The following is a 56,876-nucleotide window of genomic DNA, read 5'->3' on the forward strand; positions in this document are numbered from 1 at the left end:
CGTCGTAGCGGAGCTACCCGGGCTTTTGGCCGGTGCGGCGAGAGTGCGTGCCGGGCGGCGTGACGGGGCAAACCTTGCCGGGCACGGCACTAGCGTCTCCCGGAAGACCACGCCACCAGGGGGACACCATGACCGTGACCGAGCAGGAACTGACGACCCCTTGGGAGGCGCTGCTGGCCGGCCCGGCCGCCGGCGCCACCACCGGTGTGCTGGTGCTCGGCGGCTCCAGCGGCCGGGTGGAGCGCGACCGGGCCCGGCTGCTGGCGGAGCAGGGGGTGCTGGCGCTGGCCGTCCGCTGGTTCGGCGGGCCGGGGCAGACGCCGGGGGTGTGCGAGGTGCCGCTGGAGACCTTCGTCGCCGCGCTCGACCTGCTGGAGTCGCGCGGGGTGGAGCGGATCGTCGTGCTCGGCACCTCCAAGGGTGCGGAGGCGGCGCTGCTGACTGCCGTTCACGACCCGCGCGTGGACGCGGTGGTGGCGTTCTCCCCCACCTCCCACGTCTGGTGCAACGTCGGCCCGGGCCTGGACGGCCACGACCGCCCGTTCCGCTCCTCCTGGACCTGGCGCGGCGCTCCGCTGCCCTTCGTCCCGGTGGACGAGTCCTGGCGTCCCACCGAACCCGAAGGCACCCCGGTCGCCGTCCTCGGCTGGTACGAGCTCAGTGAGCGCACCTTCGCCGACCGCCTGCCCGCCGCCGCCATCCCGGTGGAACGGACCCGCGCCGACCTCCTGCTGATCGCCGGAGCGGACGACGCCATGTGGCCCTCGCTCCGCTACGCCGAGCAGCTCGCCGACCGCCGCCGCGCGGCCGGCCTCCCGGCCACCGTGGTCGCCCACCCGCGGGCCGGCCACCGGGCCCGCCTCCCCGGCGAGCCCGCGGTGGCCCCCTCCACCGTCTACGACCACGGCGGCACCCCCACCACCGAGGCCGAACTCGGGCTGGCCGCCTGGCCGGAGATCCTGAAGCTGCTCGGCCCTACGTGCTGAATCAGGCGGGCTTGCGCCAGACCGAGACGTGCTTGGCCGAGTCCTGGGTGAAGGGCGAGCCGTCCCAGTCGGCGAGCCGGCGCTCCAGCTCCAGCCCGGCGATCCGGGCCATCAGGTCGAGCTCGGCCGGCCAGGCGTACCGGTGCCGGGAGGCCTCGCGGCGGTAGCGGCCGTCCTCGCCGTCCAGGGTGAAGTGGTGCGAGACCAGGATCTGCCCGACCAGGTCGAAGGTGTCGAAGCCGAGGTGCTGCTCGGAGACGTCGAACGGCACCGCGACCTGGGTGGGCGGCAGCAGCCGCAGCGGCGGCACCCCCAGCTCGATCACGAACCGGCCGCCCGGCGCCAGGTGGCGCGCGGCGTTGCGGAAGCACTCGACCTGCTCGTCCTGGGTGAGCAGGTTGGTGATGGTGTTGTAGACCAGGTAGACCAGGGTGAACTCACCCGGCACCACCGTGGTGGCCATGTCGCCGACGGTCACCGGGAGGGTGCTCTCGTCGGCCTTGCGCCGCAGCACCGCCGCCATGTGCTCGGAGTACTCGATGCCGGCCACCGGCACGCCCCGCTCCCGGAGCGGGACACCCACCCGTCCGGTCCCGATGGCGAACTCCAACGCCCTTCCGTCTCCGGCGAGTTCGGCCAGGAGGTCGAGGGTCGGCGCGAGGGCGGCGGGCGAGGAGTGCTCGGCCTCCTCGGCGTCGTAGCGTTCGGCGGTCTCACGGTCCCACAGCTCACTCGTCGTCACGAGCGGCCACTCTGCCCCGCACCGGGCGGCGCTGTCGAACGGATTAGGCCGCGTCGGCACCGGCCAGTCCGGCGGCACGTACGGGGTCACCGCCGGCCCGGCGCAGCAGCGCCTCGACGTCCCACTCGAATTCACCGGCGCCGAGCCGGAGGTCGGTGCCGAACCGCTCCCGGTACACCCCGGCCGCCAACTCCGGCTTCATCCGGTCGAGTTCGCAGAGCAGCGCCCAGGCGAGGGCGTCCACCTCGGCCCGCTGCTCCGGATCGCAGGCCCGGACCGCCTCGCTGACACCGGGATCGTCCAGGTCGTACTCCCGCAGGTGCGGCAGCAGTTCGGGGACCCCGAGGATCTCCGCCGCCGTGAAGGTGTGGAGGTGCGCGCCCTCGGGATCGTCCAGCAGCTCGGCCACCAGCGCGACGGCGCGCGGGTCGTGGCGCCGGGCCAGGCCCCGGATGCCCTCCTCCCGGGCGTCGGGGTGGTCGTCGGTGGTCCGCTCCCACAGCGCCGCCCGGATCTCGGCGGTGTCGGCCTCGCACAGGAAGCCCAGGGTGAAGGTGGCCCAGTTCCGGACCTCCGGATCCGGGTCGCGGGTCAGCGCGACCAGCGCCCGGATGTCCGGCCCGTCCGGCCGTCCGGTGGCCGGCCTGGAGAGGGCCTCCGCCACTCGGCGCCGGATCTCGGCGTCGGCGTGCCCCGCGAGGGCGACCAGCACCGGCAGGACGCGCGGGTCCTCGGTCTGCCCCAGCGCCCGGGGCAGCACCGCCAGCACCGCGTCCACCGTCTCCCGCTCGGCGAACGCGAGCAGCGCGGTGGCGGCCTCCGCCCCGAGCTCCTTCTCGTGGTCGGCCGCGTCCCCCAGCAGGGCGGTGCCGACCTCGCGTTCGACCGGATCCGCCGAGCCGGTCAGCTCGCGGCCGAGGGCCAGGGCCGACGCCGCGTCAGCGGCGGCCCGCCACAGGGGTTCCCGGTACTCCTCCCCTGCCCGCGCCGCCGCCAGTGCCCGCCCGACCACCACCTCGACCGTCTCCATCCGGGCAGTCTTCCTGAGCACCGACGCCGCGCGCGAGTGGGTTTTCGCCGGTCAGATCACGTCCGCGAGGAACTGCCGCAGGCGCGGGCTCTCCGGGGCGCCGAAGACGGCCTCGGGCGGGCCGGACTCGACCACCACGCCGCCGTCCATGAAGGCGACGCCGTCGGAGACCGAGCGGGCGAAGCCCATCTCGTGGGTGACCACGACCATCGTCATGCCCTCCTTGCCGAGGTCGGCCATCAACGACAGGACGCCCTTGACCAGTTCGGGGTCGAGCGCGGAGGTGGCCTCGTCGAAGAGCATCACCCGGGGCCGCATGGCCAGGGCCCGGGCGATGGCCACCCGCTGCTGCTGGCCGCCGGAGAGCTGCCCCGGCCGGACGTCCGCCTTGTGGCGCAGCCCGACCAGGTCGAGCTGGTGGCGGGCGGCCTCGGCCGCCTCGTCCCGGGAGAGCCCGCGCAGCTTGCGCAGCGGGAGGGTGAGGTTGCGCTCCACGCTGAGGTGCGGGAAGAGGTTGAACTGCTGGAAGACCATGCCGATCTGATGGCGCAGCAGGTCGGGGTCGCGCCGCAGCACGCTCTCGCCGTCCAGCAGGACGTCGCCCCGGTCGGGCTCGACCAGGCGGTTGAGGGTCCGCAGCAGGGTGGACTTGCCGGAGCCGGAGGGGCCGATGACGGAGACGGTGTGGCCCCGGGGGACGTCGAGGTCCACGCCGCGCAGGATCCGGTTGCCGCCCAGCGAGAGGTGCAGGTCGCGGGCGCTCAGGCTGACGGGTGAGAAGGCCGTGTCAGGCACGTGCCGCTCCTTCGGGGACGGGCGCCGCCTCGGTGGCGGCCTCGGGTTCGACGGTCTTGCGCCCGTTGCGGAGCCGGCGGTCGATGACGTTGACCAGGTGCGTCAGCGGCACGGTGAGCAGGAGGTAGAACAGCCCGGCCAGGACCAGGGCGGACTCGTTGCCGGTGTTGGCGGCGGCGTCCTGGCCGATCCGGAACAGGTCCCGCTGGTCGGCCATCAGCCCGAGGAAGTAGATCAGGCTGGAGTCCTTGATAAGCGCGATCAGCTGGTTGACCCAGGCCGGCAGGATCCGCCGCACGCCCAGCGGGATGACGACCAGTCGCATCGCGGCGGCGTACGAGAACCCGAGGGCCCGCGCCGCCTCCAGCTGGCCGGGCTCCACGCTCTGGATGCCGGAGCGGAAGATCTCGCCGAAGTACGCGGCGGCGATCAGCGAGAGGGCCAGGATCCCGAGCGGGTACGGGTCGGGCCCCCAGACCAGCATGCCCTGCGGGGCCAGCCCGACTCCGATCAGCAGGATGGTGACCGCGGCGGGCAGGCCGCGGAACACGTCCGTGTAGAGCCGGGCCGGCCACCGCAGCCAGCGGGTCCCGGAGATCCCGGCGACCGCCAGGAGCAGGCCGAGCACCGTCCCGATGACGGCCGAGGTCACGGCGAGGAGCAGCGTGTTGGGCACGCCGGTGGTGAGCAGGTCGGGGATCGCGGAGCGCATCGACTCCCAGTTGAAGAAGGTCTCCGCCAGCGTGCCCAGCTGGTCCACGTCGGTCTCCTGTCCTAGCGGTAGCGGTGACGGGTGCTCAGGACGCCGTGAGCGGCGGGAAGGCGACCGAACCGCTGCCCGGCTTGAAGCCCTCCGGGACCGGGCGGCCCGGGTAGTACTGCTGCTGGAGCTTGGTCCAGGTGCCGTCGGCGATGACCTCGTCGAGCGCCTTGTTCAGCGCGGCCAGCAGCTCCGGGCGGTCCAGCGCCACGGCGAAGGCGGTCGGGGCGGAGCTGAGCTGCTTCTGCGCGAGCACCACCTTGCCGCCGCTGTCGTTGGCGCTCTTCTCGCCGATCTCGGCCGGGGATATCCAGGCCTCGGCGGTGCCGGTCTTCAGCTGGTTGAGGGCGCTGTTGTAGTCCGGCACCCGCACCGGGTCGAGCTTGTTCTTGGTGGCGTAGTCGTCCTGGACGGTGCCCTGCACGACCACCACGCGCTTGCCCGTGAGCTGGTCGAAGCTCTTGATCGGCGAGCCGGCGGGCACGTCGAGCCCGAAGTACCCGAAGTCGTAGCCGTTGGTGAAGGCCACCGTCTTCTTCCGGGCCTCGGTGACGGTGATGGACGAACTGCCCACGTCGAACTTGCGGTTGGCGACCTGGGAGAGCAGCGCGGAGAAGTCCGTGGAGGCGAACTGGACCTTGAGGCCGGCCTTGGCGGCGACGGCGGTGAACAGGTCGTTGTCGAAGCCGGTGAACTTGCCGTCCTTGAGGAAGACGTTCGGCGGCGCGTCGGAGAGCGTGCCGACGTGGGCCGTGCCGGGCTCGTTCAGCTTGAGCGGGTTGTCGGCGGACTTCGAGGAGGCCGAGCTGCCGCACGCGGCGAGCGGGGCGAGGGCGAGGACGGCGGCGAGGGTGGCGACGACGGCGCGGCGCGGCTGCATGGGAGCTCCAGGGATGACGGAAGGCAGGAAGAAGGTGCGCGCCGACGGCCCCGTTCCGGCAGTGGTGGCCGGGACGGGACGGAGGGCAACGGGGAACCACCGGAACCCGGATACGGGCATGCCGGTGCGGATGGAACGAGAGGGAGAACGCGGCGTGCGGTCGGCGTCAGAGCCGGAAGTGAGCGCGCGTCAGCAGCTGGGGCGACAGCTCATCGCCGTCACACGGCGCAGGTCGATGTGCCTGCGCGAAACGAGGTATCCAGCCATGCGGGCATACTGCGTGGTGATCGTCCACGGAGTCAAATCACATGATCGAAGGCGCCCGGCTCCGTGACCTTGCGTTCCGTTCCCGAGGGCCCCGCCGGCCGTGTGCCAGGATGCGGGAATGATCAACGAGAACATCGCGGGCCGTGACGCCGCGTCAGGGCCGCCCGTGCTCCGGTTGGCCGGTGGGCTGGAGCTGCGGCCCTGGGCGGCCGGGGATGCCGGGGCGCTGGTGGCGGCCGGGCAGGAGCCGGCGATTCGGCGGTGGAATCTGTTCACCGTTGCCTCGGAGGAGGAGGCGCGGGGGCGGATCGGGCGGATGCGGGAGCGTTGGGAGGCCGGGACGGGGGCGGTCTGGGCGGTCGCGGAGGGGGCCGAGGTGCTCGGGCTGATCGGGTGCAACGACCTCGATCTCGCCAACCGCAGTGCGGAGTTGGTCTACTGGCTGCTGCCCGCCGCGCGCGGCCGGGGCCTCGCGGTGGCGGCCGTGCGGCGGGTGACCCGGTGGGCGGTGGAGGAGTACGGGCTGCACCGGCTGCGACTCTGTCACTCGACGGCGAACCCCGCCTCCTGCCGGGTGGCGGAGAAGGCGGGGTACTCCTTCGAGGGGACCATGCGCGGCGCGCTGCTGCACGGGGACGGCTGGCACGACCAGCACCTGCACGCCTTCCTCCGCGGCGACCCGCTCCCGGCCGCCTGAGCGCCGTGGCACTCGACGCCCAACTCCGTCTGACGGCAGCGGTGTTCGCGGTGATACCGCCGGCGGATCCCTCATGCCACCTTGATGACGACCTTGCCGGAGGCGTGGCCGTTCTCGACGGTGGCGAGGGCCGCCGGGGCCTCGGAGAGCGGGTGGACCGCGGTGACGACGGGTGCGAGGACTCCGTCCAGGGCCAGCCGGGCGGACCGCTCCAGGTTCTCGCGGTCGATGCGACGCTCGACGAAACGCCCGCCGAGCTCGGACACGGACGCGTCACCCACGGCGATGACGCCGCGCGGATCCCGGGCCAGCCGGGCGACCGTCCGCAGTGAGATGCCTCCGACCAGGTCGACGATCCCGTCGAAGCCGCCCGGAGCCAGCCGGCGTGCCGCGGCGGTGACGTCCTCGGCGGCGTAGTCGACGAACCTCACCCCGAGGGCCTCGGCGTGCTCGCGTTTGGCGGCGCTCCCGGTGCCGACCACCCGCAGCTCGCGCCCGGCGGCCAGCCGGGCGACGGCGAGGCCGACCCCGCCCCCGACCCCGTTCACCAGGACCGTGGCACCGGCCGGCAGGCCGAGTTGACCGAGCACGTCCACCGCGGTCGTCCCGGCCACCGGCAGCGTCGCCGCCACGGTCGCGGACAGACCCGCCGGGACACGGGCGGTGTGGGGTGCGGACAGCACCGTCGTCTCGGCATAGGTACCGCCACCGGTGAGCGCGAAGCCGAAGACGAGGTCGCCCACGTCGAGCCCGTCGACGTCCTCACCCCGGGCCAGGACGGTTCCGGCCGCCTCCATGCCCAGCACCCGGGGAAACGGACGCCCGCCGTCGAGCCCCTCGACCACGCCCGAACGCAGCAGGTGGTCAAGGGGGTTCACGCCGGCGACCTCGACCCGGATCAGCACCTCACCGCGCCCGGGGACGGGATCGGGACGGTCGAAGTACTCCTGCACCTCGGGCCCGCCGTACCTGCCGAAGCCCCATGCCTGCGCCATCTTCTGCCGCCCCTCGTACGACCCGCCCGGTGGCTCCGGGCGCTGTCGCCATCCTCATCTCTGACACCGGTGTCAGGGGCAAGCGACCGAGACGCAGGTCACAGCATCAGGGGCCCGTGGACAGCTCCGCCCGGTGCCGGCTGTTGGCCGCGATCAGAGCGTCGAGTGCGTCCCGGGTCTCGATCAGCTGCGCGATGCCGGCGTCGATCCGCTCGCGCTCGCGCAGCATCGCCGCGAAGGTCTCCTCGGCGATGCCCAGGTCACCCGGGACGTCCACGCACGGGAGCAGGGTCGCGATCACCCGGCTGGACATCCCCGCGTCGAACATCTGCCGGATGAGCGACACGCGCACGACCGCGGTGTCGGCGTAGTGGCGCTGGCCCGCGCCGGAGCGTGAACTGGCCAGCAGGCCCTGCTCCTCGTAGTACCGCAGTGAGCGTGGACTCACGCCCGTGTGCTTGGACAGCTCGCCGATCCGCATCCGGCAGAGCCTACGCCCGCCTCGGGCTCAGACCTGGGCGGGCCGCTCGTCCGCCGGGGTGGAGCGGAGGCCGATGGCCTGGCGGAGGAGGGCGTCGGCCTCGCCGTTGGCGTTCTGGTCGAGGCCGTCGAAGGCGTCGTAGAGGGCGTCGACGTCCTCGTCCTTGGTCTCGTTCAGCTTCTTGGCCTGGGTGACGACGCGGTCCAACTCGCTCTGGAGCTCCGCGAGTTCCGGCCGGTTCGGCCGGCTCCAGGCGACCTGCGCCAGCTTGGACTTGGCGGTGGCCGCGGCGCTCGCGACCTGGCGGCCCCACTCCTGGTAGTCGTCCGTCGCATCCTCGACCTCGGCGACGGGGGCGCCGGCCAGGGCCACGTCGAGCTCCCGGGTGGCCTCCAGGTAGCCGGACTGTTCGGCGCTCCAGCGGGCCGGGTCCTGGCGGAGGGTGCCGGTGCGCAGCTGGTCGGAGTCGAAGAGGCAGATCGCCCGCTTGGTGGTGGGCCAGACCTCACGGTCGGGGTAGATGCTGGTGGGCTCCACGGTGCGCGGGATGCTCCAGTGGTCCGGGGTGTAGGCGTACTGGGGGCCGACGCACTGGAGCGAGACGGTCCGCTCCAGCTGGGTGGTGCCGGGGTAGTCGGCGCCGGGGAGGTGGGCGACGCCGAACACCTCGCCGTGGTGCGGTTCGGTGCAGGGCACCACGGTGAAGCGGGCGCGGACCTCCCGCTCGCCGGTGGTCTCCTTCATGCAGTCCCCCGTCTTGAGGTTGAAGACCGCGACCCGGCTGCCCGACTGGGCCAGCCCCTCCCTGATCCCCTGCGCGAAGAACGGGACCACGGCCAGCGTCACCAAGGCCCAGACGCTGGAGAGCACGATGCCGGCCACCGCCATGCCCTTGCCGCGCTGGGGGTACCGCTTGATCCGGCGCAGCGCGGCGATGCCGAGCCCGAGGCCGAGCGTCCAGGCGAAACAGAACAGGCCGAAGACGCCGAGGACCAGGGAGGCGACGGCCATCCCGTTGGTGCCGGGGGCCGGGGGCGGCGGTCCCTGCCAGTACGGGGCACCGGGGTACGGCGGGGCGGGGTAGGGGGCGGCGTACGGACCGTACGGGTCGGCGGCGGAGGCCTGCGGCGGCACGTAGGCATAAGGGTCGGCGGGCGGGGACCAGTCGGGTGCGGCCGGGGTGGCGCTCGGCTGGCTGGACTGGTCGGGCTCGGACGACAAGGGACTCCCCCGGAGGACACGGTGCCGTCGGCGCGACGGTTGCGCGAATATAGCCGATCGTCCGATGGTCTTCCCAGTGGGTTCCCAGGTCATCCGGCCTGCGGCCCCACGATCTGTCGGTGGCAGGCCGTACGCTCACGTCCCGTGGACGGGAACGAGAGCGGGAACCGGACGGAGCCGACGGAGCGGGGCTGGACGGCGACGGGGCTGCGGTGGCGCGAGGGCGTCCCCGTGCTCACGGCCGCCCGCGGCGTGGAGGAGCACCGCCGCGAGGTCGGCGTGGGCACCCGGATCGGCTGGGAGGTGGCCGGCCCGCGCCGCTGCACCGGGATCCGGACGACGCACCGTCACCACCCCTGCCCCACCGCCGCCCCGCTCGACCCGGCCGGGAAGTCCGGCCAGTGCACGGCCTGCCAGGACGCGGACCAGGGGCTGGCACTGGCCCGCGACCGGGTGGTGGACGACGGGCGGACGTACCGGCTCTACCTGGCCTGGTTCGGCCCCGGCCTGGCCAAGGTCGGCCTGACGGCGGAGCAGCGCGGCAGCGCCCGGCTGCTGGAGCAGGCGGCCCCGGCCTGGACCTTCCTGGCGCGCGGGCCGCTGCCGGGGGTGCGGCGGGCGGAGCTGACGGTGGCTCAGGCCGGGCTGGCCCGGGAGCGGTTCACCACCAAGACCAAGAACCGGGGGTGGTGGCACCTGCCCGGGCCGCAGGAGCGGGCGGAGGCCGTCCGGGCGCTGCGGGCCGAGGTGCTGCCGGTGCTGGCCGGGCACGCGGTGGAGCTGTTCCCGGACGGCCCGGTGGTCGACCAGGTGGAGCTGTTCGGCCTGGCCGGGGGGCCGCCGCCGGTGTACCGGGAGGTGACGGCGCTCTCCGACGGGGCCCGGTTGAGCGGGGTGCTGCGCGCTCCGGTCGGCCAGCAGCTCTTCCTGACGCCCGATCAGGCCCCGGGTGCCGACGGGGAAGCCGCGGCGGCCGTCCCCCTGCTGCTGGACACCCGCCTGCTCACCGGCTGGACGCTCCGCCCCTGCGCCCCGGCTCCCTGCACCGGCCTGACCGAGCAGCTCCGCTCCCGTCCGGTCGAGCAGACCGCGCTCTTCTGACGCCCCTCCGGCCCCCCACCACCGCCCCTGGCGGTAGCCGGGGTGACGGACGTTCAGCCGAGCGGCTGCCCTGCCAGGTAGTCGGTCGTGGCGCGGTAGCCGGTGGCGATCCGGCGGCGGATCATGTCGAGCTCCTCCCGGCGGGACTTCCACAGGCCGTAGTCCGGCGGCTCCATGTCCTCCTCCCCGCTGGGCAGCACGTGCACCGTCACCCCGGGCCTGGGGCGGGCGAGTTCGGCGGCCGCCTGGTTGCGGCGGCTCAGCTCGAAGGTGGCCTGGGCCAGCTCCCAGGGCAGCCGGGGCACCCGCAACTGCGGCTCGTACTGGCGTAGCCGCATCGCGTAGACGGTGGTCGCGCCGAGGGCGGCGGCGCGGCCGACCGGGATGCTGTCCACCAGGCCGCCGTCCAGGTAGTGCTCCCCGTCGATCTCCACCGGCGGCCACAGACCGGGGACGGCGCTGGAGGCCCGCAGTGCGGGGATCAGCGGTCCCTGGCCGAAGTAGCGCACGGTGGCCCGCTCCAGCACCGCCCCGGTGCACTCGAAGGGGATCTTGAGGTCCTCGAACTGGGCCTGCTCGCCGAAGTAGTCGGCCAACAGCCGCCGCAGGCCCTGGTCAGTGTTCAGCCCGGCCCGCAGGTGGCGGGCGTTGGACAGCACGCTCATCGGTGACGGCCGCATCACCTGGCGCTTGACGAACTCGACCCAGAAGTCCATCAGGTCGACGCAGCAGGCCAGGGTGGGGTCCTTGGCGACGAAGGCGCCCTGCACGCTCCCGATCGAGGTGCCGACCACCAGGTCCGGGGTGATGCCCGCCTCGAACAGGGCTCGCAGCATCCCGGCCTGGTAGCCGCCGAGGACGCCTCCGCCGCCGAGCACGAAGGCCGTCCGGGGGATCGAGCTCCGGCCCTGGCCGTTGCTCTCCTGGCTCTCCTGCACTGGGTTCTCCGTTCCGTGCGGGGGTGGTGGCTGGTTCACCCGGCCGCCGCCGTTGCGAGGTCGGCGGCGTCCGCCGCGGGTGCGCCGTCGGTTCCGGCCCTGGTGGCGCGGACCCAGGTGTCGAGTTCGGCCCAGCGGTCCTCCAGCCAGCCCGCGAACCCCGGCTTGTCCTGCGGGAGTCGGCCCGCCTCGTAGACCCAGCAGGCGGTGGCCACCCGGCTCCGGCCCTCGGGGGCCGGGTAGCGGCGGCCGAGCCGCCAGGGCAGCAGGTCCTCCAGCCCGGTGTGGCCGAGCAGCACCACCTGGGTGTCGGCGGGGGCGGCCCGCAGCACCGCCCAGGCGCCGCCGGGCACCGGCGGGAGCACGCAGCGCCCCGCCCCCGCCCGGCGGTGGTAGTTGGTGCCCTCCGGGAAGAGCACCAGGGCGCCCCGGTGGTCCAGCTCCCGGGCCATGGTCATCAGCCGCCGCACCGCGACCATCCGGCCCTCGTCGTTCCACCGGATCGGGTGCACCGGGATGCGGGCCAGCGCCCCGGCCAGGCCCGGATCGGCGGTGACCGCCAGCTTGCAGATCGCGTACGGGCTGCGGCCCATCCCGCTCTGGATGCAGTGCACGGCCAGCTGGGTGTTCATCAGACCGGCGTGCCGCATCAGCAGCAGCACCGGCCGTCCCGGGTCGAGCGCGGGCATCGCCAGCTCCAGCGGGAGCCCCGCCGCGCGCAGCCCCGGCCCGAAGAACCGCTCCCCGCAGCGCCGCAGGAACGTCTCGTGCTCCGCGCGGCGCTGCTCCGCCGTCCGCCCCCGGCGGCAGGCGGCCCTCAACGTGCCCCACAGAGCCGGGAGTTCGTAGCTCACCAGGTAGGCGGCGTAGACCGGAGCCAGCCGGGCCGCACCCCGCAGGGCCCCGGGCCGGACCCAGCCGCCCACACTCCCGCTCCGGGCCGCCTCTCCGCCCGCTCTGCTCTCGGTCACGGACCAAGCCCACCCTGGTTCGGCCGCGCCCTCACCCCGGGCGGTCCGCCCGGGTGACCGGTACCGCCCGGGCGGGTGAGCCGGTCACCCGGTCGAGCAAGAGCTGCGCACACGAAGGACCATGGCGCTCCGTCAGCCGCTCGTGGACCTCAGGTAGGCGGCGAGGCGGGTGATGGCGGCCGGGTTGCGGGGGCTCTCGACCAGGTCGACGTAGGAGAGGACGAAGATGCGGTCGTTCCGGACGGCGGAGACCTGGGCGAGCGGCGGGTAGGACCTCAGGAACTGCCGCTTGGCCTCGGCGGTGGTGTCGCCGTAGTCGTTGATGACGATCACCTCCGGGTCGCGGGCGACCACGGCCTCCCAGCCGACGGTGGTCCAGGAGTCGTCCAGGTCGCCGAAGACGTTCCTGCCGCCGGCCTTGGTGATGATCTGCTCGGGCGCGGCGAACCGGCCGGAGGTGAACGGCTTGTCCTGGCCGCTGTCGTAGAGGAAGACGCTCGGGTGCCGCGCGGGGGCGGCGGCCTCGGCCTTCGCCACCTCGGCCTTAGAGTCGGTGATCAGCTGCTGTGCCTTCGCCTCGACCTCGAAGATCCGACCGAGGTTGGCGAGGTCCGCGTAGAGCGCGTCCAGCGGCGGCATCACGCCCCGGGCCTTCTCCTTGCCGTTGCGGCAGGACTCGGTGAGCGTGTAGGAGCCGACGCCCAGCTTGCCCAGGCCCTCGGGGGTGAGGCCGGTGGTCTCGTTCCACCCGTAGTTCCACCCGGCGAAGACCAGGTCGGCCCTGGCGTCGAGCACCAGCTCCTTGGTGATCTCCTTCTTGGAGAGCCACCGGGTGCGCTCGTACTCCTTCCCCCAGGCGACGGCGGACAGGTCGCCCTTCTCGTCCGGCATCACGTACCCGGCCATCCGGTCGGCCAGGCCGAGGGCGAGCATCAGCTCGGTGATGCCGATGTCGTTGGTGACCACCCGGGCGGGCTTCTGCTGGTACGTCACCTGGCGGCCGCAGTTGTCCAGGGTGACGGGGTAGTGCGCGGATCCGGCGGTCTCCGCCGGCGGGGTGACCTCGGCGCCGCAGCCGGCCAGGCCCAGCGAGAGGGCGAGGGCCAGCGCGGCGGTGGCGGCCAGGGGCCGGCGGGGGGTGGTGGTGGGCAGCACGTGACGGATCCTCAGGATTCGGGGGCGAGACGGTCGAAGAGCAGTTGGACGGCCCCGGTGACGGGGTGTCGGACGGGGTGCGCGCGCACCCCGAAGACCTCGGCCAGCAGGGCGGCGGAGAGCACCTCGCCGGGCGGGCCCGAGGTGACGATCCGGCCGCCCGCGATGACGTACAGCAGGTCGCAGTGGGCGGCGGCCAGGTTGAGGTCGTGCAGGGCGGTGAGGACGGTCAGCCCGCTGTCGCGGACCAGCGCCAGCACCTCCAACTGGTGCGCGATGTCCAGGTGGTTGGTCGGCTCGTCCAGCACCAGCACGTGCGGGCGCTGCACCAGCGCGCGGGCGATCAGCACCCGCTGCTTCTCGCCGCCGGAGAGCTGGAGGAACCCCCGGCCGGCCAGGTGGGCGGCACCGACCTGCGCCAGTGCCTCGCCGGTGCCGACGGCGTCCTCCGGGGACGGGCCCCCGAAGCCGCGCCGGTGCGGCAGGCGGCCCATGCCCACCACCTCGGCCACCGTGAAGTCGAACTCGGCCACCGTCTCCTGCGGCAGCGCGCCGACCCGGCGGGCACCCTCACGCGGCGTCAGCCCGTAGAGGTCCTCGCCGTCCAGCAGTACGCCGCCGCTGCTCGGGCGCAGCGCCCGGTAGACGGTGCGCAGCAGGGTGGACTTGCCGCTGCCGTTCGGCCCGACCAGCCCGATCACCTGCCCGCTCGCGGCCCTCAGACTGGCCTCGTGCACCAGCCGCGCCCCGGCGATCTCCACCGAGACCGCGTCGATCTCGACCTTCACCGGACGTCTCCCGGCACTCCGTCAGCGGCCTGCGACCGGCTCCGGCTCCACCCCTGAGTCACCATCAGCGGCCGCCGAAGCTGTACGCGCGCCGCCGCATCAGCAGCAGGAAGCACGGCACGCCGAGCACCGCCGTGATCACCCCGACCGGCAGCTCCGCCGGGGCGAGCAGCAGCCGGGAGACGATGTCGACCCAGACCAGCAGCACCGCGCCGAGCAGCGGAGCCACCGTCAGCACCCGCCGGTGTCCGGCCCCGACCAGCATCCGGGCCAGGTGCGGCACCATCAGCCCGACGAAGCCGATCGCCCCGCTGACCGCGACCACCGTCCCGGTCACGGCGGCGGTCACCAGGAACAGCGCCCGCCGCAGCCGGGCCGCGTCGACGCCCAGCGCGGCGGCGGTCTCGTCCCCCATGGCCAGCGCGTCCAGGCTCCCGGCGGCGGCCAGCAGGTAGACCAGCCCGGCCAGCACGGTGGCCGCCGCGATCGGGACGGAGGCCCAGGTGGCGCCGCCGAGACTGCCGAGCAGCCACATCATCGCGGTGCGGGCGGCCTCGCCGCGCTCCGCCGAGAAGACCATCAGCGAGGTGACGGCCGAGAAGCCGTAGGCGAGGGCGGTGCCGGTGAGGACCAGCCGCAGCGGGGTGAGGCCGTGGGCGGTGCGGGCCGCCGCGTAGACCAGGACCATGGCGGCCAGCGCCGAGCTGAAGGCCGAGAGCGAGAGCGCCCAGACCCCCAGCGAGGCGAAGGCTCCGAGCAGCAGCACGGCGTTGGCGCCGACCGCCGCGCCGGAGGAGATGCCGAGCACGAAGGGGTCGGCCAGGGCGTTGCGCACCATGGCCTGGACGGCGACGCCGACGGCGGAGAGCCCGGCGCCGACCACGGCGGCGAGCACCGCCCGGGGCAGCCGGATCTCCCAGACGATGGTGTAGCCGGCCACCTGGTCGGCGCCGATCCGCCCGCCGGTGAGCCCGGCCTCCAGGAAGCGGGTGACCTGACCGAGGCTCAGCCCCGAGGAGCCGAGGGCGACTCCGCAGACCAGCGAGGCCAGCAGCGCCGCGCCGAGGCCGAGCGCGAGCGGCCCGGTGCGCAGCGGCGGCCGGGCGGGTGCAGGACCGGGCGGGCCGGGCGGTCCGGACAGGTCGGTGGCGCTGCCGGGAGGTCCGGTGTCGGTGGTCGCGCTGCTCAACGGCTGGGCCTTCGGTCGGGCCCCGGGCGTACGGGGGCGCGACCGGACGGGCCGCGCGCGGGGGCGGACGGCGGGCGTCCGCGCGCTCCGGCGGGCGCGCCGTTCGGCATCCCCTCGCAGTCCGCGGCGAGTTCTCGGGAGGACCGCGCCGCCGGGGGTGATCGGGCTCACGGACCGTCAGGAACCGTTCCACCGTTGCGGGTCAGCGCCGGGTTCTCACCGGACTTCTCCCTCGGGACGCCTTGGCAGCATAGCAAGGCTCACCTCACCGGTAAGGGGCCAACCCCTGTGGCACCCGGCACACCGCAGGTGCGGCCGCGTCCTCGCAGGTCCGGCCGTGCCACCACGGGCCCGGCCGCGCCCCCGCCGATCTGCCGTACCCGACCGGTAGCGTGCCCGGCGGACGATTCCTCGAGCGAAGGAGCAGCCGTGGCGGGCGAACTGACGGGACGGGTGGCCCTGGTGGCCGGGGCCACCCGGGGTGCCGGGCGGGGCATCGCGGTCCAGCTGGGCGCGGCCGGCGCCACCGTGTACTGCACCGGCCGCTCCACCACGGGCCGCCGCTCGGAGTACGACCGGCCGGAGACGGTGGAGGAGACGGCCGCGCTGGTGGACGCGGCGGGCGGACGCGGCCTCCCGGTGGTGACGGACCATCTGGTGCCGGAGCAGGTCGAGGCGCTGGTGCGGCGGATCGACGCCGAGCAGGGCCGCCTCGACGTGCTGGTGAACGACATCTGGGGCGCCGAGCGCCTCTTCGAGTGGGACACCCCGGTCTGGGAGCACGACCTGACGAACGGTCTGCGCCTGCTCCGCCTCGCGGTGGAGACGCACGCCGTCACGTCCCACCACGCGCTCCCGCTGCTGCTGCGCTCCCCCGGCGGGCTGGTGGTGGAGATGACCGACGGAACCGCCGACTACAACCGGGACCACTACCGGATCAACCTCTTCTACGACCTCGCCAAGACCTCGGTGCTGCGGATGGCCTACGCCCTCGGCCACGAGCTCGGGCCGCGCGGCGCCACGGCGGTGGCGCTCACGCCCGGCTGGATGCGCTCCGAGATCATGCTGGAGGCCTTCGGCGTCACCGAGCCCACCTGGCGCGAGGCCCTGGAGAAGCAGCCGCACTTCGCCATCTCGGAGACCCCGTCCTACGTCGGCCGCGCGGTGGCGGCCCTGGCCGCCGACCCGCGGCGCGACCGGTGGAACGGGCAGTCGCTCTCCAGCGGGCAGCTCGCCCGCGAGTACGGCTTCACCGACCTGGACGGCAGCAGCCCGGACGCCTGGCGCTACATGGTCGAGGTCCAGGACCCGGGCCGCCCGGCCGACACCACCGGCTACCGCTGATCCTCGATCCGGCCGGCCGCCCGTCCGGCCGGGTACGGTGGCCGCATGAGCGACGACCGCACCCGGCTGACCGCCCTCGTCCGCGGACTGGTGCAGGGCGTCGGCTTCCGATGGTCCGTCAGGGAGCGGGCCGAGGCGGTCGGCGGGCTGACCGGCTACGCGCGAAACCTCGCCGACGGAGGCGTGGAGGTGGTGGCCGAGGGCGGCCGCGCGGAGTGCGCACGCCTGCTGGAGTGGCTGCGCGAGGGCTCCACCCCGGGCCGGGTGGACTCGGTGGCCGAGCAGTGGAACTCCCCTGACCACGCGGCCACCGAGCACCAGGGCTTCACGATCCGCTGAGCACCTTGCCGTCGGCCCGCTCGGCCCGCTTGCGCCGGCCGTGCAGCACGCCCAGCAGCACCACGAAGCCCGCCACCGCCATCGACAGCGAGACCACCTCGCGGTTCTCCGCGTCCGTGAACATGTAGCCGATCACGAAGACGATCATCGCGATCGCCGCCCAGGTCAGCCACGGGAAGAACCACATCTTCACCGTCAGCCCCTCCGGCTTCTCCCGCAGCAGGATGCCGCGCATCCGCAGCTGGGTGCAGCAGATCACCAGCCAGACGAAGAGCGCGATCGCCCCGGAGGAGTTCAGCAGGAAGCTGAAGACGGTGTCCTTGAACGCGTAGTTGAAGTACACCGCGACGAAGCCGAAGACCACCGAGCCGAGGATCGCCGCCACCGGCACGCCCCGCCCGTTGGCCCGGGCGAAGGCGGCCGGCGCGTCGCCGCGCTCACCGAGCGAGAACGCCATCCGGGAGGCCGTGTAGAGGCCGGAGTTGAGGCAGGAGAGCACGGAGGTGAGGATCACCACCTCCATGATGGTGCCCGCGTGCGGGATGCCGATCGAGTCCAGCGCGGCCACGTAGGAGCCCTTGGCGGTGATCGCGGGGTCGTTCCACGGGAGCAGGGTGAGCACCACCAGGATCGAGCCCAGGTAGAAGACGGCGATCCGCCAGATCACCGAGTTGGTGGCCCGGGTGACGGCCCGTCGGGGGTCGGCCGACTCGCCGGCGGCCAGCGTGACGATCTCGCTGCCCATGAAGGAGAAGACCACCATCAGCACACCGGTCAGCACCGCCCCGGCCCCGTGCGGGAAGAAGCCGCCGGTGTCGGTCAGGTGGGCCAGGCCCGCGCCGGGGTTGTCCGAGCCCGGCAGCAGCCCGAAGACCGCGAGCAGGCCGATCACCACGAAGGCCCCGATCGCCACCACCTTGATCCCGGCGAACCAGAACTCGAACTCGCCGTAGGAGGCCACCGACCCGAGGTTGGTGACGGTCAGCACCGCCATCACGATCAGCGCCCAGGCCCACTGCGGCACGGCCGGGACCCAGCCCTCCAGGATCACCGCACCGGCGGTGGCCTCCACCGCCAGCACCACGACCCAGAAGAACCAGTACAGCCACCCGATCGAGAACCCGGCCCAGCGGCCCAGCGCCCGGTCCGCGTAGGCCGAGAACGACCCCGGGTCGGGGCTGGCCGCCGCCATCTCGCCGAGCATCCGCATGACCAGCACCACCAGCACGCCGACCAGCAGGTACGACAGCAGGATGGCCGGGCCCGCCTTGGCGATGCCGGCGCTCGACCCGACGAACAGGCCGGCGCCGATCACCCCGCCGATCGCGATCATCGACAGGTGACGGTTCTTCAGACCGGCGTGCAGGCCGTCCCGCGACTGCTGCTCCGCGGGCGGGCGACCGGTGGTGGGGTCACCCTGCTCGGGGCGGGTTCTGGTGGAGTCCATGGGGGTGTCCTTGCGGTTCGGGCCGCCGGGGCCACCCGGGATTCCCGAGCGTGCCGACGGCTGGGGCCACGATCACGTGGCATCTGCCACATGCTGCCCCGCCCCGGGCCGCTCCGGTGGAACTCCCCCGGGTCTCCGTCAGGTCCCCACCCGTTGGCCACGCCGTTCTGAGCAGCCTCTGAGCATCGCCGCTCCAGGCGCCCGGACCGGCCGCGACCGGCTCACTCAGCCGGCCCCCAGACTGCGCGGAGCCGCTCGCCGAGCCCGGCCGCCTGGTCGAGACCCGCCCGGAAGGCCGGCCCCCAGACCCTCACGTCGCCGAGGTCCGGGCCGAACGCGCGCACCGAGGCGGCGTCCGGGGCGACGGTCACCACCGCCTCCGCGCCCACCTCCTCCAACTGCCCCTCCAGCACCTCCCGGGGAGACAGGTGCGCCATCGGCTCCACCACCACCAGCAGCCGCGCACCGGCGGCCAGGTCCGCGTTGGTCCCGGCCCGGAGCGCACCGTCCATGTACCGGCGGCCGTCGACCTCCGGGGGCGGCGCCGTCCCCGGGAACGAGCTGCTGGCCGCCACGGCGTGCACCAGCGGGACGCCGCTGCCGCGCTCCCACACCACCGGCTCGCCCGTCCCCGCCTCCACGGCGGTGACCACCAGCCGCTCCGGCCACTCCGACGCACCGATCAACGCGGCCCGCCCGGCCAGCAACGCCGCCTCGGCCCCGGCGTCCACTCCCTCCAGGGCGAGCTGCCCGACCCGCCGCCTGGCCTCCGCCGGCTCCAGGGTCCGGTCCCCCAGCACCGCGAACGCCCGCCCGATCCGCGCCGGGTCCACCGGCACCCGGTGCGCCTCCGAACGGACCGGAGCCGCCAGCCGCCCCGGGTCCTGCCCGGTGGCCAGCACCGCCCCGACGATCGCCCCGGCCGAGGTGCCGACGATCAGGTCAGCGGCGGCCAGGTCCACTCCCGACTCCAGCAGGCCGTGGAGCAGCCCGGCCGTCCAGGCCGTACCGACGGGACCTCCGGGGCCCAGGACGAGCGCTCGGTCTAGCGTGTGCACGAATGATCTCCCCATGTTGTCGGACCAGTCGTACCACAACCGTCCTGACACCGCGTCAACTCAACCCGGCCGGGTCGGTGTTCGCCCCGCAGAGCACCACGCAGACCCGCTCCCCCTCCGCCGCCCGGTACGCGCCGTGCCGCACGGCCGCCGACGCCGTGGCCGCCGCGTGCTCCACCACCAGGCGGTGCTCCTCCCACAGCGCGCGCCGCGCCTCGACGATCGCCGCCTCCGGCACCAGCACCGACTCCACGCCCGCACCGCCGCGCACGGCCACCGCCAGTGCCGCCGCCGAGACCCGCCGCGCGCCCAGCGAGTCCGCCGCCACCGAGTCCACGGCCACGTCCACCACCCGCCCGGCCTCGATCGCCGCGTTCAGCGCCCGGCAGTCCTGGGGCTCCACCGCGACCGTCCGGATCCCGTGCTCGGCCGCCGCGGTGGCCACCCCGGCGAACAGGCCGCCGCCGCCCACCGCGACCACCACCGTGTCCACACCGGGCAGCCCGGCCCGGATCTCCGCCAGCAAGGTCCCCGCCCCGGCCGCGATCAGCGGGTGGTCGTAGGCGTGCGAGGCCAGCGCCCCGCTGCGCTCCGCGTACTCCTGACAGGCCGCCAGCGCCTCGGCGTACTCCCGCCCGGCCAGCCGCACCTCGGCGCCGTAACCGCGCAGCCTCGCTACCTTCACCTCCGGCGCGTTCACCGGCAGGAAGACCGTGGCCGCCACGCCCTGCTGCCCGGCCGCCCAGGCGCAGGCCAGTCCGGCGTTCCCGCCGGAGGCGATGGTGACCCCCGCCGCCGGCAGCGTGCCCGCCTCCCGATGCGCCCGCAGGAAGTTCTGCGCGCCCCGGGCCTTGAAGCTCCCGGTGTGCTGGAGCTGCTCCAGCGCGAACCACAGCCCCTCCCGCCCGCCCGGCACCACCGCCACCGGCCGCACCGCCCCGGCGATCCGCTCGCCGGCTGCCTCGACGTCCTGGTACCTGAGTCCGGTCACCGTGCTGCTCCTGTCGTCCGCGGGGTCCTCGGACCCGTACCGTACGCCGCGCCCCCACCCGCCTGACCAGTGGGTTTCGGGCAGGGACGAAAGGAGGGGTGCCCAACACCCCTACGGCGCCACTGTGGTGGCCGAAGGAGGTCCAACTCATGACCCTCACCCGCACGTTGACCCTGCTCGGCACCACCCTCGGGCTGGCCCTGGCCCCGCTCGGCCAGGCCGTCGCCGCGCCGTGCCCCCGCCCCTCCAGCTACCTCGTCTCCCGCGACCCGGGCGTCCTGCCGGAGGGCATCGCGATCGACCGCGACGGCACGGTGTACGTCTCCTCCTCGGCCACCGGCCGCCTCTACCGGGGCCAGGTCGCCGTCCCCTGGCTGCGGCCCTTCGCCGCCCAGGGCGTCGCCGACCGCACCCGCACCCTCGGCGTGCACACCGACCGGCGCGGCCGGGTCTTCTCGGTCGGCGGCGCGACCCTCGCCGTGCACGCCCCGGACGGCCGCCTGCTCTCCCGCCTCACCGCCCCGGACGGCCCGCTCGGCGCCCCCGACCTCAACGACCTGGTGATCACCCCGGACGCGGTCTACGTCACCGACTGGGCCAACCCCTTCGTTCTGCGCGCCGCCCTCGACCGCGACGGCCGCCCCGGCCCGCTGCTCCCCTGGCTGGACCTGCGCCCGAGCCTGCCCGGCTTCCCCGCGCGGTACTGGCTGCTCAACGGCATCGTCGCCACCCCGGACGGCGCCACCCTGCTGGTCGCCTCCAACGGCACCGAGGCAGTCTGGCGGGTCGACACCGCGACCTCCGCCGTCTCCCGCCTGGACCTCGGCGACCAGTCCTTCGGCCCCGACGGCATGGTCCTGTCCGGCCACACCCTCTACGCCGTCCTCAACTACGGCGCCCCGTCCGGCGTCTACGTCGCCGAGCTCGACCCCGGCCTCCGCAGCGGCACCGTCACCCACCGCCTGACCGGCGCGCCCTTCGACTCCCCCACCACCCTGGCCCGCCACGACTGCCGCCTCTACGTGGTCAACAGCCAGCTCGACCACTCCCCGGGCACCCCGCCCTACACCGTCTCGGCCGTCCCCGACCCGCTCTGCTGACGGCCCCTCAACTCGGCGGCCGGGCCGTCAGGGCTTCGCGCGGCCCTTGCGCCACAGCAGCAGCGCCACCCCGGCGGCCACCGCCAGCAGCAGCGCGCCCAGGTGGTTGGGGCCGTCCGTCGGCTGGGCCGCCGGGGCGGGGGCGGCTCCCGGGACGCCCGGGGTGGCCGGGCTCGGCGTCGGGGTCTGCTGGGGGGTCGGGGCGGCGTCCGCCAGCGGGACCCGCCACACCTCGGAGTCCTTGCCCTCGGTGCCGAAGAGCAGTGCCGAGCCGTCCGCCGTGAAGGTGACCGACTCGCCCTGCCGTTGGAACGGCACCGAGAGGGACTTCTCCGCGCCCAGGGTGCCGTTCTTCCAGTCGTAGAGCTTCGCCCAGAAGTAGCCGCGCAGGACCACCCGGCGGCCGTCCGGCGAGAACGCGCCGTCCGTCACCCACGGCACCTCACCGACCGGCCGGAAGACGTTGATCCCGGTGCTGCTGAGGCTCTCCGGCCCCTCGTAGAGACGACCGTCCTTCTGGTCCTTGCTCGCGATGTAGACCCGCCCGGTCACGGGGTGCACCAGCAGCGCCTCCGCGTCGCGCGGCCCGTCCTCGTACCGCACCCGGTACTTGGTGACCTGGACGGTCTGGTCGCGCAGCTGCTCGGGCTCCTCGAAGCGGTAGAGCCAGACCTCGGGCCACTTCCCGTGGAAGTTGTCCCCGATGTCGGCCAGGTAGAGCTGGTGGTCCGGCCCGAGCGCGATCGCCTCCACGTCCCGCGGCTTGACGCCGCGCAGGGTGAGCGTCGCCACCGTGCGGCCGGTGGCGGCCTCGACCCCGTAGACGTACGGGCCGTCGTCGCTGTCGTTGTGGGTCCAGTAGACGCCGGGGTGGCGCTGACTGGCCGTCAGGCCGCTGGACTCGGTGATCCGCTCGTCCCGGACGGTGAACTCGCGCCGCGAGCCCTCGGCGGCCGCCGCGGGCGCCGCGACCGGCCCGGCCACCAGCAGGGCAGCCAGCACCGCCGCGACCGGTCGGCCCACCGACCGGCCCCGGATCCGCCACCACCGCCGGCCGTCCACGCTCACCACCCCGTGATCATCGCACGGCCCCGGCCCGCCGTCAGGGCCAGAGCAGCGAGCGCCGCCACCCGTCCCGGCCCCGGCAGTAGGCCAGCCGCACGTGGCGGCGCCCCGCGTCCCCCTGCCAGAACTCGACCGTGTCCGGCCGCAGCAGATACCGCGTCAGCCCCGGGACCGGCCCGTCCGGATCGGCGTTGGCGAGCACCAGCGCCCGCTCCCAGAGCGGCCCGAACTCCTCCGGCGAGCGCAGGTTCTCGCTCTGCCGCCCGACCAGCGCGGCGGCGTGCGCCGCCGGGCTGATGCTGCGCTCCGCCCGGGGCGCGTCCTGCTGGTCGACGGCCGTCACCGGCCCGCGCAGCCGCACCTGCCGCCCCAGCGGCGGCCAGTACGAGGTCATCGCCGCCCAGGGCGTGGCGGCCAGCTGACGGCCCTTCGGGCTGCGCCGGTCCGCGACGAAGCTCCACGTCCCCGTCTCCGGCTCGATGTCCCGCAGCCCCACCACCCGGGCGTCCGGCCGCCCGTCCGCGTCCACCGTCGACACGGTCACCAGCTGGGCGTCCGGCACCCCCCGCGTCATCGCGTCGAGCAGCCAGGCCACGTGCAGCTCGGCCGGGTCCTCCGGCGCGGCCGCCGCGTCGAAGCCCGGCAGCTCGCGGGCCATCGGCGGCCGGCTCCGCAGCAGCTCCCGCAGCTGGGCCAGCCCGTCCTGCCCGTGCACAACGTCCCCGCTCATTCGGCCTCCTGACGCCACGTCCCCCACGGCCGACGGGTCTCCCCGCCGGCCGACGATCATTCTGCCGTGCCCTGCCCGCTCCGCCTCGGCCGACAGCCCGGCCGGGAGGTCAGAGCACCAGGTCGTCGTGCTCGTCGAAGATCCAGCCGTCCTCGTACAGCACCTCGAAGAGGTGGCCGTCGGCGTCGGTGAAGTAGCCGCTGTGGCCCCAGGCGTTCGGGCCCGCCGGGCGGGTGACGGTGGCGCCGAGCTCCTCGGCCTTCGCCATCACCTCGTACACCTCGTCCGCGCTCCGGGCCACGTACGCCAGCGCGAAGCCGGCGAAGCCGCCCGGCCCGCGGTCGGGAAGCTTCGCGTCGGCCGCGAAGGCCTCCCGGGACTGGAACGCCACCGCGACCCCGCCGAGTTCGAACAGCGCGAACTCCTCCGAGCCCGCCTTGGACCGCTGCCAGCCCAACTCCTGGTAGAACGCCACCGAGGCGGCCACGTCCCGCACGCCGAGCAGGATCAGGTTGAGTCGTTGCCGCATGCCGTCGTCCTCCAGTGGTACCGGTACCTGCCCGGCCATCCTGCCAGCCCCCACCGACAAGTCCCGGATCAGTCGAAGACCTCCAGGTGCAGTACGCCCGCCCACTCCTCCGTCACCAGCAGCAGGGAGCGCCACCCGATCTGGCCCACCCGCATGTTCAGGACGTCGCCGCAGCGGCGGACCGGCCCCAGGTGGGCCTCGATCAGGTCGGCGATGCCGTCAGCGAGTTCACCGGTGCGGCGGAGCTCGTCGGGGGTGCGCAGGCCGGGGTCCCCGTACCGGACGGCGGGCTGCATGAACCCCCTCAGCACCGCCCGCCGAAAGGCCTCCCGCCACTCCCCCGGCGTCTCCAGCCACCTCACCAGCCCCATCTCCAGACCGAGCTGACCGTCCGTCATCCCACCCACGGGGAACACGGCGGACAGCTCCACGGAGGAGACGTGGTTGCAGTCGTCCAGCAGCTCCTCCAGCGGCTCGGCCGCGGCCAGCACCGCCTCCGGGGCGTCGAGCGGGTTCAGCATGGGTGTCCGTCCTCCGTGCTTGTGGTTCCTGGGCTTGGGGCCGGGCGCGGGGGGGGGCCCGCCCCGCCCGGGGGTCGCCGGGGGGCCGCCCCCCCCGGGGGGGGTGGCGGGGGTTGTGCGGGGTTGGGGGGCCTGGGGGGTGGGGGTGGGGGGGCTGGGGGCGGGGCTCGCCCGACGGTACTGCTACGTGAGGGTCCAGCGCTGGGCGTCGGTGCCGTTGCAGCCGTACAGCTGCAACTGGGTTCCGGAAGTGCCGTTCGCGTTGGGGAGGTCGACGCAGAGCCCGGAGGCGGTCCCGTTCGGGGTGAACCTCAGGCTGTGGTCGGCGCCCACGGTGAACCCCTGCGGCCCGGTGCCGTTGCAGTCCCAGAGCATCAGCGGGGTGCCGGCCGTACCGGCGCTCGCGTCCAGGCACTTGCCCACGAGGTGGACGGCGCCGTCGCCGATGAGGGAGAGCTGCTGGGCCGGTGTGCCGTTGCAGTCCCAGATCTGGATCTTGGTCCAGTTGGCGGTGGCGCCCGCGTTGTCGTCCAGGCACTTGTTGGCGGCGGTGTTGACCAGCGCCTGCTTGGGCACGTTGTAGAGCCCGGCGATCTGCTGGGTGGTCAGCTGGTAGGGGTAGCTGCGGACGTCGGAGACCTTGCCGTTGAGCTGGTTGACGATCTTGTTGTGGTCGTTGTTGAAGTAGCAGCCGCCGATGGTGAACTCACGGTTGGCCACCCACGGCGTGGTCATGGTCGTGGAGCCCACCTGAGTGCCGTTCAGGTAGAAGGCGAGCACCCCGGCCTCGGCCGAGTAGGTGGCGGCGATGTGGGTCCAGGCACCGGTGTAGCCGGTCGCCTGGCCCGAGTCGACCCCGTACCAGGTGGGGGTGGTGGAGTCCTGGCTGGTGGCCGTCACGCCCCAGGACCGCGAGGCCTCGCGGTAGAGCAGGCTGACCGACGGGACGTTGTCACCCTGCTGGCAGATCACGCTCTGGTTCCCGGTGGTGCTGTTGAGCTTCACCCACGCGGAGACGGTGTAGCTGGTGCTGCTCACCACGCCCGGAGCCGCGTGCTGGTAGGTGCCGCTGCCCCACAACGGCGTGGCACCGTCGTAGACGACCAGGTTGCGGTCGTTCTGCAGCTTGAGCACCGAACCGCCGTGGCCGTAGGTGCCGGTGGCCCAGAGCGGGGTGTTGGCGGTGTCACGGACGAGGAAGTTGCCGTCCGGCTGCATGACGGCGGTGGCACCGCCGTGGCCCCAGGTCTGCGAGGACCACAGGGGCCGGCCGGAGTTCTTCGCCGCGATCACCAGGTTTCCGTCGACCTGCATGGTCAACGTGGTGTTCTCCGAGGCGACTTGCTGACCCGAGGCGAGCACGCCGCCGGAGGGCAGCGTGAACGGCACACCGCCGCCCCGCGGCAGGCTGGTCAGCACGCCGTTCCCGCCGAACTCGACGGAGCCCAGCTCGGGGGTGTTGCCGGGGTGGTCGGCGCCGAAGGTGACGCCGCTGCCCAGGACCGTCATCGGGTTGGCGCCGAGGGTGTCCTTGCCGTCGACGGTCACGGCCCCGGTCTGCCGGTCCTTGACGCCGAACGGCCACTGCCCCGGCGGGGCGGAGATGTTCCCGGTGCCGTACTGCTGGATGTCCCAGTTGTACCCGGTGGGGTTGCCGCTGCCGTCCAGGTAGGGCGTGCCGAACCAGGTCGTCAGCTTCGAGGGGCCCGGGTTGTTCTTGTCGGTGGCCCAGAGCGCGGAGCCGTGGTTGCCGCGGCCGCTCAGGTCACCGTCCGACTGCATGGTCGCGACGTCGTACTTGTTCGCGTCGACCCAGCCGATCGCGACGGGCGCGCTGACGGCCGTCACCACCGGGTATGCCGCGGTCGGGACGGGCGGGAGGGTGCCCGGGATCGTCGAGGTGTCCGAGCCCACGGTCAGCGTGTAGCCGCTGAGGTAGCCGGCGGCGTCGACGCTCCACAGCCCGGGGTTGCCCTTGCCCGTCCAGTCGCCGGGGGACATCAGGTGCTGGCCGGACCAGCCGGCCCCGCCGAGCTTGACCGGCGCGGCGAAGGTGTTGGTGCCGGCCGACGGGTAGAACCAGAGGGCGGTGGTGTTGTCGCTGCCCTTCTCCCTGGTCACCAGGCCGGTGGTGTTCCTGAACTTGCGGTTCGGGTCCAGGTCGGTGGTGCTGATGTCGCCGAGGGCGGCGATCTGCTCGACCCTGGACCAGTCGCCGAGGCTCCCGGAGCCGGTGCTGCCGCCGTAGTAGGTGGAACAGTCCTTGGTCACCTGGGTGATCTGGCAGGCCGGCTTGGCCAGACTGACCTTGGGGGCGAAGTGGCCGACGACGCCGTCGGCGGTGGTGCCGTTCGGGTAGACGTACAGGTTGGCCGAACCGTCGAGGTGTGCCAGGACGTCGTCCGCGTTGGTGCCGCCGCGGGTCGAGCCGCGGTGGGTGAGCTGGCCGACGCCGGCCCAGGAGACGCCGTTCGGGCTGTCGGGCCCGTAGGACAGCACCGAGGTGGACGGGCTGGTCGCGGTCGCGTTGCCCGGCACGTTGTGGGCGTGCAAGTTGCCGTCGGCGCCCGCGGCCACCATGTCGGGGGCGCCGTCACCGGTGACGTCGCCGAAGACCGGCGGCGGGCCGTTGGGGTTCCACGGGGCGTAGAACGCGTACTGGGCCTTCGGCGAGACGTTCCGCGCGTTGTCCATCACCTCGACGTAGACGATGTTGGTGCCCCAGTGCCCCGGGGTGACGGACAGCTTGTAGTTGTCCGCCCCCTCGGTGGGCGGCAGGTTGGAGCCGCACTGCCACTGGGCCCCGTTCAGCTGCGGGTCGAAGCCCCACCGCAGGCAGCCCACACCGGAACTGACCAGGCCGTTGCCCGGCGCGTCGTCGACGGCGTTGACGACGATGTAGCCGGTCTGGCCGGCGAACAGCTGGGTGGTCTGGCCGTTGCCCGAGGGCGGGAACTCGTGCGCGAGGTCGGCGACGCTCGTGTGGACCGCCGAGACCCTCGGGGTGGTCTGGTCGACCGCGAAGATGCACTGCGGGCCGAAGCCGGACCACGAGGAGCCGGACAGCAGGTCGGTGGTCTGCTGGTGGTAGGCGTAGACGTGGCCGTCGTGGATGTACCCGCCCGGGACGGTGTAGGTGGCCCGCTGGTTGTTGGGGGTCCACGGTGACATGCCGTCACCCGGGGGCGCGGCGTAGTTGTTGTTGTAGTCCCACATCAGGGTGCGGGTCTGCAGCTGGTCCTGGTTGGCCGGGCTGCGGACGGTGGAGCTGACGGAAACCGCGCCAGGGGCGTCGCTGCCGGCGCCGATCCAGCTCCAGGCACCCCAGCCGGCGCCGCAGCCCTGGTTGTCGCCACTGCTCACGCTGGACGGGACCGGGTGCAGCTGCGGGTCGTTCGGAGCCTCCGGCACGCGGTCGTAGGTCACCGAGAGCACCGCACCGTAGTCGAAGCGCTTGAACGCGATTGCCTGGTTCTCGTTGCTCGCACGCAAGCCGATGGTGATCGTGCTGTTGGAGCTGATGCCCTGCGCGAATGCCGATCCCAGGTTCCAGTACGGGACCTGGACGTTGCCGTAGCAGCCGCTGCGCCCGGCACCGGGCACGGAGGTGGTGTCCAGCCGGCCGCCGAAGGGCTGGGGCTGGTTGTCCCAGTTGGTGCCGGCACCGATCGCGCCGTTCACCCAGAACACGTCGACGCCGTAGGCGGCGGCGCAGTTCCAGTTGGCCGAGATGTACTCCTGGACGTCGATCCGCGCGGAGTTGATGATCGCGCCCTGCAGGGCGCTGGTGTCGAACTGGTAGAAGGCCCGGTAGAGGCTGGAGGGGCTGCACCCGTCGCCGTTGGGGTAACTGTTGTCGCAGTACCCGACGCCCAGGTGGTCCCGGTCCTTGGGGCCGTTGACGTTGTAGTGCCCTTCGGTCCGGTACGCGGACTGCACGAAGGTGTTGCCGTTGCTGTAGACGTTGTGCGGGATCCAGTTCGGGTCCACGTAGACCGGGAACTTGGCGGTGGCCAGCAGGTTCTGATCCGGCACCAGGTCGATGCCGTCCGCGGTGGCGATGACCGGCATCCTGGCGACCTTGGCCTGGCTCCCCGGGCCTCCGGCCGAACTCCGCGCGCGGTCCTGGGACTTGCTGTCGCGTACGGCCTCGTCCTGGGCCGCCGCCGCTCCGGCCGCCCGCGACTTCGGAGCCCCCGTCGTGGCAGCCGGGGCGGCGCTGTCCCACATGGTGGGGGCCGGAGCGGTCCAGCGGGGGCCGTCGGCGGCGTCAGCGCTGAGGTTGTTGTGGGCGTCCGCCTTCACGGTGACGCCGTCCGCCTTGGTGGCGAAGCGCAGCTTCTTCAGTGCCGGATTGGCCGCCGCCGCAGGGGTCTTGACGACCACGACGGTGCTGATGCTGCCGTCCCGGCCGACGGTGACCCGCAGGTCGGTCTCGGGCAGGACCGCCGGGTAGAGCAGGCTGTCACCCTCCACCGTCGGAGCGGGCAGCGCGAACGGCGAGCCTATCGCCAGCTTCTTGCCGTCGGGCGAAGTCAGCGTCGCCAGCGGCCCGTTGCCACCCTGCGAGAGCACCACGCCGGAGGGGGTCCGAGTCGGCGCGAAGCCCCCGCCCGGGGCGGCCTTGAGCGTCGGGTCCAGCGGCTGCCAACTGCCACCCGACTTCATCCGCTGCTGGTCCGGGTGGCTGGTCAGCTGGAGGTGACCGTCCGGCGTCGCGAAGGTCTCGCTGAACTCCGTGCTCAACGCCTCGATCAGGACGTTCTTCCCGCCCGCCTTCGCCTGTGCGAACTGCGTAGCGTAACGGCCGGGCGGGCTCTGGTCCTTGGCGTGCGCGGCGTCCACCGCCGCGGCCTGCGCGGCCGTGGGCAGCGGCGTCCAGCTCGCGCCGTCACCCGCCACGGCGGCCGCGCCGCCCTGGACGACCAGCGCGCTGGCCAGCAGGCCGACGACGCCGGCCGCCGCCACCCACCGAGACGCCGCCTTCGGTCGTCTGCGTCGGCTAATGGCCGACGGTGAATCGTGCATGAATCTTTCCCTCCGGACGGTCACGTGACTGCGAGCACTCGAGGCGCACAGCACGCGCACAAACTGAGGCATTGGAGGGGCCTTTGGCAAAGCAGTTACCGTGCACATTCGGAACATTCGTCACAGTCCAGACCGTGAAATGAATCACAGTCAGATGATCTTCACGTCAGTTCGCAACGCCGGTAGCCGGAGCACTAGGGTCAGCGGGATTCAGAGCGGTAGGTGTGCGTCCGTTTCGCATGACGCTCTGTCAGAGCTAGGAGGTTCAGTGGAATTTCGGACTTTTGGCCCACCGCCAGGCAGGCCACGCAAACCGCTACGAACGACGGCGGTGGGCGCCGGCGTCCTCGGCCTGCTGGCCGCGATGATCGCGACACCCGCATTCGCCGTGGCGGGAGTGGACAGCAAGAAGCTCTGGGAACCGGGAACCCCCCTCCCGAAGACGCCTTCCGTGAGCGGGACCAACCGTGCGGTGCTGGCGGCGGAGAAGCCCTCGCTCCCGGCCGGTCAGGTCTGGTCGCCCGCGAACGCCAGGAAGGTCCGGCCGGGCAAGGCCGACGTCAAGCTTCCCCCCGTCGTGGCGGCGGACTTGACGGCTCCTCAGCGCCAGGCCGCCGGTTCGGCGGAGGCGAAGCCCGCGGCCGGTCCGCAGGTGCAGGCCGGTTCGCTGCCGGTCTGGCTCAGCGCGGTGGCCCCGGCCGCCTCCGCGGCCTCGGCGCGTGAGGCGGCCGCCCCGGAGGCCGCACCGGCCGCGGGTGGCTCGGTGCAGGTGTCGACGGCCGACCCGAAGGCGGCCGCGGCGGCGGGTGTGCCGGGTGGTGCGCTCACCGTGTCCGGTGACGGTGCCAAGCCCGGCTCGACGCTGCAGGTCAGCCTGGACCTCGACCAGTTGAGCACGATCGGTGGCAACCTCGCCGGGCGCGCGAGCCTGGTGGCGATACCCTCCTGCGCGCTGACCACCCCGCAGAAGGCGGAGTGCCAGCAGCGCACCCCGGTTCCCTCGCGCTACGACACCTCCGCCAAGCGCCTCGTCGCGGACGTGACGGTGCCGCAGGCCGCTGCCGCTGCCGCGCCGATGACCCTCGGTGTGGCCTCCGAGTCCTCCGGCGGCGCGGGCACCTACAGCGCCACCTCACTCGACCCGAGCGCGAGTTGGGTGGCGGGCGGCTCCTCCGGTGCCTTCACCTATGGCTACCCGATCAACGTGCCGTCGTCCCTGGGCGGCTCCGCTCCGTCGCTCTCCCTCTCGTACGACTCCTCGTCGGTGGACGGCAAGACCTCCTCCACCAATGCCCAGGCGTCCTGGGTGGGCGGCGACGGCTGGGACTTCGGGACCGGGTTCGTCGAGCGCACCTTCCTGCCCTGCACGAGGGCCGGGCTGTCCAACTCCGGTGACCAGTGCTGGGGCGGGGCCAACCTCACGCTCTCCCTGGCCGGCCACTCCGGCGAGCTCGTCCCCGACTCCGCCAGCTGCAGCAACACGAGCGCCAACCTCGAGCAGTCGAACTGCGCCTGGCACCTCAAGGGCGACGACGGGACCAGGATCGAGTACCTGACCGGGGCCAGCAACGGCACCTGGAACGGCGGCTACCTCAAGGTCAGCGTCGCCGACGGGACCGTCTACTACTTCGGCGCGAGCCACCTGCCCGGTGCGGACGGCAAGGCGAGCAGCGTCGGTCCGGACGCCAAGTCGGCGTGGACGGTACCGGTGTACTCCCCGAAGTCGGGCGACCCGTGCTACAACTCTTCGACCGGGCAGCAGTCCTGGTGCCAGATGGCGTGGCGCTGGAACCTGGACGCGGTCGTGGACGTGCACGGCAACCTGACCACCTACAAGTACGACACCGAGACCAACTGGTACAAGCGCGGTACGAACTACCCGGGTTCGGGGATGTCCTCCTACACGCGTGCGGGCGTCCTGACGGAGATCGCCTACGGCCAGCTCCTGTCCGACCAGCTCGGCGCGAACGGCTCCTATCAGAGCGCGGCCAAGGTCGTGTTCACCAGCGGCGAGCGCTGCGTAACCTCCACCGCCGCGTGTGACCCCGCCCAGCGCACCGCCGCGAACGCCGGTAACTGGCCGGACGTGCCGATGGACCAGCAGTGCGACCAGTCCACGGCGAACTGCGCGAACATCTCGCCCAGCTTCTGGACCACCAAGTGGCTCAACACCATCGCCACACAGGTGCGTTCCGGCGGCTCGTACCGCACCGTGGACAGCCACCAGCTGAACCACGTGTTCCTGAACATGCAGAACCAGAGCGAGAACACCCAGGTCCCCTGGCTCGCCTCGATCCAGCGCACCGCCACCAACGGCCAGACCCAGGTGGTCATGCCACCGGTGTCCTTCACTCACATGGCCTTCGCCAACCGCGTGGTCGGCCTCGGCCCGGTACGCCCGGACTACTACCGCCCCCGCCTGACGGTCGTCACCACCGAGACCGGCGGCACCATCGGCGTCAACTACAAGACCGCCGACTGCGTCCGCAACACCGACGGCACCGTGCCCGTCCAGGCGGACAACGACACCAAGAACTGCTACAGCGTCAAGTGGTACCAGCCGAACAAGCCGCAGGGCACCGCGCCGGTCGACGACTGGTTCCAGCGCTACCCGGTGGAGACCGTCACCGTCGACCCCAAACTGGCGGCTGGCAACAAGCCGCAGGTCACCACCTACACCTACGGCAACGCCGCCTACCACCGCAACGACTCCGAGCTCACCGACCCGCAGACCCGCACCTGGGACCAATTCCGCGGCTACGCCTGGGTCCAGACCGTGGCCGGCACCGACAACGACACCAGCGCCAAGACCCAGAGCAAGACCACCTACTTCCAGGGAATGAACGGCGACACCACCTCCAGCGGGACCCGGACGGCCACCACCGCCGGTGACCGCAGCGGCCCCGTCACCGACGACGACTGGCTCGCCGGAAAGGTCTTGGAGAGTGACACCTACAGCGGTGCCAGCGGCTCACTCGTCGGCTACACCGTGACCAGCAGCACCAACCCGGTCACCACCGCAACCCGCACCCGAACCGGTCTGCCGGACCTGGTGGCCCGCTACAGCTCGACCACGAGCACTAGTACCACCAAGGGCTTGAAGGCGGACGGTAATTGGCAGAGCACCGGTACCGTCAAGACCACCGACCCGGCACGTGCCAACCGGCTCCTGACCTCGCTCAGCACCGCGGACGGCACGGCCGACGTCTGTTCCCGGCCAAGCTACGCCTCCGGCAGCAACCCGGTGATGACCAACCTGGTCGCCCAGACCCTGGTGATCTCCGGGCCGAACGCCTGTACCGCGACCCCGACCGCCGCCAACACGGTCTCGGGCAGCCGCACCCTCTTCGACGGCCAGCCCTACGGGACCGCCGGGGCCAAGGGCATCGCCTCCGCCTCGCAGGTTCTCGACCGCTACGACGGCGGTGCGAACGCCCAGTTCACCACAGCGTCCATGACCACCGTCGACGCCTACGGCCGGGTGACCTCAACCACCGACCCGAGGACCACCGACTCCGCTCACCCTGGCGGCGTGACCATCACGACGTCCTACACTTCGACGAATGCGGGTGAGCTGCCGAGCAGCATGACGGTGACCTCACCGGCTCCGGCCGGGGCCCCGGACGCAGCCACTGGCCGGACCTCCACCACCATCCTGGACATCGGCCGCGGCCTCGAACTCGCCACAACGGACATGAACGGCCGGGTCACGACCAAGGCCTACGACGCACTGGGCCGGCTCACGGCCGTCTGGCCAGCCGGACGCAGCACCTCGGACAAGGCGTCAGCGACGTTCAGCTACGCCGTCAACGGAACCACCGGCGCGTCCTCGTTCACCAGCAACACGCTGCACTACGACAACAACGCCTACAGCACCTCGATCACGATCGTGGACGGCCTCGGCCGCACGATCCAGACCCAGAGCACCCCGGCGTTCGCCGGGTACAACGGCCGGATCGTCACCGACACCTTCTACGACGCGCAAGGGCACGTCTTCCGCTCCAACCCCGCCTACTACAACGAGACCTCCGCACCCAGCACGACCTGGTTCGACGCCGGCATGACCCATGTCCCGTCCTCGACCCTGACCACCTACGACGGCCAAGGCCGGGCGGTCAGCAGCGAGTTCCGGGCCTACGACGTCCGCCAGAACACCACCACCACCCAGTACCCCGGCGTCGACCGCGTCAGCGTCACCCCGCCCACCGGCGGCACCCCGACCAGCACGGTCACCGACGCGCGCGGCCGCACCGCCCAGCTGTGGCAGTACCGAACCCCGGCCGCGACCGGCAACCCCGGCGACGCGGACGTGAGCACCTACACCTACACGCCGGCGGACAAGCCCGCGACCCGGGTCGACGCCGCCGGCAACACCTGGTCCTACACCTACGACCTGTTGGGCCGTCAGACCAGCGCCGACGACCCCGACTCCGGACACAGCACGCAGTCCTACGACAACGCCGGCCGACTGGCCGGCAGCACCGACGGGCGCGGCCAGGCCCTGACCTACGCCTACGACCTGCTGGGTCGTCGCACGGCCTCCTACGAGGGTTCCACCGTGACCCCGGCCATGCAGCTGACCGCCCACACCTACGACACCGTCGCCGGTGGCAAGGGCCAGCCCGCGAGCTCCACCCGGTACGTGGGCGGCGCGAGCGGTGCGGCCTACACCAAGGCCGTGACGTCCTACGACGCCGCCTACCGTCCCACCGGTAGCACCACCACGATCCCCGGTGGTGACGTCGGCACCACCGGCCCGTACTCCTACAGCGAGCAGGCCGGCTACCACCCGATCACCGGTGCGCCGCAGTGGAACACCCGTGGTGCGCTGGGTGGTCTGGCGTACGAGGTGCTGCAGTACAGCTACGACTCGCGTGGTCTGATGGTCAGTTACGGCCAGCAGTACGACCAGCAGTGGATGTACGACCAGGCCACCGGCTACGACGCCTACGGGCGGGCGATCCGCACCACGGCCAACCCGTGGGGCACCCAGGTCGTGGTGACCAACACCTACGACGAACCGACGGGCCGTCAGGTCTCCCAGTTCGTCGACAAGCAGACCGCCGGGACCGGCGCGGTCCAGCAGACCGCGTACGCCTACAACCAGGCCGGCCGGATCACCGCGATCACCGGCATCCCCAACAACACCCCGGCCAACACCGACCGGCAGTGCTTCACCTACGACTACCTCGGACGCTTGACCAACGCCTGGACCGACACCGGCACCGTCACCATGGCCCCCCAACCCTCCGTCGGAGCCATCGGCAACTGCACCAACGCGAACCCGACCAGCGGAGCCCAGGCCCCCAAGCTGACCACCGTCGGCGGCCCGAACGCCTACTGGCAGTCCTACGCCTACGACAAGGCCGGCAACCGCACTCAGGTCGTCCAGCACGACACCCTCGGCAACACCGTTGCGGATCTGACCACCAACCAGACCTTCCCGACCCCGGGGACCCTCAACACCGGTACCGGAACGGGTGGTCCGCACGCGCTGACCTCGGCGCAGAACACCAGCAACAACATCCCCTCACCCGTCGGGGCCAACCAGTACGACGCCGCCGGTAACACCACGAAGCTCGTTGATCCCGCCGCGACGCGGAACCTCAACGGCGGCTGGACCCTGCGCTCCGGGCAGAGCATCACCTCCAACTCCACCCGCCTGACCATGCAGGCCGACGGCAACCTCGTCCTCACCTCCCTGCGTACCGGCGCGGTGACCTGGTCGAGCCAGACCTGGAACCACCCGGGTGCGTGGGCGACCATGCAGGCCGACGGCAACTTCGTCGTCTACGACACCAACAACACCGGCCTGTGGTCCTCCAACACCTGGGGCAACAACGGCGCCTACCTCGCCCTCCAGGACGACGCCAACCTCGTCCTCTACAAGAACGCCAACGCCCCCAACCAGAACCCCCTCTGGTCCTCCGGCACCTGGAACGGCATCGACGCCGGCAACACCACGGTGATCACCTGGAACGCAGAGGGCAAGCCCGCCACCACCACCCGCGGCGGCGTCACCACGACCTACACCTACGACGCCGACGGCAACCTCATCCAACGCAGCACCCCCACCCAGAACACCATCGTCCTGGGCGCCAACGGCGACGAGCTGGTCTACGACAAGAACGCCAAGACCCTCACCGGCACCCGCTACTACACGATGCCCGGCGGCCTGAGCGCGGTGCGCACCGCAAGCTCGCTCAACTACCGCGTCTCCGACCACCACGGCACCCAGACGCTCGCACTCGACGCCAACAACCTGGCCGAGACTCGCAACCCCGTCGACCCGTTCGGCAATCCCCGCACCACCAACACCGGCACCAACAACCTCACTGGCACCAAGGGCTTCGTCGGCGGCACCAAGGACAACAACACCAGCCTCACCAACCTCGGCGCCCGCCAGTACCAACCCACCACCGGACGCTTCATCAGCCCCGACCCCATCATCGACCCCACCGACCCCCAACAGTGGAACCCCTACGCCTACAGCAACAACAACCCCGTCAATCAGAGTGACCCTAGTGGACTGAAGACCGAAGTGGCGGACTCTGGCGGAGGTTGTGGTGACGGTGATTCCGGGGCCGCCTGCAGGAAATGGGCAGAGACCGAGGAGAAGAAGGCGACGTACAAACCGGCCGTCATCGGTCGGGACCGGGACTTCTTCGCAGGACTTGGAACTGCAATAGTTGGCCCGTTCGACCTCGTGCACAGTTTTATTCATGCGGGCCAACCGAAATCTCAAAAAAGCCCTGGCCCTATGCAGGATTACCTCAGGTGGGCACAGAGCCATGGCGTCGACTTCGAATCCGTAAACTTCAAGAGCGGTTCCTTCTTGCCGGCTACCATCGATATTCCGACGCGACTGCCCAATCCCAATTCAGCCAATGCGGCCAGGACGCTCGCAGACAGCGCTACCGCAGGACTGTACACAAGGTCCGCTCGCCCTGGGGCAGCAGAGGCAATCCAGCTGAGGAGCGGAGAAATTATAGCCAGCACAAGTAGAGGGACTGCCGATATGCCGACCCTCAATCCTCGAATCCAGAGGTCTTTGGACCGAATCCAAATCGGCGATCGATCCAAATACCACGGCGGCTGCGGGCTCATCATCTGCCTCAATACTGCCATGAACGCCGGCCTTGACCCACAGGGAGCGAATGCATCATCGTTCCTTATCGGAAAGACGGCACTTCACAATGGTCATGGCACCCCGGTCGGCCCGTGCGACAGTTGCGGGCATGTAGTGAATGATTTTGACATCACCTTCCTGACACAGCATCCCGAAAAGCTGGGAACACCGAATCCCTAACGAGGCACTGCCTTAGTCCAGAGGCGGATTGGGTGACCAGGTTCCAATTCCTGCCCACCCAATCCGCCTCTGATTCATCTGCGGATTCCCAGTCTCATCTCCAGATTGCCGATCCAAGTGGCGAAGTCCGGGCCAGGGCACAAGGTCCCGTCCAGCGAGGTCCTGTCCTCCCAGACCTGACCAGCGGCCTCACCGGTGACGATCAGCAAAGCGCTCACCTGTGGACCCAGGAGTGAGATCTCCATGGATCCAGCAGTCATGAAATGATCTTCGTCACCTTTATCTGCCAAGCGGAAATTTTCCTCATTGTACGAGAACGGAGTAGACAGGAAGCCCGGATAGGCCGCTTCATGGGAGGCGGTATAGGATGATTCAAGCGGAATGAGGCCGCCGTAATAAAGTGGACTCCGGAATCCATTCCCCACCGTCGTAATGTACAGCCTGTACGACTCGGGGAGAATTACGCCAAATCGCTCCTCGAATCTTCTGACACTTCTCTCCCGTGCCACCGGCCTCATGCCATTGACAGCCCGCTCCCTGCCAAGCCTTCCCATTTTTGACCTCAGGTTATTCCACATTCCTCTCCTTCAATTTTCATCAACTTCCGATTTGGCGACATACATGCTAGCATCCCCCAAGGGGATCTGGCGCCGAAATTTAGGCCCACAGTCGAGCAGGGCAGATTGACGCGGAAAGTGGAAACATGGAACCACATGGCCGGCATTATGATCGGCAGCTGATAGCAGATGGAGAGGTGGCTGTTTCGCGCCTAGCGTTGGATTCGGGGGATCTCCCTCATGCAGCAAAGCACTTGGGTATCGCGATGGCAGCGGCCCCGGATCTACCCGATGTCCACGAAGCTCTCGCCGAGTTCTCTGCCAGCGCCGGAGGTCCGGCCTCGGCCGCGGCATACTTCTTGACCGAGGATAACCATTCCCCAGGAACCGCAGCTTGCCGAGCACACTTGCAGGCGGCAGCCGGCAACTGGGGTATGGCCCTCGAGGCACTTGCCACAGCAATGGAGGCCCAACCATCTGTCCCGTGGGCGGAGGCCGTGTGGCTTACCCGCGAGGACCTGGCTGCGTCGATCGCCCCGGACGTGGCCGCTCACGCGATCACCCGAGCCACAGCAAATCTCCGGGAGCCCCTGCCAGAAGCAATCCGGGCCGCTCTTGTCCCGCTCCGTCGGTTCGTTTCGGTAATGGTGGATAAGAACCCCTCCCACTCGCTCCTCCTAGCCCTCGCGTCGACGCTTTCCCGCATGCTTGGTGACACAGAGCGCGCCGTCGACCAGGCCCGACGGGCGTACCTGAACACGCCAGCTCGAGTCGAAGCTCTGATGCTCGGCCGAGCGCTGCGCGCTGCCGGGCAAGCGAACGAGGCGTTGCAACTCTGGGAGGCGACCCTCGCTCAGGAGCCCTTGGACGCTCACATCGCCATCGAGACCGCCGAGTTGTACGCCCGTGCCGGACACCCCGGTGCCGGACTTCCCTGGGTTGAGCGCGTACTCCGTCAGGCACCAGACCATCCAACGGCCACTCCGTTGCTGTACGGCCTACGCCACCAGGTCGATGGTGGCGTCAACCATCTGCTTGCCCTCGCCGACTATTCCCGCACGCATCCTGACAACGTGCTGGCCAATGAGTTGCTGACCCGCCTCAGCCATCAGAAGCCATGGTTCGGGATCGTGCACCCAGCAGCGGATCCGTCTGTCGATCTCCTGCACCAACTGCTGGCGAAGCAAAGCCACGAACTGACCGAAGGCTTCGTCGTCAGGATGTCGGAACCCGAGCCACCCAGCGCACTGCTCGCCCTACGACTCGCGTTCCCGGGCGTGTCCGCCATCTACCGCGAGCTCCGGGAACCGGATCCGCGCCTGCCACTGGGTACGGTCGGCGTCCGAATCTGGCGCTACGACGGACTTCATCCAGTCCCCGCCGTCGCTGCCCCTTCATCGCAGGGCGCCGAGCTTGTCCGGCAGACCTCCAGCATCGCTTGGGACCATGTGCCTGCTGCTTACGATCAGGCGGCCCAGTTGGCGACCCTTCCTCTAGACGACCTGCTCGGTGTACTCGCCCACCCACCTGCGCCTCGCGAGGACGAGTTGGGCCAGGCACTGCTGGCACACCAGCCCGAACTGTGGGTGCGCGCTGTCCAGGTCGCTGCCTGCCTCGGCATCGCCCACCACAGCAGCGATCAAGCTTGGCCCGATTCCGAGCGCCGCCGAGTCCTGTTCGATCTCTTTCTCGGATCTGAAGACTGGGTAGTGGAAGCCGCCGGCTTCGCGCTGGTCGCGCTCGCATGGACCCATCCGGAGCTTCGCGACGAGATCGGGCAACAGCTGCACACACGCCTGATCTCGATCGCGTCCACGTATCAGCAGCGTGACGTGACCATTCTCGGCTCGCTCTGCACCTTGATACTCGCCTGCCCATGGCTCGATCAACAATCCCTTGCATTGGCCGACGAGCTCATCAACCGACGTCGAGCTGACCTGGCGGCCCACGCCGCCGAACAGGACGAGCAGGAGACTCCAAGGGCTTCGAGTCGACCCGGACTACTGACACGGATGTTCAGGCGGAGCCAAGAGGGCTAACGACCTCGTGCATGGTTGGCTGTAGAGCGTCTTATGGATCGGTTTGCCGGGAGAGCCGCTGACTTCCTTTTTGGGTGGCTTCTGAACCTGATCAGGTGATGTCGGAGCCGCTTGCCTGACACTCGTGGGCGGGCTCCGGTGGTCCTGCCGTCGTGAGGTACGCGCAGGGCGGCGGGTGACCGACGCCGAGAGGGCTGCGCGGGAGCAGATCCGGCTGCAGGCCGTGGAGCGCTTCGAAGACGGGGAGGAGAACTGGGAGATCGCTGCCGCGCTGCGAGCGAGCAGTCTGTGGAGCGGAGGCGCCGGGCATGGCGCGGGCCTGGAGAGGCCGGCGTCCAGTCCAAGGGATCACCGGGCCGGCCGCGGCTCGGTCCGGCCCAGATCGTCAGGCTGGAACGGGAGTTGGAGCGCGGACCGCTCACCCACGGCTGGGCGGAGCAGCGGTGGACACTCGCGCGGATCAAGACACTGATCGGCTGGCCGTTCCACGTGCATCCGCGAGTGGGTCATCATGAACGACCCGAACGGCAACTACATCGTCAGCCAACCCACGGAATGGCACTCCTGCCACTGACAGGCCGGCGCGGGCTCCCCCGCGGAACCCCCGCACCTCTGCTTCCCCGTACTACGAACGCCCCAACGCCTCGCGCACGGTGAGCCCGTGATGCTCGTTCAGGCGGCGCAGCTCCCACCACGACAGGGCGGTCACCGTGATCGGGGCTCCGAGGATGAAGGCGGTGCGGGCCGCGGCCGGGACCTCGGAGTAGGCGCCGGTGATGACGTCGAGGAGGGCCATCTCCCAGACCAGGATGCCGGCGAGGAGGGGTGGCAGGACCTCGTGGACGTCGGCGGTGCGGAAGACGTGGACGAGGGAGAGGCCGATGCCGTAGAGGGCGAAGCCGGCTGACCACAGGCAGAGCACCGCGAGGACGACCGTCCCGGCCACACCCATCGCGTCACGGAACCCGGCGGTCTCCGGGGCCATCGCGACGGGGAAGGTGAGCATCGAGGCGACGATGGCCAGCACCGCGCCGAGCGGGCGCAGCGCCCGCCGCAGGTAGGTGCGCCGGAGGTCGCCCTGGGCGGCCGCGATGAAGGCGCCGACCACCACCGGGAAGGTGCAGACCAGCACCAGCACACTGGACCAGCTCTGGTCGAGCCGGTCGTCCGCCATCGCCTTGACGCCGTCGAGGCTGGCCACGGCCCGGTAGGTGGCCGTCAGTCCGATGTAGGCCGCCAACCCCAGCCCAGTGCGCCAGAGTTGGAGCCGACGGACTGACGCGTCCTCCGCCAGGTCGGCGCGCGACGGGCGGAAGGCCCGCTGGGCGGCGTAGAACGGGTTCCGGATGCCCCGCAGGATCTTCCGGGCGCGCGAAGGCTCCGGGAGCGGGGGCGGAGGCTGAGGCGGGGCGTACGGCCCGGGCGGGATCGGCGGCGGGGGCCCGTACGGGTACCCCTGCGGCGGGATCGGCCCCGGGCCAGGCGGAGGTCCGTACCCAGGCGGAGGCCCGTACCCAGGCGGAGGCCCGTAAGGCGCTCCCGCCGGCGGTCCGTAGCCGCCGCCACCTCCACCGTTTCCGCTCACGCGTCGTTCCCCCGTCCAGTCCGTTCGGTCAGTGCCCCGGCATCGTAGTGGGCTTTCCCCGACGGTGCGCTGACGACTCGACAGGCCGGCGGGGAGCAGTCAGGCCGGCACCGGCGGCGCGTCCCAGGCACCGAGCTTCTCCGGGTTCCGCACCGCCCAGATCCGGGTGATCCGCCCGTCCTCCACCGCGAAGGCCGCCACCGTCACGGTGGCGCCGTCGAGTTGGGCGACCAGGCCGGGGCGGCCGTTGACCGAGCTCTCCAGCAGAGACTGGCCCGGGGTGCGGTCGGCGATGGCGAGGAGGAGGCGGGCGATCTGGTCGGAGCCGGTGACGGGCTGGAGGACGGACGGGACCAGGCCGCCGCCGTCGGCGGTGATGGTGGCGGCGGGGTCGAGGAGGGCGACCAGGGCCGCGATGTCCTTGGTCTCCCAGGCGTGCTTGAACGCACGCACCACCCGGGCCTGATCCGCCGTCATGCCGGCCGCCGGCCCGGCGTCCCGCACCCGCCGCCGCGCCGAGGCGGCCAGCTGCCGGCAGGCCGCCGCCGAACGGTCGAGCACCTCGGCGATCTCCCCGAAGGGGTAGCCGAAGACGTCGTGCAGGACGAAGGCCACCCGCTCCGCCGGGGTCATCGTCTCCAGGACCACCAGCAGCGCCATGTCCACCGACTCGTCCAGCGCGATCCGCTCGGCCGGGTCCTGCCGGCCGTCGGCGGACGGGCCGACCGGCCACTCGGTGCGGTCCGGCACGGGCTCGGGTATCCACTCCCCGACGTAGCGTTCGCGCCGGGCCCGGGCCGAGTCGAGCTGGTCCAGGCAGATCCGGCTGGTGACGGTGGTGAGCCAGGCGTCGGGCGAGACGACCGCGTCCTGCCGGTCGAGCGACATGGCGTACCAGCGGGCGTACGCCTCCTGGACGGCGTCCTCGGCCTCGGTGAGCGAACCGAGCAGGCGGTACCCGATGTTGAGGAGCCGGTGGTGCGCACCGTCGAGGGTGGGGGCGGTCATGGTCGGGCAGGCTCCTTCACGACAACACGGGCACCGGGCACGGGGCACGGGCACCGTCATGATCCACTGCGCGCGCCGCCGACGCGAGCCCTTTCGCGCCGTCACCTCACATTCCGGTGGCCTGTCCCGTCAAGGAAGGTGAGCGGCCGGGAACGCACCCGGCGCCGAGCAGAGAGGACGGGCGGCGATGGCCACGACCACGGCAGCGACGGTGACGGCGCGTCGGAGCACCAGGTTCCAGCCCTTCGTACGGGTCGCGGTCGGTCTGCAGACCGCGACCATCCTGGCGCAGGCGATCAGCGCCGGCCTGACCTTCTCCACCTCCTACGGCGAGCTGCTGCACGCGGTGGGCGCCCGGGTGACGTACGGGGCGACCATGCTCTACCTGCTGGCCGCCGTCCTGGCCTGGCGGCCGGGCGGCGGGCCGGGGCGGCCGGTGCTGTACGCGACCGGGTTCCTGGTGCTCTCCTCCGTGCAGGTGGTGGCGGGCGTCGCACACCTGGCGAGCCTTCACATCCCGCTCGGGGTGCTGATGTTCGGCACCAGCCTGCTCCGCTTCGGCTGGGACCTGACGGAGTTCCGCAAGGGCGGGAACGACCGGCTCTGACCCGCCCCGAAGGAGGCCGGGCGGCGCCGGGCCGAGGCGGTTAGGCTGACGCCCCATGAGACGCCGCGCCACCGCCCTGACCTCGCCACTCCCCCAGCGGCACGGCGTCGACCCGGTGCGGCGGCGCCTGCCGGAGGACGAGGGCCGCTGGCCGACGATCCGTTCGTACCTGACGGAATTGCTCCCGGTGGAGCCGGCCCGGGTCGACGCGCTGTTCGAGGGTGACGCCCCCGGCGACGGCGTGCACTCCACCGGCGGGCGGCTGGCGCCTGACGCACCGTTCGTCCCGGGCGGCTGGATCTGGTACCACCGCGACCTGCCGCCCGAGGTGGAGGTGCCGTTCCCGCTCACCGTCCTCCACCAGGACGAACGGATCGTCGTCGCGGACAAGCCGCACTTCCTCTCCATCGCTCCGCGCGGCAAGCACGTCGCCCAGACCGCGCTCGCCCTGCTCCGCGACCGCCTCGGCCTGCCGGAACTCAGCCCGGCCCACCGCCTCGACCGGCTGACCGCCGGGCTGGTGCTCTTCGTGGTCCGGCCGCAGGACCGGGCGGCGTACCAGGGGCTCTTCGCCGAGCGGCGGGTCGGCAAGGAGTACCGCGCGGTGGCCCCGTACCTCCCAGGGCTGGAGCTGCCGCGGACGGTGGAGAGCCGGCTGGTGAAGGAGCGCGGCGAACTGGCGGCGCGGGAGGTGCCGGGCGAGCCGAACAGCCGCAGCGTCGTCGAGCTGCTGACGCAGGACGGGCGGAACGGCGGATACCGCTTGCGGCCCGAGACGGGCAAGACCCATCAGCTGCGGGTCCATCTCGCCTCCCTCGGCATCCCGATCCTCGGCGATCCGCTCTACCCGGCCGTGCTGCCGGAGGCGGCGCCGGACGACTTCCGCGCGCCGCTCCAACTCCTCGCCCACACGCTGGAGTTCACCGACCCGGTCACAGGCGTGCCGCAACGCTTCGAGAGCGGGCGGCACCTGACGCACTGGCCCGAGGGCACCCCGCCCCCCGAGGCCTTGTGACGAAGCTCACCCCCGGGACTCCGTCACCTACGGTCGCGTAAGGTAGTTCACAAGGTGAACTATCTCCTCCATGGCTGACACACAGGACACCCTTGACCTCAGCTCGTACGTGGCGCTCGGGGACAGCTTCACCGAGGGCCTCAACGACGCCCGCCCGGACGGCCTGTACGCCGGATGGGCCGACCGACTCGCCCGACTGCTCGCGGCACAGCGGCCGTTGGGCGACTTCCGGTACGCCAACCTCGCCGTCCGCGGCCGCCTGCTGGACCAGATCGCCGAGGAGCAGGTGCCCCGGGTGGCGGAGATCCGCCCCGACCTGGTGACGCTCTGCGCCGGCGGCAACGACATCCTCCGCCCGGGCAGCGACCCGGACGCGGTGGCCGAGCGGTTCGAGGCGGCCGCGGTGGAGCTCAAGCAGTACGCCGGGACGGTCCTGATCTGCACCGGCTTCGACACCCGGGGCATCCCGGTGCTCGGCATGCTGCGAGGGAAGATCGCCACCTACAACGGCCACCTGCGGGCCATCGCCGACCGGCACGGCCTCACCGTGGCCGACCTCTGGTCGCTGCGTTCGGTGCACGACCGCCGCGCCTGGAGCGACGACCGGCTGCACCTCTCCCCCGAGGGACACCAGCGGGTCGCCCTGCTGGCCGCCCGTTCGCTCGGGCTGCCGCTCACCCCGGAGCAGGACCCGGAGGCCCCCTGGCCCGCCGCGCCCGTGCTCAGCACGGCCGAGCAGCGCCGGGAGAACCTCCAGTGGGCCCGCGAGTTCCTGGTGCCGTGGGTCGGCCGCCGCCTGCGCGGCGAGTCCTCCGGCGACAACGTCGAGGCCAAGCGGCCGGAGCTGCTTCCCCTCTGAGCCCACGTCAGCCACCGGCCCGGACCTCCCCGACGGAGGTCCGGGCCCTGCCGTTCTCCCCGCGGGGAGCGGTTCAGATCACCCCGGCGCGACGGAGCAGCCAGCGGTTGACGGGGCCGATCAGGCCCGCGCGGTCGAGGACGCCGACCGCCTTCGCCGCCATCCGGGTCTTGGTGGCCCGCCAGTGGGGGTTGCGCCGGGCGGCGGCCCGTCCGTCCTTCGGGGCGATGCCGACCGCCGCGTAGAGACGGGGGTTGATCAGGCCGTTGGTGGAGCGGTGGATGATCAGACCGATCAGCAGCTGCTCGTAGAGGCGGCGCAGCCGGCCGGCCCGGGTGCGGACCAGCTCCTCGCGGGCGTAGGTGATGTGGCGGGACTCCTCGATCACGTGGATCCGGGAGACCTGGCGGGTGAGCGGCTGGAGCGACTCGTCGTTCATCAGCTCGCGCTGGAAGGCGTCGAGGATCTCCTCCACGTACATGGTGCCGCCGAAGGTCTGACTGTGCGTCGAGATCGCCTTGAAGATCCGGCCGAGCTCGTGCGAGAGCCGTCCGGGGCCGTAGTGCGGGACGCCCATCCAGGAGATCATCTTCGCGAACATCACCGAGTGCCGGCACTCGTCGGCGATCTCGGTGAGCGCGTACTGCACGTGGGCGCTGGTCGGGTCCCGGTCGAAGGCGTGGCGCAGCAGCATCTGCATCAGGATCTCCTCGAACCAGATGCCGAGGCTGGCGACGCTGGCCACCTCGTGCTTGCTGAGCTCGATCCGCTGCTGCTCGCTCAGGCCCTCCCAGAGCTCGGTGCCGTAGAGGGAGAGGTGGTGCGGCGGGCAGAAGTAGCGCCCGGCCAGCGGCGGGGTGTCCCAGTCCACCTCGGTGAGCGGGTCGAAGGAGAGCCGGGCCGAGGAGGCGAGCAGCCGCTCGGCGGTGCGGCGGCGCTCCTCGGGCCAGGCTTCGGGGGCGGTCCGGACGGCCTTGGTCATCGGCCCTCTTCCTTCCTCTCGGCGCACGGCGGGGCGCACTCGCCCTCTGACCGGAAGGTAGAAGCTATTAGACACACCGTCAATACTTCGCGCAGCACTGCCCCGGCGGCCGCCGCGGCCCCAGCCTGACGGCCCGTCAACCCCCTTGCCCGTTCCTCGAACAGGCGTGCGCGGAGTTCGTATGCTGGCCGGATGACGACGAACCCCCTCACGCACGTCACCGCCCTCTACCACGCGGGCCGCTACGCCGAGGCGGAGACCGAGGCGCGCGCCCTCGCGGCGGCTCCCCGGACGGAGCCGGAGGACCTGGTGTTCGGGCCGCTGGCGCAGGAGATCGTCGCGCTCGCGGCGAGTGCCCAGGGCCGCCACGCCGAGGCGCTCGCCATCTTCGACGAGGTGCGGCCGGTCTTCGCGGAGCTGGTCGGGGAGGAGCACCCGCTGGTCCTCAAGCTGCGCGCGGACCGCGCCCATGTGCTCGGCATGCTCGGCCGCCACGCCGAGGCCGAGTCGGAGTGCGCGGACGCCGCCCACCTCGCCGAGCGCCACCCGGGGACGGGGATGGAGCCGGAGATCGAGCTCCTGGCGATGCACGCGCGCAGCGGGCAGCTCCAGGCCCTGATCGCGCTGGGCCTCTACTCGGAGGGCGAGGCGGTGGCCCGTCAGGCGATCGCCTCGCACCCCGAGAACGACCAGGTCTCCCTGCTCCTGCGGCTCGGCCTGTGCCGCAGCCTCAACCTCCAGGAGCGCTACGAGGAGGCCCTCGCCGAGGCGCGGCTGGCCGACGAGGTGCGCCGCGACTGGGACGAGGAGCACCGCCGTCCGGAGACCGGCGCCGTCGAACTGGCCGCGGCCCTGGCCCTGCTCGGGCTGGGCCACGACAGCGCGGCCCGTCCGCTGGCCGTCACCGCCCTCGACTCCTGCCTGGCCGCGTTCGGCCCGGACAACTCCCGCACCGCGGAGGCCCGGCAGCTGCTGGAGCGGATCGACGGCGCCTGAGACCGGCCCTGCCGCCCGGCGGTGCTGACGGTCAGTCGAGCGCCTTCGGGGAGGCGGCGGCCGTCCAGTAGTCCGGGTCGGCCGGGATCCGCTGCGAGAGGTCCGCGCGGACCTGGTCGGCGAGCTTGCGGGTGTCGCGGCGGTTCATGGTGGCGCCGAGGCCGGCGCCGATCAGGAGCGGGGTCAGGGAGGGGAGCTTGCGCAGGGTGCTCCGGGTGAGCCGCTTGCGGAGCTTCTGGCGGACCTCGGAGCTGACCGCCATCGCCGCCAGCCCGGCCGGACGGATCAGGGCGGCCCGGTCGATGCCCCGGCCGTCGGCCCAGGCGCCGACGTACGCGGTGGCCCGCTGCGCCACCGTGCCCTGGGCGGGGACGCCGTAGACCTCGTGCAGCTCGGCGATCAGCTTGATCTCCACCGCCGCCACCGAGAGGGTCTCCGCCGCGATCTCCACCGGCATCGCGGGCGGCACCGGCATCATCGCCGCCGCGCCGGCCCCCGCGCCCAGCGCGGCGGAGGAGCGGCAGGCGCCGAGCGTGATCAGTTCGGCCAGCTCGGCCGGGGTGGCGGCGCCGGGGTGCTGGGCGCGCAGGGTGGCCAGGCTGCGGACCGGGATCCGGGGCGCGGCGTCCAGCAGCCGGTCGGCCAGCACCTTGCCGCCGTACCCGGCGCCCTTGGCGGCCGCCTTGCCGCCCCGCCCGAGCGCGGTGGTCAGCGAACGGACCAGCGCGGCGGCCCGCCGGCTCCCCTTCCGCCGGTACCAGGCCTCCCGGACGGCGGGCGCGGCGTCGGGCAGGCTGCGCTCCATCTCGGCCGAGAGCGCGGCCAGCTGCCCGGCGACGTCCTCGCCGCCGCCGGCCGCACCCGGAGCGCTCTCGTCCGGCCCCGGGCCGGGCTCCGGCTCGCCGTCTCTCCTCCGTCGGATGATTCCCATGATCTGCGGGTACCCGGTCCGCTCCGCCGCCACGCCGCACCGCGACCCCGATATCCCCCTGGTACCGCTCCGGTCTCGGTTCGGGCATGCCCACGCCCACGAACCGTGCCCGCCCAGCACACTGGACCCGGCCGGTCTGACGGGGTGTCACGGGGGCGAGCGCCCCGCCGACCGGCCGCACCGACGCCTGCCTCGGCCGCCTCGGTGCCCGCACCGCGCACCCCCGTCCGCCGGGCCCCTGCCTGCTCGCCGAGACCGAGGGGACCGACCGCCGTGCCGACCACCACGAGAGCCCGCGCCACGGACCGCAGCGACCTCCAGCTGGCCGCCCTGCTCACCGCCGCGACCGCCGTCCTCGACCTCCTGCTGCTCCTGGCGGTCACCCGCGTCGGCGGCCTGCTCCTCTCCTTCCACCTCGGCGGCGCCACCGTCGCCGCCCTGCGCGCCCTCTGGTACCCGGCGCCGGCCGCCCGCCAGGTCCGCCGCCTGGCCCTCTGGCTCCTGCTCGGCCAACTCGCCCTGGTCGCAACCCTGCTGGCCACCCTGGTGGCCCTCCACTGGGCCCTGCGCGGCACGCCCTGAGCACCCAGGGACTGTCTCCTCGGTGGGGTCGGACAGCGGGCGTCGTTGGGGTGCGTGCATCGGCGCCGCCGAGAAGGGGGCACCTCCCGGCCGGAGGCTGGGGGAGAGTCCGTGCGGAGCATCGGCGACCGACGAGAAGGCGTCGAGGTGTGTGCCCCGGCGGCGACCGCCCGGCCCCACCAAGAGACAGTCCCTAGTGCCGTGCCCGGCACTAGCGACAGGCCGCTCACGCCCGCTGGGTACTGTGGGCGGTCCACCCGTCGAAAGGCGCCCCTCCCCATGGCCAAGAACGCCGCCGGACCAGCCGCCGGATCTCCCTCCGCCGCACGCAAGGCCCCGGCACCGGCGCCCCTGCTGCGCCTGAGCGGCGTCAGCCGCTCCTACGGCGACCGGGAGGTGCTGCACCCGGTGAACCTGTCGCTGGCGGCCGGCGAGTGCGTCGCGCTGCTCGGCCACAACGGGTCGGGCAAGTCCACCCTGCTGCGGGTCGCGGCCGGGCGGGACGCGCCCAGCAAGGGCACCGTGCGCTTCGACGGCCTGCCGATGGACCAGAACGACCCCCGGGTCCGGGCCCGGGTGGCCGTGGTCGGCGACACCGTCGCGTGCTATCCGGACCTGACGGTCCGTGAGCACCTGCTGCTGGTGGCGGTCGCGCACGGCGTGGCCGACGCGCCGGACTGGATCACCGAGGTACTGGCCCACCGCAACCTCACCGACCGGGCCGACGCCCTGCCCTCGGCGCTCTCCTCCGGCCAGATGCAGGCCCTGCTGCTGGCCTGCGCGATGGTCCGCCCGCGCGACCTGCTCCTGCTGGACGAGCCCGAGCAGCGGCTCGACCCGGAGGCCCGTCGCGACCTCGCCGAGCTGCTCAAGGGCGAACTCGCCGACGGGGTCGCGGTGCTGCTGGTCACCCACCACACCGACCTGGCGCTGGACGTGGCCGACCGGGTGGTGGTGCTGGAGGAGGGAAAGATCATCAAGCAGGGCAAGCCCCGTCAGGTGCTCGCGGCGGAGTACGCGGCGTACGCCGCCCGCACCGCAGCCGCCCCGGCCGGTGGCCGATGAGCACCGCCCCCGCCGCCGAGACGGACAGTCCGGAGAGCACGGAGAGCGCAGAGGGCACGGACCGGACCGTCGAGCCCTGGTCCGCGGACGACGACTGGACCGACGAGACCCTCGCCCTGCTGCGCGAACTGCGCGCGCCCCACCGGCGCAACCGCGCCAAGTCCGTCGCCTTCGGGCTCTACTGCGTGCTGCTCGGCCTGGTGGTCTGGGGCGGCGTGCCCAGCCTCGGCCTCTTCCTCCAGGCCTCGATGGGCGCCGACTACACCGGCCATGGCGGCGACCTGCTCGCCGCGATGCCCGCCGGCATCACCGCCGTCGGCCTGGCCACCTTCCTGCTCCTGCTCCGCGACGGCCTCTGGCGCGGCCCGGTGGTGCCGCCCCGGGCCGCGACCGACTGGCTGCTCGCCCACCCCGTCCGGCCCCGCCCGGTGCTGCGGCCGTGGTTCTGGCTGTCCTGCGCGGTGGCCGCGTTCCCGGGTCTGGTGGCGGCGGTCGGCGGCATGGTCGCGCTCGGGCTCACCGTCCGCACCGGTCTGCCGGCCGCGCTCGGCTGGTGCCTGCTCGGCGGGCTCGGCGTCCCGCTGCTGGCCACCTGCGCCGCCCTGGTGGTCGAGCGCAGCGACCGCGCCGCCCGCTGGGTGCGTCGTCTCACCCCCTACCTGACCCTGCTGGTGCTGGCCCTCGCCGCGCAGTCCGCGCTCGCCGTCGCCGGTCACCCGGTGCGCTGGCTGGAGCGGGCCGAGCTCTGGTCCGGCCCCTGGGGCTGGGCCGCCGTCGCCGCCCTGGCCCCGACCCGGGCCGCGGTGCCGGGCGGCTGGATCGCCGCCGCCCTCCTCCTGCTCGGCACCGCCGCCGCCCTGGTGGCCGCCGACCGGGCCGCCGCGACCGTCCCGCTGGCCCGCCTGCGCGAACGGGCCCGGACGGCCGCCGGGGTTCTCGCGGCCCTGCGCACGGTCGAGCTGCGCAGCGCCCGACTGACCGTCAACAGCGCCAACGGCAGCGCCCGGCAGCGCCGCCTGCGCCTGCCCGCCCCTCGGCGGGCCTGGCTGATCGTGCCCTGGCGCGACACCCTCGCGCTGCTCCGCTCCCCGGCGCGGCTGGGCCGCGCGGTGGTGCTGGCGGTGCCCGCGCCGCTCTGCGCCGTGCTCGCCCACGGAGCCCGGGGCGGGCTCTCCTGGCTGGCCACGGCCGTCGCGCTGGTCTTCGGCTACCTGGCGGTGGCCCAACTGCTGGAGCCCGCCCGGATCGAGACCGACGACGTCCGGCGGGCCTCCTGGTCGCCGTACCCCTTCGCGAACCTGATGCTCCGTCACGCCGTCGTCCCGCTGCTGGCCGGCCTGCTGCTGGGCCTGGCCTGCGCCGTGGCCCTGCTGGCGCTCGACGGTGGCGGTGCGGATGGCGGCGCCGGTGCCGGGCCGGCCGTCTGGCTGATCCCGGCCGCCGTGCCGGCGCTGGTCGCGGCCGGGCTGGTGAACGCCTGCCGGGGCCCGGCGCGCCGTGACCTGATGTACTCCTCCTCTCCCAGCGGGGGTGGTGGCACCGGGCCGCTGGTCTTCGCCCTCTGGTACGCGGCCGGGCCGGCGGTGGCCGTGGTGGTCCTGACGCCGCTCTACTCGACCGCCCTGCGGGCGGGTTCCGTCCCGGCGGTCGCCCGGGCCGCGGCCGTTGCCGTGCTGCTGGCGGTACTGCTCCTCACCTGGGCCCGGAACCGGGCCGCGCGGATGAGCACGGCCCGGTCCGGCGAGACCGCGGCCTGACTCACCGTCCGCCCGGGCGGTGGACGGTGAGCCCGCCGTAGGCCGCCAGGGCGGCGGCCGGGTCGCCGCCCGCCCGGCCGCGCAGCGTGGCGTCCAGGAAGGCCAGGGTGGCGCCGGCGGTGACCCTCACACTCTCGGTGCGGCCGAGCGAGCCGGTGATCGAGGGCACCGGCGGCAGGTAGAGGGGGCTGTCGGTGAAGGTGAGATGGGCCGCCCCGGGGACGGTGAGGCGGTAGGCGGTCGCGGTGCCGGAACCCAGCACCTCGGTGAGGCGGGGCAGGTAGCGGGGGTCGGTGTCCGGAGTGACGGCCTGGGTCAGCGCGAGGGCCGGCTGGTGCAGGGCGGGCGTGGCGGGGCCGTGCGGGAAGCCGTCCAGGTCGACCACGGCGCCGAACCGCTGGTCCTGCCGGGCGGCTTGCAGGGCGGCGGCGCCGCCCATCGAGTGGCCGGTCACCGCCGCGCGGCCGGTGTCCAGACGGCCCGTCAGCGGGTCGCCGCCCTCGCCCCGGTCCAGCGTGGTGAGCCGGGTGAGGACGAAGCCGAGGTCGGCGGCCCGGATCGCGGTCCACCCGGCCGCGAGCTGTTCGTCCCGGTCGCGGTCGCCGGATGAGGTGGTCGCGGTGGTGACGGTCCGTCCGTCGGCGAGCAGGACGGCGGCGGAGTCGTAGGGGTGGTCGAGGGCGGCCACCAGGTAGCCGTGGCTGGCGAGTTCCTCGGCCCAGGCGGTGTTCTGGGTCCGTACGCCGCTGGAGCCGGGAGAGAACAGGACCACCGGGAAGCGCCCGCCCCCGTCCGCCGGCGGGGCGTCGAGGACCGCGCGGGTGCGGGCCTGCGGCACCCCGTCGACCAGGAAGCCCGGCAGCCCCGCGGTGCGGGCGAGCGCCTCGGCCACCGTCCGCGCCTCCTGCTCGGTCCGTCCCAGGTAGCGGGCCCGCTCGGCGCCGTCGGGGCTCCTCCGCGCCGGGTACCAGAGCTGCGCCACGACCGTACGGTGGTCGTCCGGGTCGGGGGTGAAGGTCTCCGGGCGCCCCGGGTCGGTCCACTGCACCACGCGGGTCCCGACGGCGAACTCGCCCGAGGGCTGCGGGAAGACGGGCACGGGGAAGGCCCAGGCCGCCACCGGGCCGGCGGCTATCAGCCCGGCGCAGGCTGCGGACCCCGGCAGCGCCAGCCACCACGGGGCCCGCCGGGTCGGCTTCCCCGCGCGGGAGCGCAGGACCGGGACGAGGGCGAACGGCAGCGCGACGGCGCCGCCCGCCAGCACCGGCACCAGCTGCCAGCGGAGGCCCGCGACGGCCGACGCGGCCACCGCGAGCGGGAAGACGGCCGCGGCCGCGACGGCGGTGCGGCGGCGGGCCGTGGGCGGCAGCCAGCGCGCGAGTGCCAGCGCGGCGGCGGCGAGCACGGCGAGGAGTTCGGGGAGGGACATGGACAGCTCCGGGATGTTCTCGGTCACCAGGCCATCGTCGAGTCCGCGCCGGTGGCGGCACATCGCTCCCTGGTCGTCGGCCGCTGCCACCGTGGTCGCACCGGTGCAGGCCCGGTGAACCGGTGCGTTGCGACCCTGGTCGGTGGCGCGGCTCCTCCTCCAGGCGTACCTCGGAGCGGCACGATCAGACGGTGGGTGCATGCGCCGGCCACCCTCGGGGCCCTAGCGTGGCGGCAGTACGGAGCGCGAGGACGAGGCGACGGGAACCTGTGATGACCGAGGCGGCCGCCGGGCCCGGCAGTGCCCACTGCTCCCTCCGGGAGCTCACCCTCCGTGGCCGGCTCCGACTGCCACCGTCGCTCACGGAGGCGCTGCTCGCGGCACTGCTCCTGCTCAACGTGCTGACCACGTACGGGCGTCCGGAGCTTCCGGCGGCCCTGGCCCTGACCGCCGCGCTCGCGCTGCCGCTGCTGTGGCGCCGCCGGACCCCGCTCGCCGTGTTCGGCTCGATCGCGGCCGCGGCCTTCGCCGCCTGGCTGACGGACCATCAACTCCCGGCTTCCATCTGCCTGTTGGTCGCCCTCCACACGGTGGCCGCGCGCTCCGGCCGACGCGTCACGCTGCTCGCGGGCGCCGTGGTGGAGGCCGGGGCCGTGCTGGCCTGTCTGCGCTGGACGCCGGACGGGGCGTTCCTGACACCCTTCGTCGCGGTGACCGCACTGGTGGTCGCGGCCGTCGCCCTGGGCGTCAACGTCCGCACCACCCACGCCTACCTGGCCCTCGTGGAGGACCGGGCGGTCCGCGCGGAGCAGCAGCAGGACCAGCAGGCGCGGCTGGCCGTGGCCGAGGAACGCACCCGGATCACCCGCGAGATGCACGACATCGTCACCCACAACCTCTCGGTCATGGTCGCCCTCACCGACGCCGCCGTCCACGCGCAGCACCGCTCCCCCGACCGGGCGACCGCGGCGATGCTCCAGATCTCCGAGACCGGGCGGCAGGCCCTCACCGACATGCGGCGCTCGCTCGGCGTCCTACGGGCCGACGAGCCGGACGCCCGGCTCCACCCCCTGCCCGGCATCGCCCAACTGGCGGCGCTCGCCGAGCAGATGGGCGCCGCCGGGCTGCCGACGCGCCTGGCGGTACGGGGCGGTCACGGCCATGTGCCCGCCACCGCCCAACTGACGGTCCACCGCCTGGTCCAGGAGGCCTTGACCAACGCCCTCAAGCACACACCCACGGGCACCCGCGCCACGGTCCTGGTCCACTGCGCGGCCGACAGCGTCACCGTGGACGTCACCGACACCGGCCCCCGCACCGCACCCTCCTCCGCCGCATCCCCCGCCGCGCCGGGCCGCGGGCTGACCGGCATGCGGGAGCGGTCCGCCGCCTACGGGGGCACCCTGCGGGCCGGGCCGCTCCCCGGCGGCGGCTGGGGCGTGCACACCCGACTCCTGCTCGACGGCGGGGCGATGTCCCCGTGACGATCCGCGTCCTGATCGCCGACGACGAGGCCCTGCTGCGGATGGCCTTCACCATGATCCTGGAGGACCAGCCCGACATGGCCCCGGTCGGCGAGGCCTCGGACGGCGCTCAAGCCGTGGCACTGGCGAGGGAGTTGCGCCCGGACGTGGTCCTGATGGACGTCCGGATGCCCGGCACGGACGGCATCGAGGCGACCCGCCAGGTCGTCGCGGCCTCCCCTCGGACCAAGGTGCTGATCCTCACCACCTTCGACCTGGACGAGTACGCCTTCGCCGGCCTGGAGGCCGGGGCCTCGGGCTTCCTGCTGAAGAACACCCGTCCAGGTGAACTGCTCACCGCCGTCCGCAGCGTGGCCTCCGGCGACGCGGTGGTCTCCCCCCGGATCACCCGCCGTCTGCTGGAGACCTTCCGCCCGCACCTCCCGGGCGGGACCGGCACCGGCACCGGTACCGGCCGCGACCCACGCCTGAGCCGGCTCAGCGCCCGGGAGCACGAGGTGCTCGTCAAGGTGGCCTCCGGCCTCTCCAACAGCGAGATCGCGGGCGAGCTCCACCTCGCCGAGGCGACCGTCAAGTCCCACCTGGGGCGGATCCTGCTCAAGCTCGAACTCCGCGACCGGGTCCAGGCGGTGGTCTTCGCCTACGACCACCGCCTCGTCCACCCGGCCTGACGGCCAGTACCACATCCGTTCCGCACACGGACGGACTCCGGGCGAACGTCCGCGCCCGCCCGGCGGCACGGCCTACCGTGACCGCCAGATCGGTTCCGCACAGAGGAGGCCCGTCCATGGCCAACGAGTTCCAGCGCCGCAAGCTCCGCAACGTGTTCACCGCCTTCGACACCGACGGGGACGGCTACCTGCGGAAGGCCGACTTCGAGTCCCTGGTGATCCGCTGGAGCCAACTCCCCGCCGTCCAACGGGACTCCGGGCTGCGGGCCCGCGTCGAGGCCTTCCTGCTCGGCTGGTGGGACCACCTGGCCGCCGTCGCCGACACCGACCGCGACGACCGCGTCGACATGGACGAGATGCTCGCCCTGGTCGACCAGCTCCCCGCCATCCGCGGCACCGTCACCGCGACCGCCGACACCGTCTTCGACGCCGTCGACGAGAACGGCGACGGCCGGATCTCCCGCGAGGAGCACCGCCGCCTCGTCGACCTCTGGCACGGCCGCCCGGTCGAGACCGACGACGTCTTCGACCTCCTCGACCTGGACGGCGACGGCTACCTCAGCCGCCCCGAATTCGCCAGCCTCTGGGCCCAGTTCTGGATCAGCCCCGACCCGGCCGAACCCGGAAACCTGATGTGCGGCCCCATCCCGGAGCGGTGACGGCGCTCCAGCTCAGCCTCTCCCGCCCCTGACCAGCCGCCGCCACCGGGGCTGCTCCGTCACGAGGCAGGCCGCGGCGAGCACGCTGGTGACGGTGGCGGCCCAGGCGGGCCAGACGCTCCAGGCGGCAACCACCGCCACGAGCAGCTGGAGCAGCACCAGCGCGACGGTGACCGCCCCGGGGACGGCGACGACCACGTGGTTCTTGTCGCCGGGAGTGGCGAACACCGTCGGCAGTCCGATCAGCACCACCACCGACAGGACGGCCGACGGGACAGAGTACGGGGCGAGGGCCCAGGGCGCGGCGGTCCAGGCGATCAGTTCGGTGAGGAAGCGGAGCGGCGCCGCGGTTCTGTTCACGTCCCAGACCCTCGCACGGTCGCCACCGCCTGCCCAGGGGGTCACCGCACCATCTCGGGCTCCCCGCCGGCACGCCGCGTCGGACGATCCTCCGGCACCGGCACCCCTCCGGGGTGGTCCCCCGTCAGCAGCCCGGGTGCGGTGGGCGGGTAGCGTGACGGCATGACGATGCGGGTGGTGTCACTGGTGCCGTCGCTGACCGAGGCGGTGGCGGCGACGGAGCGGGAGCTGCTGGTCGGGGTGACGGACTGGTGCACCGAGCCGGGCGACCTCGACGTGGCCAGGATCGGCGGGACCAAGAATCCGGACGTCGAGCGGATCGTCGCGCTGCGCCCGGACCTGGTCGTCGCCAACGAGGAGGAGAACCGCGAGGCCGACCTCGCGGCGCTCCGGGCCGCCGGCGTGGCGGTGCGGGTGACCGAGGTGCGGTCGGTGCCGCAGGCCTTCGAGGAACTGCACCGCCTGCTGACGGAGGATCTGGAGCTGGAGCGGCCCGGCTGGTTGGCGGAGGCCGAGGCCGCCTTCGCCGCCCTGGCCCCGGTGGCGGCGCCGCTGCGGGCCGTGGTGCCGATCTGGCGGCGGCCGTGGATGGTGCTCGGCCGGGACACCTTCGCCGGGGACGTCCTGCGGCGGCTCGGCGTCGAACCCGTCCACGCCGCCCACCCCGAGCGCTACCCCGCCATCCCGGTCGAGCAGCTCCGCGCCGAGGCACCCGACCTGGTGGTCCTCCCCGACGAGCCCTACCGCTTCACCGCCACCGACGGCCCCGAGGCCTTCCCCAGCGTGCCCGCCGCCCTGGTGAGCGGCCGTCACCTCACCTGGTACGGCCCCTCCCTGACCGAAGCCCCCGCCGTCCTCACCGCAGCCCTGCGCCGCGCGCGGTCCGGCGGACGCTGACCGACTCCCCCGGCCGTCCCTGGGCCCGGCGAGAGGCCCGGCTGGAGTCCCGGCCTGAGTCCCGCCACCACACCGAAAGGCACCTCCTCGTGAACGCCCCCTTCACCACCGAGCCCGTCCGGATCGGCGCCCTCGCCCCGCTCTCCCGCCCCGGCTGGGTCGAGGCCGGCCGGCACCTGCTCGCCGGGATCGAGCTGGCGGTCCGCGAGGTGAACGCCGCCGGCGGCATCCACGGACGCCCGCTGGACCTGACGGTCCGTGACACCGCCGCCGATCCGCAGCGCGCGGCCGCCGCGGTGGAGGAACTGGCCGCGCTCGGGGTGGCCGCCGTGGTCGGCGAGTACCACAGCGTCGTCGCCCGCGCCGCCGCCGCGCGGGCCGACGCCCTCGGGGTGCCCTTCCTCTGCTCCTCCGCCGTGCTGGACTCGCTGACCGAGCACCCCACCGACTGGGTGGCCCGGGTCGCCCCGGCCCAGTCGCACGGCTGGCGCGTCTACGCCGACTTCCTCCTCGCCGCCGGCCACCGTCACCTCGCCGTAGCGGTCGACCCCACCGTCTACTGGGCCTCGGGCATCGCCGTCCTCCGCGCCCACCTCGCGCCCCACGGCGGCACCGTCACCGAGTGGCCCGCCGGCGAACTCGACCCGGACGCGCTCGCCGAGGGCGACGCGACCGCGCTGCTGCTCCTGACCGGCGTCCCCGGCCGGGCCGTCGAGCTGGTCCGCACGCTCCGTCACGACCCGCGCCTCGCAGGCCTGTTGATCGGCGCCCCGGCCGGGCAGCCCGAGTTCGCCGACTGGGTGGAACCGCTCGGTGCGGACGGCGACTCGGTCCCGTTCCTGCGCTACCTGCCGGAGCGGCCCACCCCGCGCGGGGCCCAGGTCGAGGCGCTGCTGCGCGAGCACCTGGCCGCCGCTCCCTCCTTCGTCGCCTTCG

General features: G+C 72.8%; 48 protein-coding genes and 1 pseudogene (1 of these 49 running past the window's edge). 21 read left to right on the forward strand and 28 right to left on the reverse strand.

Annotated elements, in window-relative coordinates; translation table 11 throughout:
- Window positions 1-128: 128 nt before the first annotated feature.
- Complete coding sequence (locus ACZ6ZR_RS28530; protein WP_465647081.1) at window positions 129-986, forward strand: acyl-CoA thioester hydrolase/BAAT C-terminal domain-containing protein; 858 nt, start codon at window positions 129-131, stop codon at window positions 984-986.
- 1 nt (window position 987) lies between these two features.
- Here the strand turns inward: ACZ6ZR_RS28530 and ACZ6ZR_RS28535 are convergent, their stop codons facing one another.
- From ACZ6ZR_RS28535 to ACZ6ZR_RS28555, 5 genes are read right to left on the reverse strand one after another with little or no spacing between them, the layout of a single operon-like run.
- The gene (locus ACZ6ZR_RS28535; RefSeq protein ID WP_465647083.1) at window positions 988-1,728 is read right to left on the reverse strand and encodes a class I SAM-dependent DNA methyltransferase; all 741 of its coding nucleotides are present in this window, start codon (window positions 1,726-1,728) and stop codon (window positions 988-990) included.
- Window positions 1,729-1,771: 43 nt separating this feature from the next.
- Complete coding sequence (locus ACZ6ZR_RS28540) at window positions 1,772-2,758, reverse strand: HEAT repeat domain-containing protein (RefSeq protein WP_465647085.1); 987 nt, start codon at window positions 2,756-2,758, stop codon at window positions 1,772-1,774.
- Window positions 2,759-2,809: 51 nt separating this feature from the next.
- Window positions 2,810-3,553, reverse strand: a complete 744-nt coding sequence (locus ACZ6ZR_RS28545) for an amino acid ABC transporter ATP-binding protein (protein WP_465647087.1) — start codon at window positions 3,551-3,553, stop codon at window positions 2,810-2,812.
- Complete coding sequence (locus ACZ6ZR_RS28550; RefSeq protein ID WP_465647089.1) at window positions 3,546-4,313, reverse strand: amino acid ABC transporter permease; 768 nt, start codon at window positions 4,311-4,313, stop codon at window positions 3,546-3,548. The genes ACZ6ZR_RS28545 and ACZ6ZR_RS28550 overlap by 8 nt, the downstream gene beginning before the upstream one ends.
- A 37-nt stretch (window positions 4,314-4,350) precedes the next feature.
- Complete coding sequence (locus tag ACZ6ZR_RS28555; RefSeq protein WP_465647091.1) at window positions 4,351-5,193, reverse strand: ABC transporter substrate-binding protein; 843 nt, start codon at window positions 5,191-5,193, stop codon at window positions 4,351-4,353.
- Window positions 5,194-5,578: 385 nt separating this feature from the next.
- Between ACZ6ZR_RS28555 and ACZ6ZR_RS28560 the strand changes: the two genes are divergently transcribed.
- Window positions 5,579-6,157, forward strand: a complete 579-nt coding sequence (locus ACZ6ZR_RS28560) for a GNAT family N-acetyltransferase (RefSeq protein WP_465647093.1) — start codon at window positions 5,579-5,581, stop codon at window positions 6,155-6,157.
- A 71-nt stretch (window positions 6,158-6,228) separates the two neighbouring features.
- On the opposite strand, the gene ACZ6ZR_RS28565 is transcribed toward ACZ6ZR_RS28560, so the two are convergent.
- The 3 genes from ACZ6ZR_RS28565 to ACZ6ZR_RS28575 all read right to left on the reverse strand — a co-directional run bounded on the left by ACZ6ZR_RS28565 (window position 6,229) and on the right by ACZ6ZR_RS28575 (window position 8,854).
- A complete protein-coding gene (locus ACZ6ZR_RS28565; protein WP_465647095.1) occupies window positions 6,229-7,152 on the reverse strand; it encodes an NADP-dependent oxidoreductase in 924 nt (307 codons plus the stop codon).
- Between the two features lie 106 nt (window positions 7,153-7,258).
- Window positions 7,259-7,633, reverse strand: a complete 375-nt coding sequence (locus ACZ6ZR_RS28570; RefSeq protein ID WP_465647096.1) for a MerR family transcriptional regulator — start codon at window positions 7,631-7,633, stop codon at window positions 7,259-7,261.
- Between the two features lie 27 nt (window positions 7,634-7,660).
- Window positions 7,661-8,854, reverse strand: a complete 1,194-nt coding sequence (locus tag ACZ6ZR_RS28575) for a DUF4190 domain-containing protein (protein WP_465647098.1) — start codon at window positions 8,852-8,854, stop codon at window positions 7,661-7,663.
- A 144-nt stretch (window positions 8,855-8,998) separates the two neighbouring features.
- Here ACZ6ZR_RS28575 and ACZ6ZR_RS28580 point away from each other — a divergent pair, with 144 nt between their 5' ends.
- Window positions 8,999-9,955 (forward strand): DUF2797 domain-containing protein, encoded by a 957-nt coding sequence (locus ACZ6ZR_RS28580; protein WP_465647100.1) that lies wholly within the window; start codon window positions 8,999-9,001, stop codon window positions 9,953-9,955.
- Window positions 9,956-10,008: 53 nt separating this feature from the next.
- Here the strand turns inward: ACZ6ZR_RS28580 and ACZ6ZR_RS28585 are convergent, their stop codons facing one another.
- The 5 genes from ACZ6ZR_RS28585 to ACZ6ZR_RS28605 all read right to left on the reverse strand — a co-directional run bounded on the left by ACZ6ZR_RS28585 (window position 10,009) and on the right by ACZ6ZR_RS28605 (window position 14,948).
- Window positions 10,009-10,893 carry a patatin-like phospholipase family protein gene (locus tag ACZ6ZR_RS28585; RefSeq protein ID WP_465647102.1) on the reverse strand — a complete coding sequence of 295 codons (885 nt, stop codon included), beginning with the start codon at window positions 10,891-10,893 and terminating at the stop codon, window positions 10,009-10,011.
- A 35-nt stretch (window positions 10,894-10,928) separates the two neighbouring features.
- The gene (locus ACZ6ZR_RS28590) at window positions 10,929-11,864 is read right to left on the reverse strand and encodes a hypothetical protein (protein WP_465647104.1); all 936 of its coding nucleotides are present in this window, start codon (window positions 11,862-11,864) and stop codon (window positions 10,929-10,931) included.
- Between the two features lie 132 nt (window positions 11,865-11,996).
- Window positions 11,997-13,019, reverse strand: coding sequence for an ABC transporter substrate-binding protein (locus ACZ6ZR_RS28595; RefSeq protein ID WP_465647106.1), 1,023 nt, complete (start codon window positions 13,017-13,019; stop codon window positions 11,997-11,999).
- Between the two features lie 11 nt (window positions 13,020-13,030).
- Window positions 13,031-13,807, reverse strand: coding sequence for an ABC transporter ATP-binding protein (locus ACZ6ZR_RS28600; RefSeq protein WP_465647108.1), 777 nt, complete (start codon window positions 13,805-13,807; stop codon window positions 13,031-13,033).
- A gap of 64 nt (window positions 13,808-13,871) precedes the next feature.
- Complete coding sequence (locus ACZ6ZR_RS28605; protein WP_465647196.1) at window positions 13,872-14,948, reverse strand: FecCD family ABC transporter permease; 1,077 nt, start codon at window positions 14,946-14,948, stop codon at window positions 13,872-13,874.
- 477 nt (window positions 14,949-15,425) lie between these two features.
- Between ACZ6ZR_RS28605 and ACZ6ZR_RS28610 the strand changes: the two genes are divergently transcribed.
- Together ACZ6ZR_RS28610 and ACZ6ZR_RS28615 are read left to right on the forward strand one after the other, a co-directional pair.
- Window positions 15,426-16,340, forward strand: a complete 915-nt coding sequence (locus ACZ6ZR_RS28610) for an SDR family oxidoreductase (protein WP_465647110.1) — start codon at window positions 15,426-15,428, stop codon at window positions 16,338-16,340.
- 45 nt (window positions 16,341-16,385) lie between these two features.
- Window positions 16,386-16,679: an acylphosphatase gene (locus ACZ6ZR_RS28615; RefSeq protein WP_465647112.1), complete on the forward strand. Its 294-nt coding sequence runs from the start codon at window positions 16,386-16,388 to the stop codon at window positions 16,677-16,679.
- Here the strand turns inward: ACZ6ZR_RS28615 and ACZ6ZR_RS28620 are convergent.
- From ACZ6ZR_RS28620 to ACZ6ZR_RS28630, 3 genes are all read right to left on the reverse strand, one after another.
- A complete protein-coding gene (locus ACZ6ZR_RS28620) occupies window positions 16,666-18,126 on the reverse strand; it encodes an amino acid permease (protein WP_465647114.1) in 1,461 nt (486 codons plus the stop codon). The genes ACZ6ZR_RS28615 and ACZ6ZR_RS28620 overlap by 14 nt on opposite strands.
- Before the next feature lie 221 nt (window positions 18,127-18,347).
- On the reverse strand, window positions 18,348-19,184 hold the full coding sequence (locus ACZ6ZR_RS28625) for a patatin-like phospholipase family protein (RefSeq protein ID WP_465647116.1): 837 nt from the start codon (window positions 19,182-19,184) through the stop codon (window positions 18,348-18,350).
- 55 nt (window positions 19,185-19,239) lie between these two features.
- Complete coding sequence (locus ACZ6ZR_RS28630) at window positions 19,240-20,175, reverse strand: serine/threonine dehydratase (protein ID WP_465647118.1); 936 nt, start codon at window positions 20,173-20,175, stop codon at window positions 19,240-19,242.
- Between the two features lie 149 nt (window positions 20,176-20,324).
- Between ACZ6ZR_RS28630 and ACZ6ZR_RS28635 the strand changes: the two genes are divergently transcribed.
- Window positions 20,325-21,275, forward strand: coding sequence for an SMP-30/gluconolactonase/LRE family protein (locus ACZ6ZR_RS28635; protein WP_465647119.1), 951 nt, complete (start codon window positions 20,325-20,327; stop codon window positions 21,273-21,275).
- A 27-nt stretch (window positions 21,276-21,302) separates the two neighbouring features.
- Here ACZ6ZR_RS28635 and ACZ6ZR_RS28640 read toward each other — a convergent pair whose 3' ends face one another.
- The 5 genes from ACZ6ZR_RS28640 to ACZ6ZR_RS28660 form a co-directional block, all read right to left on the reverse strand.
- Window positions 21,303-22,337, reverse strand: coding sequence for a WD40 repeat domain-containing protein (locus ACZ6ZR_RS28640; RefSeq protein ID WP_465647198.1), 1,035 nt, complete (start codon window positions 22,335-22,337; stop codon window positions 21,303-21,305).
- Window positions 22,338-22,377: 40 nt separating this feature from the next.
- The gene (locus ACZ6ZR_RS28645; protein ID WP_465647121.1) at window positions 22,378-23,070 is read right to left on the reverse strand and encodes a pyridoxine/pyridoxamine 5'-phosphate oxidase; all 693 of its coding nucleotides are present in this window, start codon (window positions 23,068-23,070) and stop codon (window positions 22,378-22,380) included.
- A 109-nt stretch (window positions 23,071-23,179) separates the two neighbouring features.
- Window positions 23,180-23,599 (reverse strand): VOC family protein, encoded by a 420-nt coding sequence (locus tag ACZ6ZR_RS28650; protein WP_465647123.1) that lies wholly within the window; start codon window positions 23,597-23,599, stop codon window positions 23,180-23,182.
- A gap of 68 nt (window positions 23,600-23,667) precedes the next feature.
- Window positions 23,668-24,120 carry a hypothetical protein gene (locus ACZ6ZR_RS28655; RefSeq protein WP_465647125.1) on the reverse strand — a complete coding sequence of 151 codons (453 nt, stop codon included), beginning with the start codon at window positions 24,118-24,120 and terminating at the stop codon, window positions 23,668-23,670.
- 183 nt (window positions 24,121-24,303) lie between these two features.
- Entirely contained in the window at window positions 24,304-29,088 is a 4,785-nt protein-coding gene (locus tag ACZ6ZR_RS28660) for a LamG-like jellyroll fold domain-containing protein (protein ID WP_465647127.1), read from the reverse strand.
- A gap of 511 nt (window positions 29,089-29,599) precedes the next feature.
- On the opposite strand from ACZ6ZR_RS28660, the gene ACZ6ZR_RS28665 reads away from it, so the two are divergent.
- Window positions 29,600-36,457, forward strand: coding sequence for an RHS repeat-associated core domain-containing protein (locus tag ACZ6ZR_RS28665; RefSeq protein WP_465647129.1), 6,858 nt, complete (start codon window positions 29,600-29,602; stop codon window positions 36,455-36,457).
- 74 nt (window positions 36,458-36,531) lie between these two features.
- On the opposite strand, the gene ACZ6ZR_RS28670 is transcribed toward ACZ6ZR_RS28665, so the two are convergent.
- A complete protein-coding gene (locus ACZ6ZR_RS28670) occupies window positions 36,532-37,035 on the reverse strand; it encodes an SMI1/KNR4 family protein (protein ID WP_465647131.1) in 504 nt (167 codons plus the stop codon).
- A 683-nt stretch (window positions 37,036-37,718) separates the two neighbouring features.
- Here ACZ6ZR_RS28670 and ACZ6ZR_RS28675 point away from each other — a divergent pair.
- Window positions 37,719-39,053: a tetratricopeptide repeat protein gene (locus tag ACZ6ZR_RS28675; protein ID WP_465647133.1), complete on the forward strand. Its 1,335-nt coding sequence runs from the start codon at window positions 37,719-37,721 to the stop codon at window positions 39,051-39,053.
- Window positions 39,054-39,205: 152 nt separating this feature from the next.
- Window positions 39,206-39,545: pseudogene (locus ACZ6ZR_RS28680) on the forward strand (IS630 family transposase); the annotation flags it as partial.
- A 133-nt stretch (window positions 39,546-39,678) separates the two neighbouring features.
- On the opposite strand, the gene ACZ6ZR_RS28685 reads toward ACZ6ZR_RS28680, so the two are convergent.
- Both ACZ6ZR_RS28685 and sigJ read right to left on the reverse strand, forming a co-directional pair.
- Window positions 39,679-40,293, reverse strand: coding sequence for a hypothetical protein (locus ACZ6ZR_RS28685; protein WP_465647135.1), 615 nt, complete (start codon window positions 40,291-40,293; stop codon window positions 39,679-39,681).
- Window positions 40,294-40,737: 444 nt separating this feature from the next.
- Entirely contained in the window at window positions 40,738-41,646 is a 909-nt protein-coding gene (sigJ, locus tag ACZ6ZR_RS28690; protein ID WP_465647137.1) for an RNA polymerase sigma factor SigJ, read from the reverse strand.
- Between the two features lie 187 nt (window positions 41,647-41,833).
- Between sigJ and ACZ6ZR_RS28695 the strand changes: the two genes are divergently transcribed.
- The 3 genes from ACZ6ZR_RS28695 (at window position 41,834) to ACZ6ZR_RS28705 (ending at window position 44,127) form a co-directional block, all read left to right on the forward strand.
- Window positions 41,834-42,253, forward strand: a complete 420-nt coding sequence (locus ACZ6ZR_RS28695) for a hypothetical protein (RefSeq protein WP_465647139.1) — start codon at window positions 41,834-41,836, stop codon at window positions 42,251-42,253.
- 55 nt (window positions 42,254-42,308) lie between these two features.
- Window positions 42,309-43,268 (forward strand): pseudouridine synthase, encoded by a 960-nt coding sequence (locus ACZ6ZR_RS28700; protein ID WP_465647141.1) that lies wholly within the window; start codon window positions 42,309-42,311, stop codon window positions 43,266-43,268.
- Between the two features lie 70 nt (window positions 43,269-43,338).
- Window positions 43,339-44,127 (forward strand): SGNH/GDSL hydrolase family protein, encoded by a 789-nt coding sequence (locus ACZ6ZR_RS28705; protein WP_465647143.1) that lies wholly within the window; start codon window positions 43,339-43,341, stop codon window positions 44,125-44,127.
- 73 nt (window positions 44,128-44,200) lie between these two features.
- On the opposite strand, the gene ACZ6ZR_RS28710 is transcribed toward ACZ6ZR_RS28705, so the two are convergent.
- Window positions 44,201-45,109 carry an AurF N-oxygenase family protein gene (locus ACZ6ZR_RS28710; RefSeq protein WP_465647145.1) on the reverse strand — a complete coding sequence of 303 codons (909 nt, stop codon included), beginning with the start codon at window positions 45,107-45,109 and terminating at the stop codon, window positions 44,201-44,203.
- A gap of 192 nt (window positions 45,110-45,301) precedes the next feature.
- Between ACZ6ZR_RS28710 and ACZ6ZR_RS28715 the strand changes: the two genes are divergently transcribed.
- Window positions 45,302-46,105, forward strand: coding sequence for a tetratricopeptide repeat protein (locus ACZ6ZR_RS28715; RefSeq protein ID WP_465647147.1), 804 nt, complete (start codon window positions 45,302-45,304; stop codon window positions 46,103-46,105).
- A 31-nt stretch (window positions 46,106-46,136) separates the two neighbouring features.
- Here the strand turns inward: ACZ6ZR_RS28715 and ACZ6ZR_RS28720 are convergent, their stop codons facing one another.
- The gene (locus ACZ6ZR_RS28720; RefSeq protein ID WP_465647148.1) at window positions 46,137-47,036 is read right to left on the reverse strand and encodes a hypothetical protein; all 900 of its coding nucleotides are present in this window, start codon (window positions 47,034-47,036) and stop codon (window positions 46,137-46,139) included.
- A gap of 273 nt (window positions 47,037-47,309) precedes the next feature.
- On the opposite strand from ACZ6ZR_RS28720, the gene ACZ6ZR_RS28725 reads away from it, so the two are divergent.
- From ACZ6ZR_RS28725 to ACZ6ZR_RS28735, 3 genes are all read left to right on the forward strand, one after another.
- A complete protein-coding gene (locus ACZ6ZR_RS28725; RefSeq protein WP_465647150.1) occupies window positions 47,310-47,618 on the forward strand; it encodes a hypothetical protein in 309 nt (102 codons plus the stop codon).
- 279 nt (window positions 47,619-47,897) lie between these two features.
- Window positions 47,898-48,683: an ABC transporter ATP-binding protein gene (locus ACZ6ZR_RS28730; RefSeq protein ID WP_465647152.1), complete on the forward strand. Its 786-nt coding sequence runs from the start codon at window positions 47,898-47,900 to the stop codon at window positions 48,681-48,683.
- Window positions 48,680-50,440, forward strand: a complete 1,761-nt coding sequence (locus ACZ6ZR_RS28735) for a hypothetical protein (protein WP_465647154.1) — start codon at window positions 48,680-48,682, stop codon at window positions 50,438-50,440. The genes ACZ6ZR_RS28730 and ACZ6ZR_RS28735 overlap by 4 nt, the downstream gene beginning before the upstream one ends.
- Window position 50,441: 1 nt before the next feature.
- Here the strand turns inward: ACZ6ZR_RS28735 and ACZ6ZR_RS28740 are convergent, their stop codons facing one another.
- Window positions 50,442-51,932 (reverse strand): alpha/beta hydrolase family protein, encoded by a 1,491-nt coding sequence (locus tag ACZ6ZR_RS28740; protein ID WP_465647200.1) that lies wholly within the window; start codon window positions 51,930-51,932, stop codon window positions 50,442-50,444.
- A gap of 209 nt (window positions 51,933-52,141) precedes the next feature.
- Here ACZ6ZR_RS28740 and ACZ6ZR_RS28745 point away from each other — a divergent pair, with 209 nt between their 5' ends.
- The 3 genes from ACZ6ZR_RS28745 (at window position 52,142) to ACZ6ZR_RS28755 (ending at window position 54,683) form a co-directional block, all read left to right on the forward strand.
- On the forward strand, window positions 52,142-53,353 hold the full coding sequence (locus tag ACZ6ZR_RS28745) for a sensor histidine kinase (protein ID WP_465647156.1): 1,212 nt from the start codon (window positions 52,142-52,144) through the stop codon (window positions 53,351-53,353).
- Window positions 53,350-54,024: a response regulator transcription factor gene (locus tag ACZ6ZR_RS28750; RefSeq protein ID WP_465647158.1), complete on the forward strand. Its 675-nt coding sequence runs from the start codon at window positions 53,350-53,352 to the stop codon at window positions 54,022-54,024. Before ACZ6ZR_RS28745 ends, ACZ6ZR_RS28750 begins: the two co-directional genes overlap by 4 nt.
- A gap of 116 nt (window positions 54,025-54,140) precedes the next feature.
- On the forward strand, window positions 54,141-54,683 hold the full coding sequence (locus tag ACZ6ZR_RS28755; protein ID WP_465647160.1) for an EF-hand domain-containing protein: 543 nt from the start codon (window positions 54,141-54,143) through the stop codon (window positions 54,681-54,683).
- 12 nt (window positions 54,684-54,695) lie between these two features.
- Here the strand turns inward: ACZ6ZR_RS28755 and ACZ6ZR_RS28760 are convergent, their stop codons facing one another.
- Window positions 54,696-55,043, reverse strand: a complete 348-nt coding sequence (locus tag ACZ6ZR_RS28760; protein ID WP_465647162.1) for a hypothetical protein — start codon at window positions 55,041-55,043, stop codon at window positions 54,696-54,698.
- A 168-nt stretch (window positions 55,044-55,211) separates the two neighbouring features.
- Here ACZ6ZR_RS28760 and ACZ6ZR_RS28765 point away from each other — a divergent pair, with 168 nt between their 5' ends.
- Both ACZ6ZR_RS28765 and ACZ6ZR_RS28770 read left to right on the forward strand, forming a co-directional pair.
- Complete coding sequence (locus tag ACZ6ZR_RS28765; RefSeq protein ID WP_465647202.1) at window positions 55,212-55,940, forward strand: helical backbone metal receptor; 729 nt, start codon at window positions 55,212-55,214, stop codon at window positions 55,938-55,940.
- 89 nt (window positions 55,941-56,029) lie between these two features.
- Window positions 56,030-56,876: the 5' portion of an ABC transporter substrate-binding protein gene (locus ACZ6ZR_RS28770; protein WP_465647164.1), read on the forward strand. Its footprint extends 230 nt past the window's final position; only the first 847 of its 1,077 coding nucleotides appear in the window; the start codon lies at window positions 56,030-56,032; its stop codon lies off the right edge, out of view.

This window comes from Kitasatospora sp. NPDC088742, assembly GCF_055584905.1.

What these genes read in the sequence shown, in the direction of transcription:
- ACZ6ZR_RS28650 (WP_465647123.1), bottom strand. Translation starts at nt 23,599, where the DNA reads ATGCGGCAACGACTCAACCTGATCCTGCTCGGCGTGCGGGACGTGGCC.
- ACZ6ZR_RS28755 (WP_465647160.1), top strand. Translation starts at nt 54,141, where the DNA reads ATGGCCAACGAGTTCCAGCGCCGCAAGCTCCGCAACGTGTTCACCGCC.
- ACZ6ZR_RS28700 (WP_465647141.1), top strand. Translation starts at nt 42,309, where the DNA reads ATGAGACGCCGCGCCACCGCCCTGACCTCGCCACTCCCCCAGCGGCAC.
- sigJ (WP_465647137.1), bottom strand. Translation starts at nt 41,646, where the DNA reads ATGACCGCCCCCACCCTCGACGGTGCGCACCACCGGCTCCTCAACATC.
- ACZ6ZR_RS28540 (WP_465647085.1), bottom strand. Translation starts at nt 2,758, where the DNA reads ATGGAGACGGTCGAGGTGGTGGTCGGGCGGGCACTGGCGGCGGCGCGG.
- ACZ6ZR_RS28570 (WP_465647096.1), bottom strand. Translation starts at nt 7,633, where the DNA reads ATGCGGATCGGCGAGCTGTCCAAGCACACGGGCGTGAGTCCACGCTCA.
- ACZ6ZR_RS28720 (WP_465647148.1), bottom strand. Translation starts at nt 47,036, where the DNA reads ATGGGAATCATCCGACGGAGGAGAGACGGCGAGCCGGAGCCCGGCCCG.
- ACZ6ZR_RS28655 (WP_465647125.1), bottom strand. Translation starts at nt 24,120, where the DNA reads ATGCTGAACCCGCTCGACGCCCCGGAGGCGGTGCTGGCCGCGGCCGAG.
- ACZ6ZR_RS28745 (WP_465647156.1), top strand. Translation starts at nt 52,142, where the DNA reads ATGACCGAGGCGGCCGCCGGGCCCGGCAGTGCCCACTGCTCCCTCCGG.
- ACZ6ZR_RS28555 (WP_465647091.1), bottom strand. Translation starts at nt 5,193, where the DNA reads ATGCAGCCGCGCCGCGCCGTCGTCGCCACCCTCGCCGCCGTCCTCGCC.
- ACZ6ZR_RS28695 (WP_465647139.1), top strand. Translation starts at nt 41,834, where the DNA reads ATGGCCACGACCACGGCAGCGACGGTGACGGCGCGTCGGAGCACCAGG.
- ACZ6ZR_RS28620 (WP_465647114.1), bottom strand. Translation starts at nt 18,126, where the DNA reads ATGGACTCCACCAGAACCCGCCCCGAGCAGGGTGACCCCACCACCGGT.
- ACZ6ZR_RS28705 (WP_465647143.1), top strand. Translation starts at nt 43,339, where the DNA reads ATGGCTGACACACAGGACACCCTTGACCTCAGCTCGTACGTGGCGCTC.
- ACZ6ZR_RS28645 (WP_465647121.1), bottom strand. Translation starts at nt 23,070, where the DNA reads ATGAGCGGGGACGTTGTGCACGGGCAGGACGGGCTGGCCCAGCTGCGG.
- ACZ6ZR_RS28530 (WP_465647081.1), top strand. Translation starts at nt 129, where the DNA reads ATGACCGTGACCGAGCAGGAACTGACGACCCCTTGGGAGGCGCTGCTG.
- ACZ6ZR_RS28635 (WP_465647119.1), top strand. Translation starts at nt 20,325, where the DNA reads ATGACCCTCACCCGCACGTTGACCCTGCTCGGCACCACCCTCGGGCTG.
- ACZ6ZR_RS28560 (WP_465647093.1), top strand. Translation starts at nt 5,579, where the DNA reads ATGATCAACGAGAACATCGCGGGCCGTGACGCCGCGTCAGGGCCGCCC.
- ACZ6ZR_RS28710 (WP_465647145.1), bottom strand. Translation starts at nt 45,109, where the DNA reads ATGACCAAGGCCGTCCGGACCGCCCCCGAAGCCTGGCCCGAGGAGCGC.
- ACZ6ZR_RS28765 (WP_465647202.1), top strand. Translation starts at nt 55,212, where the DNA reads ATGCGGGTGGTGTCACTGGTGCCGTCGCTGACCGAGGCGGTGGCGGCG.
- ACZ6ZR_RS28715 (WP_465647147.1), top strand. Translation starts at nt 45,302, where the DNA reads ATGACGACGAACCCCCTCACGCACGTCACCGCCCTCTACCACGCGGGC.
- ACZ6ZR_RS28615 (WP_465647112.1), top strand. Translation starts at nt 16,386, where the DNA reads ATGAGCGACGACCGCACCCGGCTGACCGCCCTCGTCCGCGGACTGGTG.
- ACZ6ZR_RS28670 (WP_465647131.1), bottom strand. Translation starts at nt 37,035, where the DNA reads ATGTGGAATAACCTGAGGTCAAAAATGGGAAGGCTTGGCAGGGAGCGG.
- ACZ6ZR_RS28565 (WP_465647095.1), bottom strand. Translation starts at nt 7,152, where the DNA reads ATGGCGCAGGCATGGGGCTTCGGCAGGTACGGCGGGCCCGAGGTGCAG.
- ACZ6ZR_RS28675 (WP_465647133.1), top strand. Translation starts at nt 37,719, where the DNA reads ATGCTTGGTGACACAGAGCGCGCCGTCGACCAGGCCCGACGGGCGTAC.
- ACZ6ZR_RS28735 (WP_465647154.1), top strand. Translation starts at nt 48,680, where the DNA reads ATGAGCACCGCCCCCGCCGCCGAGACGGACAGTCCGGAGAGCACGGAG.
- ACZ6ZR_RS28730 (WP_465647152.1), top strand. Translation starts at nt 47,898, where the DNA reads ATGGCCAAGAACGCCGCCGGACCAGCCGCCGGATCTCCCTCCGCCGCA.
- ACZ6ZR_RS28740 (WP_465647200.1), bottom strand. Translation starts at nt 51,932, where the DNA reads ATGTGCCGCCACCGGCGCGGACTCGACGATGGCCTGGTGACCGAGAAC.